The organism is Methylobacterium sp. Leaf85 (genome assembly GCF_001422125.1).
GTDB classification, from domain to species: domain Bacteria; phylum Pseudomonadota; class Alphaproteobacteria; order Rhizobiales; family Beijerinckiaceae; genus Methylobacterium; species Methylobacterium bullatum.
Genome location: NZ_LMME01000008.1, coordinates 55338 through 105952 on the forward strand (window position 1 = coordinate 55338; position 50615 = coordinate 105952).

Annotated in this window: 38 protein-coding genes and 7 pseudogenes (1 of these 45 only partly in view); 21 read left to right on the plus strand and 24 right to left on the minus strand. The window is 59.7% G+C overall.

The window, feature by feature from the left end; all coding sequences use genetic code 11:
- Both ASF08_RS07380 and ASF08_RS23880 read right to left on the minus strand, forming a co-directional pair.
- Positions 1-3709, minus strand: partial view of a baseplate multidomain protein megatron gene (locus tag ASF08_RS07380; RefSeq protein WP_056143242.1) — the 5' portion only. Its footprint begins 200 nt before the window's first position; 3709 of the gene's 3909 nt are visible here — the first part of the coding sequence; the start codon lies at positions 3707-3709; the stop codon falls past the left edge of the window.
- A gap of 267 nt (positions 3710-3976) precedes the next feature.
- Positions 3977-4105, minus strand: a pseudogene (locus ASF08_RS23880) (peptidase P60); the annotation flags it as partial.
- 44 nt (positions 4106-4149) lie between these two features.
- Here ASF08_RS23880 and ASF08_RS07385 point away from each other — a divergent pair.
- Positions 4150-4455 (plus strand): type II toxin-antitoxin system RelE/ParE family toxin, encoded by a 306-nt coding sequence (locus ASF08_RS07385; RefSeq protein WP_056143245.1) that lies wholly within the window; start codon positions 4150-4152, stop codon positions 4453-4455.
- Complete coding sequence (locus ASF08_RS07390) at positions 4452-4736, plus strand: addiction module antidote protein (RefSeq protein ID WP_018045765.1); 285 nt, start codon at positions 4452-4454, stop codon at positions 4734-4736. Before ASF08_RS07385 ends, ASF08_RS07390 begins: the two co-directional genes overlap by 4 nt.
- 329 nt (positions 4737-5065) lie before the next feature.
- Here ASF08_RS07390 and ASF08_RS07395 read toward each other — a convergent pair whose 3' ends face one another.
- Both ASF08_RS07395 and ASF08_RS23885 read right to left on the minus strand, forming a co-directional pair.
- The gene (locus ASF08_RS07395; RefSeq protein ID WP_056143248.1) at positions 5066-5512 is read right to left on the minus strand and encodes an NlpC/P60 family protein; all 447 of its coding nucleotides are present in this window, start codon (positions 5510-5512) and stop codon (positions 5066-5068) included.
- A 19-nt stretch (positions 5513-5531) separates the two neighbouring features.
- Positions 5532-5675: pseudogene (locus ASF08_RS23885) on the minus strand (phage BR0599 family protein); the annotation flags it as partial.
- A 277-nt stretch (positions 5676-5952) separates the two neighbouring features.
- Between ASF08_RS23885 and ASF08_RS07400 the strand changes: the two are divergent.
- Positions 5953-6456, plus strand: a complete 504-nt coding sequence (locus ASF08_RS07400) for a GIY-YIG nuclease family protein (protein ID WP_056143252.1) — start codon at positions 5953-5955, stop codon at positions 6454-6456.
- A 39-nt stretch (positions 6457-6495) separates the two neighbouring features.
- A pseudogene (locus ASF08_RS23890) lies at positions 6496-6903 on the plus strand (IS630 family transposase); the annotation flags it as partial.
- 63 nt (positions 6904-6966) lie between these two features.
- Here the strand turns inward: ASF08_RS23890 and ASF08_RS07405 are convergent.
- Positions 6967-7311, minus strand: a complete 345-nt coding sequence (locus ASF08_RS07405) for a helix-turn-helix domain-containing protein (RefSeq protein WP_156629494.1) — start codon at positions 7309-7311, stop codon at positions 6967-6969.
- A gap of 47 nt (positions 7312-7358) precedes the next feature.
- Here ASF08_RS07405 and ASF08_RS07410 point away from each other — a divergent pair, with 47 nt between their 5' ends.
- Positions 7359-7838, plus strand: a complete 480-nt coding sequence (locus ASF08_RS07410; RefSeq protein WP_056143256.1) for an NADAR family protein — start codon at positions 7359-7361, stop codon at positions 7836-7838.
- Here ASF08_RS07410 and ASF08_RS07415 read toward each other — a convergent pair.
- The 5 genes from ASF08_RS07415 to ASF08_RS07435 are packed head-to-tail and all read right to left on the minus strand — an operon-like array spanning position 7835 to position 14913.
- The gene (locus ASF08_RS07415) at positions 7835-8755 is read right to left on the minus strand and encodes a PfkB family carbohydrate kinase (protein WP_056143259.1); all 921 of its coding nucleotides are present in this window, start codon (positions 8753-8755) and stop codon (positions 7835-7837) included. The genes ASF08_RS07410 and ASF08_RS07415 overlap by 4 nt on opposite strands.
- Before the next feature lie 36 nt (positions 8756-8791).
- A complete protein-coding gene (locus ASF08_RS07420; RefSeq protein ID WP_056143261.1) occupies positions 8792-10735 on the minus strand; it encodes an HAD hydrolase family protein in 1944 nt (647 codons plus the stop codon).
- On the minus strand, positions 10732-11877 hold the full coding sequence (locus ASF08_RS07425; protein ID WP_056143264.1) for a hypothetical protein: 1146 nt from the start codon (positions 11875-11877) through the stop codon (positions 10732-10734). Before ASF08_RS07425 ends, ASF08_RS07420 begins: the two co-directional genes overlap by 4 nt.
- Positions 11867-13783: a hypothetical protein gene (locus ASF08_RS07430; protein ID WP_056143267.1), complete on the minus strand. Its 1917-nt coding sequence runs from the start codon at positions 13781-13783 to the stop codon at positions 11867-11869. Before ASF08_RS07430 ends, ASF08_RS07425 begins: the two co-directional genes overlap by 11 nt.
- A 2-nt stretch (positions 13784-13785) precedes the next feature.
- Positions 13786-14913 (minus strand): phosphoribosyltransferase-like protein, encoded by a 1128-nt coding sequence (locus ASF08_RS07435; protein ID WP_056143270.1) that lies wholly within the window; start codon positions 14911-14913, stop codon positions 13786-13788.
- Between the two features lie 1241 nt (positions 14914-16154).
- On the opposite strand from ASF08_RS07435, the gene ASF08_RS24625 reads away from it, so the two are divergent.
- Together ASF08_RS24625 and ASF08_RS07440 are read left to right on the plus strand one after the other, a co-directional pair.
- A complete protein-coding gene (locus tag ASF08_RS24625) occupies positions 16155-17567 on the plus strand; it encodes a transposase (RefSeq protein ID WP_156629495.1) in 1413 nt (470 codons plus the stop codon).
- A gap of 61 nt (positions 17568-17628) precedes the next feature.
- Positions 17629-19125, plus strand: a complete 1497-nt coding sequence (locus ASF08_RS07440; protein ID WP_244474476.1) for a DUF2235 domain-containing protein — start codon at positions 17629-17631, stop codon at positions 19123-19125.
- A gap of 338 nt (positions 19126-19463) precedes the next feature.
- Here ASF08_RS07440 and ASF08_RS07450 read toward each other — a convergent pair whose 3' ends face one another.
- From ASF08_RS07450 to ASF08_RS07470, 5 genes are all read right to left on the minus strand, one after another.
- The gene (locus ASF08_RS07450; protein ID WP_082473110.1) at positions 19464-19877 is read right to left on the minus strand and encodes a helix-turn-helix domain-containing protein; all 414 of its coding nucleotides are present in this window, start codon (positions 19875-19877) and stop codon (positions 19464-19466) included.
- 522 nt (positions 19878-20399) lie between these two features.
- Entirely contained in the window at positions 20400-20600 is a 201-nt protein-coding gene (locus tag ASF08_RS07455) for a hypothetical protein (protein ID WP_056143283.1), read from the minus strand.
- Positions 20601-20868: 268 nt separating this feature from the next.
- Positions 20869-21444, minus strand: coding sequence for a helix-turn-helix domain-containing protein (locus ASF08_RS07460; RefSeq protein ID WP_056143285.1), 576 nt, complete (start codon positions 21442-21444; stop codon positions 20869-20871).
- Positions 21445-21515: 71 nt separating this feature from the next.
- Entirely contained in the window at positions 21516-22124 is a 609-nt protein-coding gene (locus ASF08_RS07465; protein WP_056143287.1) for a 2-hydroxychromene-2-carboxylate isomerase, read from the minus strand.
- On the minus strand, positions 22121-23473 hold the full coding sequence (locus ASF08_RS07470; RefSeq protein ID WP_056143289.1) for an MFS transporter: 1353 nt from the start codon (positions 23471-23473) through the stop codon (positions 22121-22123). The genes ASF08_RS07465 and ASF08_RS07470 overlap by 4 nt, the downstream gene beginning before the upstream one ends.
- 245 nt (positions 23474-23718) lie before the next feature.
- Between ASF08_RS07470 and ASF08_RS07475 the strand changes: the two genes are divergently transcribed.
- The 3 genes from ASF08_RS07475 to ASF08_RS07485 all read left to right on the plus strand — a co-directional run bounded on the left by ASF08_RS07475 (position 23719) and on the right by ASF08_RS07485 (position 26093).
- A complete protein-coding gene (locus tag ASF08_RS07475) occupies positions 23719-24210 on the plus strand; it encodes an MOSC domain-containing protein (RefSeq protein ID WP_056143292.1) in 492 nt (163 codons plus the stop codon).
- A 10-nt stretch (positions 24211-24220) separates the two neighbouring features.
- Positions 24221-25171, plus strand: a complete 951-nt coding sequence (locus ASF08_RS07480) for a PDR/VanB family oxidoreductase (RefSeq protein WP_056143294.1) — start codon at positions 24221-24223, stop codon at positions 25169-25171.
- 439 nt (positions 25172-25610) lie between these two features.
- Positions 25611-26093, plus strand: a complete 483-nt coding sequence (locus ASF08_RS07485) for a hypothetical protein (RefSeq protein WP_056143297.1) — start codon at positions 25611-25613, stop codon at positions 26091-26093.
- Positions 26094-26433: 340 nt separating this feature from the next.
- Here the strand turns inward: ASF08_RS07485 and ASF08_RS07490 are convergent, their stop codons facing one another.
- The 4 genes from ASF08_RS07490 to ASF08_RS07505 are packed head-to-tail and all read right to left on the minus strand — an operon-like array spanning position 26434 to position 30149.
- Complete coding sequence (locus ASF08_RS07490) at positions 26434-27375, minus strand: efflux RND transporter periplasmic adaptor subunit (protein ID WP_056143300.1); 942 nt, start codon at positions 27373-27375, stop codon at positions 26434-26436.
- Positions 27376-27427: 52 nt separating this feature from the next.
- Positions 27428-27637, minus strand: coding sequence for a DUF1656 domain-containing protein (locus ASF08_RS07495; RefSeq protein ID WP_056143302.1), 210 nt, complete (start codon positions 27635-27637; stop codon positions 27428-27430).
- Positions 27634-29676 (minus strand): FUSC family protein, encoded by a 2043-nt coding sequence (locus ASF08_RS07500; RefSeq protein WP_056143305.1) that lies wholly within the window; start codon positions 29674-29676, stop codon positions 27634-27636. Before ASF08_RS07500 ends, ASF08_RS07495 begins: the two co-directional genes overlap by 4 nt.
- A complete protein-coding gene (locus ASF08_RS07505; protein WP_156629496.1) occupies positions 29673-30149 on the minus strand; it encodes a MarR family winged helix-turn-helix transcriptional regulator in 477 nt (158 codons plus the stop codon). The genes ASF08_RS07500 and ASF08_RS07505 overlap by 4 nt, the downstream gene beginning before the upstream one ends.
- Before the next feature lie 1029 nt (positions 30150-31178).
- On the opposite strand from ASF08_RS07505, the gene ASF08_RS23895 reads away from it, so the two are divergent.
- A complete protein-coding gene (locus ASF08_RS23895) occupies positions 31179-31685 on the plus strand; it encodes a sigma-70 family RNA polymerase sigma factor (protein ID WP_082473111.1) in 507 nt (168 codons plus the stop codon).
- 102 nt (positions 31686-31787) lie between these two features.
- A complete protein-coding gene (locus tag ASF08_RS07510) occupies positions 31788-32702 on the plus strand; it encodes a DUF4880 domain-containing protein (RefSeq protein WP_274534477.1) in 915 nt (304 codons plus the stop codon).
- Here ASF08_RS07510 and ASF08_RS23900 read toward each other — a convergent pair.
- From ASF08_RS23900 to ASF08_RS26175, 3 genes and pseudogenes are all read right to left on the minus strand, one after another.
- Positions 32700-33562 (minus strand): annotated as a pseudogene (locus ASF08_RS23900) (DDE-type integrase/transposase/recombinase); the annotation flags it as partial. The gene ASF08_RS07510 and the pseudogene ASF08_RS23900 sit on opposite strands and share 3 nt — an antisense overlap.
- A 285-nt stretch (positions 33563-33847) precedes the next feature.
- Positions 33848-34798, minus strand: a complete 951-nt coding sequence (locus ASF08_RS23905; protein ID WP_082473112.1) for a helix-turn-helix domain-containing protein — start codon at positions 34796-34798, stop codon at positions 33848-33850.
- Between the two features lie 61 nt (positions 34799-34859).
- On the minus strand, positions 34860-35711 hold the full coding sequence (locus tag ASF08_RS26175; RefSeq protein WP_082473113.1) for a TonB family protein: 852 nt from the start codon (positions 35709-35711) through the stop codon (positions 34860-34862).
- Between the two features lie 875 nt (positions 35712-36586).
- Between ASF08_RS26175 and exbB the strand changes: the two genes are divergently transcribed.
- From exbB to ASF08_RS07555, 8 genes and pseudogenes are all read left to right on the plus strand, one after another.
- Entirely contained in the window at positions 36587-37267 is a 681-nt protein-coding gene (exbB, locus tag ASF08_RS07520; RefSeq protein WP_244474477.1) for a tonB-system energizer ExbB, read from the plus strand.
- Between the two features lie 4 nt (positions 37268-37271).
- Positions 37272-37706: a TonB system transport protein ExbD gene (exbD, locus tag ASF08_RS07525; protein WP_056143318.1), complete on the plus strand. Its 435-nt coding sequence runs from the start codon at positions 37272-37274 to the stop codon at positions 37704-37706.
- 184 nt (positions 37707-37890) lie between these two features.
- Positions 37891-39228 (plus strand): M16 family metallopeptidase, encoded by a 1338-nt coding sequence (locus tag ASF08_RS07530; protein WP_244474478.1) that lies wholly within the window; start codon positions 37891-37893, stop codon positions 39226-39228.
- A gap of 45 nt (positions 39229-39273) precedes the next feature.
- Positions 39274-40551, plus strand: a complete 1278-nt coding sequence (locus ASF08_RS07535) for a M16 family metallopeptidase (protein ID WP_056143324.1) — start codon at positions 39274-39276, stop codon at positions 40549-40551.
- 309 nt (positions 40552-40860) lie between these two features.
- Positions 40861-43434 carry a TonB-dependent siderophore receptor gene (locus ASF08_RS07540; RefSeq protein ID WP_162238945.1) on the plus strand — a complete coding sequence of 858 codons (2574 nt, stop codon included), beginning with the start codon at positions 40861-40863 and terminating at the stop codon, positions 43432-43434.
- Between the two features lie 159 nt (positions 43435-43593).
- Complete coding sequence (locus ASF08_RS07545; RefSeq protein WP_082473114.1) at positions 43594-45366, plus strand: ABC transporter ATP-binding protein/permease; 1773 nt, start codon at positions 43594-43596, stop codon at positions 45364-45366.
- Between the two features lie 529 nt (positions 45367-45895).
- A complete protein-coding gene (locus ASF08_RS07550; protein ID WP_056143333.1) occupies positions 45896-46792 on the plus strand; it encodes a LysR family transcriptional regulator in 897 nt (298 codons plus the stop codon).
- A gap of 312 nt (positions 46793-47104) precedes the next feature.
- Positions 47105-47794 (plus strand): annotated as a pseudogene (locus ASF08_RS07555) (4-carboxy-4-hydroxy-2-oxoadipate aldolase/oxaloacetate decarboxylase).
- Between the two features lie 930 nt (positions 47795-48724).
- Here ASF08_RS07555 and ASF08_RS24630 read toward each other — a convergent pair.
- On the minus strand, positions 48725-49156 hold the full coding sequence (locus tag ASF08_RS24630) for a helix-turn-helix domain-containing protein (protein ID WP_156629498.1): 432 nt from the start codon (positions 49154-49156) through the stop codon (positions 48725-48727).
- A gap of 362 nt (positions 49157-49518) precedes the next feature.
- Between ASF08_RS24630 and ASF08_RS25700 the strand changes: the two are divergent.
- Positions 49519-49960 (plus strand): annotated as a pseudogene (locus ASF08_RS25700) (transposase); the annotation flags it as partial.
- Between the two features lie 17 nt (positions 49961-49977).
- On the opposite strand, the pseudogene ASF08_RS07560 reads toward ASF08_RS25700, so the two are convergent.
- A pseudogene (locus ASF08_RS07560) lies at positions 49978-50502 on the minus strand (IS630 family transposase); the annotation flags it as partial.
- Between the last annotated feature and the right edge of the window lie 113 nt (positions 50503-50615).

Consider the following 50615-nt stretch of genomic DNA (forward strand, 5'->3'; position numbering starts at 1 on the left):
GATAGGTCTCGCCCGGCTCGTCCTGCGGGATCTCCACCGGCTCCCAGCCATCCGCGTCCCGCCGCGCCCGACGGAGCCAGGACAGCCTGATCCCGCCGGCCTCGCGCCGCGCGGCCGGATGCACCGGCGCGAGTGGAAGGAGCGGCAGCAGGCCGGCGCTCGCCTGGAGCTCGACATAACTCGGATCGCCGGGGTCGCGGGTGGCCGGCCCGATCCGGTAGCGAAACGGGCGGCCGGCCTCGTCGAGCCGCTCCACCAGGGGCACCACCGCCCCGTCGTCGAGGCGCACCACGAGGCAGCCGGGCGGATTTGCGCGTCCGGCGAGCCCCTCGCTCCCCATCAGGCCGCGCAGCAGCCGGCTGAGGCGATAGGTGCCGGGGCCGATCAGTTCGGCGCCGGCCGCCGCGATGATCTCGACCCGGCCGTCGCTTCCCACGAGGGCGAACAGGTTGCCGCCGGAGAGCGCATCGTCCTCCGCGATGGAGGACAGGGCACCGGCATGGCGCAGGCGCACATCGAGCCGGGTTCCCCGGTCGAAGCGCCAGAGCGGTCCCGGCGGCAGCGGCGTCAGCGTCTCGCCGAGGCAGGCCGGATAATCCACGATCCGGTGGAGGCCGAGGGGGCCGCTCTCGCCGGCCGAGCGCCAGACGGCCATCTCGCCGGGCCAGGGATCGGCCGAGACCGCGAGGTATTGCAGGATCGTCTGGCTGCCCCTGTCCACCGGCAAGTCGAGCACGCGGGCGAAGGGCCGCCCGGCCATGGACGGGGGTGGCCGGTATCCCCTGTCGTCGGGGCTTCGGTTCGCGCCGAGGCGAGAGCTGTGGACCGGCACGGCGCGGGTCTCGATCCGCCGCGCGCCGGCGCTGTCGGCGATCCGCACGATCCGATGGGGCAGTGGCGCGCCGGGCAGGGACAGGAGATCGCCCGGCACCAGGTCGATCTGGCGCGGGCTCACCGCGAAACCCGCGCTGTCGCGCCCGGCGATGGCCATGTCGAGGAGCGCCTCGGCCAGCGCTTCGGCGCTCCCCCGGCGGGTGACGATGGGCGCGTCGGCGTTGCTCTCTCGCCGTCTCAGGCCGGTGGGGCGGATCGCCGAGGCGGTGGCGGTCCGGTAATCGGCGCTCTGCCCGTCGCAGAAGGCGAGGGTGAGCGCGCGGGGCAGTTCGGATTCCTCGGCGCGGACGAAGCTCAACGGCGCCCGGTCCCGCTCGGTGAGCGCGAGATCGGCGGCCGCCAGGACGATCGCGCTCTCGCGGCGCGGTCCGCGAATGTCGAGTCTGCCGCCCACCGCCGAGACGTCGAGCCCGTAGACCCGGGCCAGCGGCTCCAGGGCGCCGCGCGCCGACATCGGCCGGTCGATGACGTAACCGTCGAGCCAGGCATCGGCAGCGATCCGGGCCGGTGCCGTGATGCCGAGATCGGCGAGGATCGCGCCGATCAGGCGGTCGAGCTCCAGCCCCTCGATCCGTCCTGTGATCCAGTGACCCAGGGACCAGTTCTCCGCATCCGCCCAGACCGTGTCGAAATCCGGAAAGGCCGGGAAGGGCCGCGCGTCCCAGCACCAGACGAAGACGGAGCCGGGCGACACCATCGGGCCGCCATAGACGGGCGAGACCGGGTTGTGAGCCGGCTCGAAACCCGGCAGCGCCGCATCGAAGCGCGTCAGGATGGCGGTGAGGCCACGGGCCTGGATCAGGTCGTCGCGAACGTTGGCCGAGAAGGGTGGCGCGGCGTTCTCGGAGGATTTCGCGTCGGGGAAGACGTTCGGGCCATTGGTGCCCCTGTCCACGGCGGGCACGCCGATCTCGGTGAGCCAGATCGGCTTGGATCGGGGAATCCAGGCCGTGGTGCCGGTCTCGATCCCGCCGTCCCGCTCGCGATGCGGGTTCGACCACCAGGAGACGAGGTCCTTGGCCCGGTAGACCCAGGGCTTGCCCGCCGCGCCGTCGGTGATGGGGGTGCGCGCCTGCGCCCGCCGGTCGGCGTCATTGGCATAGTACCAGTCGAAGGCCTCTCCGGCCCCGAGGCGGCGCTTCAGATAGGCGGTGTCGTAGAGGCTGTCGGTCTCGGCGAGGTCGGCATGGTCCGCGCCGTCGCGCCAGTCGCTGATCGGCGGGTAATAGTCGATGCCCACCGCCGCGATGGCGGGATCGGAAAACAGTGCGTCGAGGGGGAATCGCACGGTGGCCCCGCCGTCGCGGACATGGGCGCCGTACTCGGTCCAGTCGGCGGCGTAGACCAGGGCCACGCCGGCCCCGAGGCGGGCGCGCACCTCCTGGGCCAGCGCCGTGAACGCCTCCACCGCCGGATAGCGCCCGGCCTCGCCCCGCACGCGGGTGAGGCTCGGAAACTCGCTGCCGATGATGAAGCCGGAGAGCGAAACGCCGTCGGCCGCCCAGCCGGCGGCGAGGTCGGCGTAATGCAGGAGGAAGCGGCGGTAGCCGTCGGGATTGTGGAAGAAGGCCGCCACTTGCGCGGACGCAGCGGCGGTCCCGTCCGGGCTTCCCGGCTGGCCGGGGGCCGGCGCGCAGGTGATGCGGCCCCGCCAGGGATAGGGCGGCTGATGGAGGGCGCTCGCGTCGCGCGGATCGGGCAGGCCGTTGCCGGCGGGCACGTCCATCATCACGAACGGGTAGAGCACGACCTCGAGACCACGGCGGCGCAGCTCGGCGACGAGGCGGCCGAGCCCGGCATCGGAGGGCGTGCCGCCATAGGCAGCACCTCCCATGGGCGCGGTCGAGACCGTCTTCACCTCATCGCGGGTCAGCCCGGCGACGCTCCATGTGTCGCCATGCGTCGCCTTGTCCGGCCGGTCGACCTTGGGCGTCACCGTGCATCGGCCCACGCGCAGGTCGCTTCCGAACCAGCTCGCCACCACCGAGACGCGGGCGAGGCGCGGGCACAGGGCCTGGAGCGCGTCGAGGGAGGCGGTGACGTCGCTCGCCTCTTGGAACTGGAAGCGGTTGGCCGCCCGCGTGGCGCCGAAACCCGCATCCTCGGTGACGAGGCGAGGGTCGAGGCCGAACTCCGTCGAGCCGGGAATGAGGCAGACCGCGCGGACCATCCCGGCGAGCCCCTCCACCGGGCGGATCACCTCGAAGGCCAGCTGCGGCACCCGGTTGCCGAACTCGGCGAGTGCCAGACGCTCGAACACCATATAGGCGAGGCCGCGATAGGCCGGTGCCCGGTCGGCGCCCTCCTTGGCGACGATCAACGGATCGGGCGCCTGGTCGGCCCCGCCCCGGTGCAGGCGGTAATTCAGGGTGGTGAGGTCGATCTCGCGGCCATCGGCCCAGACCCGGCGGACATGGGCGATCTCGCCCTCGCACAGCCCCACCGCGAGATCGGCGAAATAGGCATAGGTCGTGGTCACGGTCTTCTGGCCCGAACCCCCCTTGCCCCCGGACGAGGCGCGCTGGACGCTGGTATTGGCCACCTCGAGCGGGCGCGTCGCCCAGATCAGGGTGCCCCCTACCTTGGCGCGGCCGTAGACCCGCTTGATCGGCTCGCCCTCTGTGGAGGACAGCCCGGCCACATCGGTCAGGCGCGGCCCCTCCACGACGCGCGGCCCGGCCCGCGACCCGAACAGGGCGCTGTCGATCGCGCCGCCGGCCACGGCGCCGAGCGTGCTCAGCACGGCCCCGCCGATCGGGCCGCCGAGCGCGGTCCCGAGTGCCGCCCCGGCTGTCTGCAGGATGAGCGTGGCCATGCGGGAGGGCTCCGGGAGGGAGGGCTAAAGGATTAGGGACACTCGGTGCGCATCGCCTCTCCCCGCTCGCGGGGAGAGGGACGTGTCTCCCCCTCGCTGGGGAGCACGTCGAGGCGGCAGCCGACGGTGAGGGGGCTTCTTCGGACGAGCCTCACTCGGAACCGCCCCCTCACCCTGGCTCCGCTCGTCACAGGCACGACGAGGTGCCTGCGACCCTCTCCCCGCGTGCGGGGGGAGGGGAAGCGCGACCGTTGCGCCGCATCGATGTCAGGCGCCGGGAAACCGGAACACATGCGCCACGTGCCGGCGCCACCATCGTGTGACGGCGACCTCCGTCACCGCCGCGCCGTCATGGGCGTGGATCATCGTCCCGGCCCCGCTGGCGATGCGAGCGTGAAACAAGCGTTTGAGATTCGTATCCAGCCGGATACAAGAATCGCATGCCGACGATCCTGCTCTCGGACCGATTCAAGGTTTGGCTGAAGGGCCTGCGCGACGAACGCGCAAAGGCCCGAATTGCGGCCCGCCTACGATCGGCGAGCTATGACAATTTCGGAGATACCAAGCCTGTCGGGAGCGGTGTCTTCGAGATGCGCATCCATCACGGCCCCGGCTATCGCCTCTACTATGCGCGACGCGGCGAGACGATTTACCTGCTGCTCAAGGGTGGCGACAAAGCGAGCCAGTCTCGCGATATTCAAGACGCCATCGCCATGCTCGCCTCGCTCGATCGGAGCACGCCATGACAGAATTCACGCCCTTCGACGCGTCGGAGTATCTCGGCACTGACGAAGCCATCGCCGAGTATCTCGCGGCCGCCCTCGAAGATCCGGATCCCCAAGTGTTTCTCGCGGCTCTCGGCGATGTGGCCAAGGCGCGGGGCATGACGCAGATCGCCAAGGATTCCGGGCTTGGTCGTGAAAGCCTCTACAAGGCCCTCTCCCCGGGCTCGAAGCTGCGTTACGAGACCGTCCGCAAGGTCATGGATGGGCTTGGTGTGAGGCTCACCGTCCTTCCGCATTCCTGAACCGGGCCATCCTGAAACCGGAGCGCATGCACCAGGTGCGGGCGGCGGTTCAGGGCGGTGAGGTCGATCTCGCTGCCATTCATCGGCCCACACCCGCCGGTCGGTGCGCATTCCCTCTCCCCGCTCGCCGGGAGAGGGACGTGTCTCCCCCTCGTCGGGGAGCACGTCGAAGCCGCAGCCGAGGGTGAGGGGGCTTTTTCGGACGAGCCTCACTCGGAACCGCCCCCTCACCCTCGCTCCGCTCGTCACAGGCACGACAAGATGCCTGTGACCCTCTCCCCGCGCGCGGGGAGAGGGGGAAGCGCGCCTGTCGTCTCGGCTTCCCGATATCAGGCGCCGGGAAACCGGAACACATGCGCCAGGTGCCGGCGCCACCATCGCGTGAGGGTGACCTCCGTCACCGCCGCGCCATCATGGGCGTGGACCATCGTCCCGGCCCCGCTGGCGATGGCGCAGTGTTTTGCCGGCAAATGTGAGCGGAAGGCGAAGAGCAGGATGTCGCCGGCCTCGGGTTCGTATCCGGCCTCGGGGCGGGGCACGGCGACGAGGTGGCGCCGTGCGGCTTCCGCCATCGGGTCGGCGCCACCGGGGGCGGATTCCGCCCAGGAGGCCGAATAAGGCGGTGCGGTCTCTGGCTCGGGGCCGAGGAGCCCGCGCCAGACCCCCCGGACGAGGCCGAGGCAATCGCAGCCGACGCCCTTGAGCGAGGCCTGATGCCGATAGGGCGTGCCGATCCAGCCCCGTGCCTCGGCGACGATCCGGTCGGAGCATGGCATGACGGTCTCCTTTGCCGGCTCAGCGGAACAGGCTGCCGCCGTCGAGGGCGGTGCCGGAGCCGGCGGTGCCGCGGATGACGAAGTCGTTGCCCGGCATGTGCGGGAAGCCCTGGAAGTTCACCGCATTGGCGAAAGTGTCGACGCAGGTGGACAGGCGCTTGTTGTGCTTGCACGTAAAATAGCCCGCAAATACGGGATCTATGCCCGCAGTTTGACCAACAGTTGGCCCGTTGGTATTCTGATCGCTGTAGGCAGGCTGGGCTTCCCTACCGCTCGATCCGGCTCCTGATGACCCTGAATTCTAAATTCTGGCTCTGCACCGACTGCATGCTCTACGCGGCGCTGCGGCAGGTTCGGCGGCTTTTGGACGTATGCGGGAACTCCTACGACGCTATGGTCGAGACGCGTCTCGATCGGCTCCGCTGACGCGGGGCCAGGCAGTGGCGGTCTACTTCATCGGTGAAGAGGAAAGCGGCTGCTGCCGAATTAAGATCGGCGTAGCCAAGGATATCGAGAAGCGCCGTTCCAACCTACAGACCGGCAGTCCGTCCGAGCTTCGCCTGCTGGGGTGGATACACACCGAAGCGGCGTTCGAGCTCGAGCGGAGACTCCATCAGCAATTCAGCGCCGCGCACGTCCGTGGTGAGTGGTTCGCGATCGAACCAGCTGACATCCTGCCTATCTTGAGGCGCGCTACAAGTGAAGGCTTCGTCGCCAGGAACGCCAACGCCTTCCAAATCGTAGGTTACGACCGTGACGCGGTCCCGGAATATCTGGGCGTCTGGGAATGGGGCGACCTCGAGATCGACGAGTGTTGCCCCTTCTGCGGGTGCCTATGCGGCATGGCGTTCCAAGACGCCTCGCAGATGTATCACTGCATCAGATGCGATGCGCTGACCGACTTTTCGGAACTCAGCCACCGGCACAACGAATCGGAGGGTTGAGCGATGGGGGAGAAAGAGCGCAGTGCGAGCGAGAAATGGATCGAAGCCCGGGCACCAGGCTTCCATGAAGTCGCATCGCGATGTCAGGCTGCCCAACGCTTCGGGGTCGGGGCCGCCAGCGCGATCCGTTGGCACAAGCGTTCAGGCAGGACGGACAGATCGTGCCCAAGCCGATGAGCGGCGATCGCAACTCGCAGCGCCTAGAAGCGCAATCCGCCTTGATTCCTCGGACCTACGAAGCGCATCCGCAATCCATCCTACGTGAGCTCCGCGACGCTTTATGGGATCGCAGCGTCCGGGCAAGCACGAGTAGCCTGTCCCGCTTCTTCGCCCGGTATGGGGTCACCCGTAAAAAGGTGCCGTCCACGCGGCTGAGCAGGGAAGGCCGGACGTGAGTGCCAACTCGATCTCAATCCGGCTCGCTTGGTCTTCCTCGATAAGGCGGCATGGCTACGTCTCCCAACAGCCGCAGTTAGCTCGTGCCTCAATCGGTCGAGGGATTGAGCCAGTCTAGTGCTTGCGCAACGCTCCGATTGTGTCGAGCACGCGAACGATCTTGTCGGCACCTTCAGGGGTTTTGTCCCACAAGCTGCGCATGCTGGCCTGAAGCTTCGCCCAAGCTGCTGTTTCCGCGTTGAACTCGACCGGGGCAGCATTGATTTCCAGCCCAAGCACCTTGCAGATTTGCACGACGCTTTCGCTGATCCGGCGAAATTCACCGCGTGTGATCCGACCTACCTGGCTGGCATGAACCCCGATAACAGCGCCGATCTGTGTGTCTGTAAGCGCACATTCCGCGCGCGCAGCGACGATTCTTGCGCGAAGCACCGAAATCTCATTTGTGGTTGCCTTCATGCAGATTTGCATGTAGCGAAATGTGCAGATTTGCAAGAGGGTATGTGATGGCCGTTGAAATCCGATTCTATCGAGCCAGCGAGAAGCCCTACGGCGGGTTCAGCAATCTCTATCGGCGCGAAATCGAATTTGAGGGGGAGCGGTTTGCCACCAGCGAGCACGCCTATCAGGCAGGTAAGCCGCGAAAGAAGGCGGTTCGCGACTGGCTGCTGAGCGCGCCGTCCCCCGCTCTTCTTGCGATGGCCGCGCACGGACTTTATTATTGGGACATCGCACCAGGCTGGTCGACGGGCAAATTCGATAGAATGCGGGGGGTGCTCCGCGCCAAGTTCGAGCAGCATCCTGACCTGCGCAACCTGCTACTCTCGACCGGCGACGCTCGCTTGGTCGAAAGCGCTACCGTCGACAATGAGGTCAATCGCTTGTGGGGCGAAGTGAATGGTGTCGGTAAGAATATGCTCGGCGTGCTGCTGATGGAGTTGCGCGCGGAGATGCGCGGAGAAACGCCGGTAGCTGCTGCCGCCTAAGCTGGAAAATCATGGCGCGAATGCGCCAGGATCGAACGGACATAAGCAACGTCGCGCTGCTGAAACACGCCCCTTGCGCCGGCGAAAGCGCAATTTTCGGCAGCGAGCCGCTGTCCGGCTACGACTCCACCCATTAAATCGTGAATGCCGAGGCCAGGTAGCCGCGGTCCGGTGTGGGCAAGGAGCCAGTCGATCAACCCAACGCTGACCATATCACCCGACCCGCAAGTGTCGGTCACCTGCGTGGCGGGATAGGCCGCACTCCAGATTCGCTCATGACCATGGCGCAGCTCCAAACCATCGGCACCATAAGTAACGATCGCAATCGCCGCGCTCGCAGCAACCTTCTCATCGAGCTCAGGGCCAAGGCGATCCGAAGAATATTTGAGCACGCTGGTCAATGCGAGGGCTTCATCGAACAAGATATGATCGATGTCGGATGGCTCAAAATAGATGATCGCGCCGCCATGATAGGCATGGGTCATCGCGTCAAGGATCGCTGGCGACAAGCGGTCGGTGTAAAACAGTGCGCAATTCCTGAGCACCACCGTCGCTGATTCCAACTCCGCAAGCCCGATCGGCTCATAGCGAGGAAATTCCTCAAAAGTCTCGCGGCAGGTGAAGCTGAAGCTGTGCTGTCCCGAATGAGTGTCAAGCTCCTGACGCAGCACCGGCGACCGGCGCCCCGGATGACGATGAATATAGCGCGTATCGGCACCGGCGATCGTGAACTCGGCGAGCAGTTGCTCGCCGATATCGTCCAGCCCAAGTGCCAGCACCGGCGCGACCTGCCGATGCAGCATGGCGAGCGAAACGAGCACATTGCCGCACGAACCGCCGAGCGCCTCAGTGGCGAAGTCGCCATCGGCGTAGAGTCGATCGAGCACCGTGAAGCCGGTGCCGACGACATCGATCATGTTACACCGAGGAATCATTATGTTCTCAGTTTGTACTCATATCGCAAAGCTGTCGAGTCCCAGCGAAGCCATGTCCATACGAACGCATCCATTACCATCGCGTTTCACCGCCTGGAGAAGGCGGAGCAGCGCTTCGGGACCGATCAGCGATTTGCCGAACAGAGTCCAGCAACCGTCGTGGCGGTCACAGACCGTCCCGACGCTGATACCATGAACATGTGACAGCAGCTCGTTGTCGTTGCCGTCCCGCCCGCCACTGTCGCCCACGCACAGAATCGCAGCGTCGTCCGGGAGCGCCTGCCGCACGCGGTCGACAACGCTCAACTTGCTGGTGCCGGCCGCGAAGAAATCGAGGCTATGACCAGAGCGTTTGAACCGGACGGCACCAGAAGCGATGGGCGGGCAATCGGCCAAGGCAGCCGGAAAGGCCAAGCGATCAGTGAGATTGTCGAGCTTGATCGAAATCTGCACGTCGCTGAACCGCCCCCCGAACGCTCCTGAGAACAATTCGGGATGTGATTCGAGCCAAGCGAAGCTTTGCGCTAGGTCGGGATTTGTGACTGGTCGCTCCAGCTCGACATCGACGTAGAGCGGCTGAATATAAGCGCCGTTGTAGTAGCCGATCAGCACGCGATCGTGCATCGCCGCCGGAAGTACGTCGCGCAGCGCCTTGCCGCCCGAGCCCCCGCGTCCGGTAGCTATCGCGATGCGCACGCCAAGCGCGTCGAGTCGGATCAGCTCGTCAACGATTGCGGAGCGCGGACGACCGAAACGCTCGTCATCGGAAATGATCGTGCCGTCATAGTCGAATATGATCGCCCCTACCTTGGCCTGCCCCAATGCATCGCGTCTCCCCAGACAGGCCGTCCGTATACAGGCAGGAATATCGCCGATATCATCACGTTCAAGCACGGCGGCGCGCTTTTGCCGAACTGCCGGTCCAAGTTGGCGCGCGAGAGACAGCAGGCTATCGTCTACGTAGAGCCCACGTCCGAACTCGCCGATGCCCGGCTTGCCCGGATCAATGCCGGTCGCAGCGCCGATCGCCTCGACCATCACCAGCCCTTCGACGATCCCGATCGCGGTGGACAGACGGCCGGCACTGCCGAGATCGAAGACGTGACGCCGCAACGCCTCCGGCAACAAGGCGTTCGCGCGTTCCCAGATGTCGCGGCCATCGTCGCTGATCAGCCCGAGAATGACCGTTCGCTCGCCGCGATGATGCAGCCAAGTATGGCGGCCATGCGCGAAATTGCGCAAGTCGGTGCGCTGAACCGGGCAAAGTGCCGCCTCCCAGGCTGAGGTCTCGATCAACTCGGCGACTGCGCGCAACTGGGGATCGGCGATAAGCAACAGGACATCGTCACTCCGCACATTTGAGAGTTGCGCCTGCACGGCCTGTCTCGTCGATCGAGACAGCCGATTGCGGACTTTGTCGACCACCGCGGCACGAAGCGCCGCGCCGAGTGGATCGGCGGATGCCAGGTCGCTTGCCAGAAGCAGCGCGAGGACCGAGGCGACCAGAGAATGAGTGGCGAGAAATCCGTCCTTGGCTTCGGCAACGGGAACGATGGTTACCCGATTCCTAAGGTCGGCCGCCACGGCCCGCGCAGCCACGCCTTCGGCGTTTCGCGTCAACAGTTGAATGTTCGCGGCGCCGCGCGCGCGCGCGGCCACCACGCTGGCGATGCTGTCCGCATTATCCGCGCTGGCGCTAAACAGCCAGACATCGCTCTGACCGAGATCGTCATTACCAAGCACGAACTCGGCCGGGGTTACGACCAGGGTTGGGGCTTCGAACAACGTCTCGCGACAGCGCGCGAAATAGTGCGCGGTGATCGCCGAGCCGCCCGATCCGATCGCCACCGCCGGGCGGTAGCGACCCAGGCGTAGCGCCTCGGCGAGTGCGCCCATGTCCGCACTCGCGATCAGCTCGGCTGTAAGCGATAGTGTGTCGAGCTTTTCGGAGAACCGGCTCATGCTGCTACGTCGCCCAAGTGTCGCGGAGCATCCTCCACGTCAGACAAGGCAGACGCCGCGCCCAACTCGCTATACGCGGGACCAGATAGGAGCAGGTGGACGCGCATATCAGGAGCCGCTGCGGCAGCCGGCTTCGCTGGATCGAAATCGTAGCGCACCGTTTCGATGTACTGGACAGGCAAGTTATGCTCGATCGCCGCCATAAGTGCGCCTGCGGCCATCACGCGGCTGCCGACTGGCGACAGAATAATCGACGGCACGAAGATTTGATCGACTGCATCGGCATAACGTTTAGTAAGCGTGCTCAAGGTCCGGTAACAGTCCAGCGGGTTGGATTCGGAGACATAGACGAGATCGCGCGGATCGACCTGCCACTCGTCGATGAGCTGGGTCCCATATTCTGCGATCAACGCGTCTGCGCGTCGCGGATCGCGGGCCGGGAACGGCACCACCGGGCAGATTTTGTAGGTATCGCGGATCGAGCGGCCGATATCGGTGAGCGCGGCCGTGCGTCCCTTTGCGAGCTGAGGCACCCATATGCGCGAAATCTCGAGCGCGGCGTCGCTATGATCTGTGCCGGCAAAGCCGCGCACGGCCATCGGCCGATCAGCTGGCTCACTGGAAATAGCATCATCGAGTTCGGGGTTGGACGCGATCATGATGTGAAACGCGATGCCGCTGCTCTCGCAATGGTCGAGCAGCAGCCGGGCAGCGGGGAAAACTACGCCGATCGAGAGGGCCGTCATGTCGAGCACGATGTCGGTGGTTTCGGCGGCGATGTTATAGTCTCGTATGACAGAAGCAATGCGCGCGCCGGCAACCGGCGCATTGTCATTGCCAAAGATCTCGACTGTAGCAATCTCGCAGCCGGGTACCAGCGCTCGCAATTGCTCTGCGTTCTTGTCGGCTGCCGTGACGAGGCTGGCGTCCGGGGTTCCCCGCTCCTCGCGAACAAAGAGGCCCGAGAGGCGGTTGCCCAGATGTCCTGCAAGTAGCGTGGCGATGCCGATTGAGCGGGGATCGAAGCCTGCGGCGGCGACCAGCAGGCAGTGCACTTCCGCGCGGCCAAAATATTCATCGGCGAAAACATCAACCTGCGCATCAAAATGGGCGACGCAATTCTCCCAATGGTCATGTGCCATTTTTGGCCCCCTTTTCGCGTAGATAGTCGACGTCGCGTTCGAGAAAGCCTCCCCGGCGCAAGGTCAGCCCGTGCGAGAGGGCGACCACGCCGCTGACCTCGATGAGACACCAGTCCTTGCTGCCTTGGCCATAGTTGCGGGTGACATCAATCGCGCCATGAGCAACTGCATATTTGAGAATAAGAGCAAGCTCGTCGCCAGAAAGAAGGAGTTTGCCCATTTCCTCCTCCAGAACGCCAACCGCGTTTGCACCTGCGCCCAGCCGCGCGTGCGGCAGGAGCGATACTTCGCGACAGTCAGCGGCAATGCCATCAACCATCGCCCGGACATGGCGGGCGAAGGGAAAGGCCCAGCCATCCATGATCTCAGCCGCTTTTGCGCGTAGTACGTCCTGCTGCGCATTCGCCGGCAACGCCAGCGCTCGTCCACGGATCGCTTGGGTTTCCATGCGCGCGACCAAGGCGCCAGCAAGCTGAAGAAACAGCTCTGCATTCTCGTTGCTAGCGTCACATAATGTTTCGAACCCGTAGTGAAACGCTCGCCCGCTCAGCGTCTGGAGATGCAGCCTGGCGGCTTCCGCAATCGCCGCATTCGCCTTAAGAGGGGTGCGGGGTTCGGGATCAAACTCCTCGAACAGTGACACCTGCTGGTCAGACACGCGGTTGGCATAGCGCGCCATCAGCACCCGGACCATGGCAAGGTTGACTTCGCGCTCGCGATCGCCCGATTGCGTCCCAGCGAGATAGCTGGTGACAAGCCCCTCGATCGTCGTACGCCGTGCCGGCGCCACGTCGAAGCGCCGCTGATCGCGTTTGATCAGCGCCTCGAGTTCGCGCAGCTTTGCCTCGGACAGACGCGGCGGCTCGTCGGGAACTAGCCGACGAAACGGCGGAAGATTGCGGGTGCGGAAGGCGGTGACGCGCGGGAGATAGCGGTCCGCCATGTCCGCAGCCATGTCGCGGAAGCGACGCCGTTCCTTGTCGCGGCTCTCACCGCCTTGCATGAAGATATCGATATAGTCGCGGTCGGGCTTAAGATTGTGCGTCGCCACGCTGCGCGCCGAGCGGAACACAGCACCAGGGCTGAGCGCGTCGAGCCGCATCATCAGCCAGCGACCGAACTTGATCTCGCGACGGGCGAGCGCCGTGAAAATCTGTTCGAACTGGTCGGGATGGAGCGCGTGGACATCATCGAGAATGGCGAGAGGCTTGACCGTAAGCCGCTCCCCCGCCCAGGGGATGTCGATTTCTTGGATGCACTCGAAGGGCTGGTAGGGATCGGTCGCCGCCTTTGGCAATTTGTCTATGTCGGGGGGCAGCAGGCTCGCACCGATCGAGTAGATGGCGCGCTGGACCTCCAGCGCGCGATCTCGGATACCCGCCGCAGTCAGCCCGCCGATCTGCTCGAGCTGCGCTTCCGAGGCATCACGTGCGATGAAGCGGATCTCGTCAAGGCGGCGGTGATCGCCATTGGTGAGGCCGCGCAGCAATGCGAGCATAGTACGTGCCTGGACTAGCCACAGAGCAAGCTTCGTTTTGACGCTGTCTTCATAGGGCAGCTCCCAGAAGTCGCGATATTCCGATTCCATCGGGATGCGGACGGCCGCGACCGCTGGCTTGCCGTCTTCCAGAAAGCCAGCCCCAGCGAGCGCGACGCTGAGCTGTTTGTTTGTGTCGTTGGTGGGGTCTCTCAGGATCGTCTCGACGAGACGAAACTCGGCGAGCATCGCCAACATGGTCTTACCGCTGCCCGGCGCGCCAACAACGCGGATCGGAAGATCGAAGATATCAGCCTTGCGTGGATGCTCGGCGAGAAAGGTGGTGAGCGGTGCCGGACTCACGATCTCCAGAAAGGTGGTGTCGTCGCGGATATATTCGGTGGCGCGGCGGAGGAAGGGATTTGCCATGGTCAGCCGTGCCTATCACGCCGGCGGAACAAGGGCCGCATCGCATGACCGTTTTTACCCGTCGTTTCGGCCCAAAGCAGCGGAATGCTGTTGTTGGGCGTGTTGTGCTCTAGGATCAGCGGCAAGGCGCAGTCGGCATAGCCCATCTTGAGATCGGTCTGCTCAGCCTCGCCGGCATGTTCAATCAGCCGCAGATAGAGATCGTGGTTATAGTATTTTTCGCAAAGTGCGATAACAGCATCGTCACGGCCGGCGGTGAGCTTAAGCGAGGCTGGCAGCAGAGTCCCCTGAGTCACGTCGATCGACCCGAATGTGCGATCAGACCATTCGCGATTGGCCCGGTCGGTTCGCTCCAGCAGGGCATCATGTGCTTGGGTGGTCGAAATATAGTGATGGATGTGGAGGGCATATTTCTCGACAATTGGGAAGGTTTTGCCCTGCTCCTCCAAAGTCTTGCGCGCGCCAATGAGCATGTCATTGAATTTCTGTAACTTGCCCTTCCACTCACCGTCCTTAAAGCGGATGAAGGTGGTGCCCGAAGCGGTGAAATCATCGAGCAGATACACATGCTCGAACTGCGTATCGCCTGAGTCGGCTTCCTTAATTTTCTTGGCGAGATCGAGCCATTTCTCGATGCCGATGTTCATCATCGGCAAGACCTGCTCCTGGGTGATACGGCCGCTATTCGCCCGCCGCATGATGTCGATGCGGCTGCCGTCGCTCAGACCGACGAAGAGCGAGCGTCGCTTGATCCGCTTGAACGCCGCGACACCCTCGCTGCTGCCCCACACCTCATGGGGCTGAATGCCGGCTTGCTGGGCAGCAAGCCGCCGCAAATGCGGAGTTACTGTTTCTGGATAGAAGGCCTCGATTGCACGGTGTAACTCCGCATTGGAGATATAGACAAGACGGTGCCTGATGAAATCATAGGCCGCCTGGCGATCCTCGGCATCAAACTGCTTGAGCCAGATTGCGAGGCTTTCGGTGAAGCGGTAACCTGCTCGAAAGTCGCTATACCCATCATATTTGGTCGCGGCCATCAGGCGCAGCCACGTATATTCGGCTGTCGCCACGCCATCGTCGGCCCAGTTCATGATTTGCGCGATCAATCGCAGGCCGAACAGGTTCATCGGCCCCACATCACGCTATGTTCAAAGGTCGGTGCGTGCATAGCCTTCTCCCCGAACGAATTTCTAGCAAAATATAATACAATAGCATAGCGATTGAGGACGTTTCTTGAAAAATGTTTCGTTGTGAAGATGGGAGCCTGCTCCCCGCATGAAGCTTGCCGGGTTCGACGCGGCGCGGCCCGTCGGTGGTGTGAGCGACCGTCGAGCCAATGACACTGATTAGAGGCGTCAAGATTCGAGGGGGACGCGTCAGCGAACCCGTCGCGGGTCGCCCGTGTACCGTCGCTCGCTTTTCCCCGCGACCAGGCTCGCGGTCCACACGCATTGCCCGTCTGAAACGACTTTCAACCGGACCCGGTTGGCAAAAATTGCAAATCGCTCGCCCACGCTTCGTTGCGCCTACGCCTTGATCGCTAGCGCTTCCGCGACCGGGACCCGCCTTATCGCCGGGGTCGGTGTTCCGCGCGCCTCCACTTAGGCGGCAAGCCTCAGTGAAGCTAGATAGCAAGGCGGCATCAAGACGAATGTCCAGTGCTTCGATACAGTGATTCGCGCCGACCTGTACGCGATCGATGCGGAGCGTCTGAGGACGCATAGCTGGCGGACGGATCTCGATATTAACAACGATCTCTCGAAGGTCTTCGTCAGAGGCGTTCTGAACAGCGATCTCCCAGATCGCCGGGATCGTATTCTCATGAAAGGCAGGGCTAGCGTATTCCGTCACCTCACAAGCGTCCTGAATGATACCGTCTGGCACGTCCGCTCCCATTTCGGGAAGACTTTAAGGTCTCACGCTGGGGTTGTGCAAGGGGGCATTGCTTCTCATCGGCACCCAAGATGTATCGATCAGACAGAAAGGCGCTGGAATGTCATAGGTTGCCAGGCTGGCGTATTGCGGCGCGATGAGAGTCCCCTTGGCTGTCGGTCAATGCGGCATCCCCAGCCTGCGGATAGCGAGGATAATGGAGAGGCACAATTGCCTCTGCCTAGCTCGGGCTATGAGTTCGTCGCCTGGAACGGGTCCTAGCGTCTTCAAGCTGATGTTTCAGTGTCCAGCGATCCGAATGCCCAGATTGCGGATCCGGTTGCGGAGGTGCCGGGCGGGTTGCCGCGAAAGGCGGGGATGATGCTGGCGGTCAAGCTTCATTAAAGCACTACCATGACGTTGCGTGGTCCCAGCGCCGCCCCAGAGGAAACTGGTCGACACTACCGAGAAAACATGCTCTCATTCAGAAGTTGAAATGGCGGTGTTTTTGATGCTGAGCAAGCAGGTATTTGTCGACGCCTATCCTGATAAACCTATCGAGTTTCCGGAGGCACTTTTCACGCCGCCCTCAAACCGGGAAGATGCATGGCCGGATTTCCCGGATCTGCGAACTACCGTTGACTGGCTGAAGACATTTATGACCGCTGAAGAGTGGCGGTCGCGTCGAAACGCCGCCTGTCGACGACTTCTGGAGCCAGCATTCGGGCTACCCCCGAGGGAGGGTAAAGGGCGTTTCTACGATGTAACCGACACTTTCGGCTGGTACTTGTTCCTGGCCGACGCATTCCTCGATCATCAATGGAATTATGAGCCTATGTTCGGCTCGCGGGTGGTTCCCGTTTTGGCTGCAATTGGCCGCAACCTTCCTATTTTGAGAACCGTGGACGGTCTTGACGACAGAGTGCGGCGTTTTGTCGGACCCGACCGTCGACAACCGAACGGTGGCTTCTTTGAACTGCTCGTCGCGGCCGCATATCAGCGAGAAGGGGCAGCTGTTTCGTTTAGGGCGGAGCGACCTGGCCTTGCTAAAACGCACGACATGGATGTCGTCATTGGTGGCCGGACGCTCGCGGTCGAGTGCAAAAGGCTCGAAACGGGAGAGTACGGCGAGCGCGAGAGAGCACGTATGCGCGAACTCTGGGGACCTGCAAGCGATGGGCTCGGAAAGCTTGGGCGCAGTGTTTTCGGTGACGTGAATTTCAAGACTCCGATCGTCGATGTGCCGGCGACTTATCTCACCGAAAAAGTACGCGAGTGGCTAGCGAGTGGCGCCCCTCATATTGGATGGGAAGATGTTGTCTCAAATGGTCTTCTACGTAAGCTCGACCTTCGACCTTTGCAGGAGGCATTACGAACGGATGATATCCTCACTGCTGGGACACGGATGCAGCAGCTTTTGTCGGGGCAGTACGTACGACATGCAAACTACCTTCAAGCGGTTAAAGTTAAGCAGGGAGCGTCGCCGCGGCATATGAGCGAGTGTGATCTCGCCATAATGCTGAAATGGAATTCGTCATCCATCGCTGCTATTGATGGAAAGGCACGGGACGTCCTGAAGCGGCTTGCAGATGCTAATGATCAGCTTCCGTCAGATGTACCAGGCATCGTCCACATCGGTTTTGAGGCCGTCGATGGAGATGATGTCGAGCGGGTCCGTTATGAGAAAATTCTCGCAAGCACGAGAAAATTCGATCCGAAGGGTAAGCCTTTAGAATACGTGTATTGTCACTATTTAGTGCCTGAGAGTCCCCCAGATGAGGCGTGGGCCTTCGATGAAACCGTGCAGTGGGAACGTATCAGCGGGGCAGAGCTAAGGCCTTTGGAAGCTGGCTTCTTAGTGATTCCTGATGAGGAGGGCAGTCGTAGAGGGACTCACTGGCAGATTTAAATCGTTAGGATTTGAATTTTGATTAAAGTATTTTAATATAATTCAATTAATGGAGTATGCCGTGGGCAAGAACATCGTGATCTTCTCAGATGGGACCGGTCAGAGTGGCGGCCTACTTCCCGATGAGAACCGCAGCAACGTGTACAAGTTGTTCCGCGCCGTACGAGTTTGCCCAGACACCTCGATCAATCCGGCGGAGCAGGTGGCATTCTACGATGTCGGCTTGGGCTCCAAGGCAGCCGGCAGCAACATCAAAATCGGCTGGTGGCGGCGAATTTACAACATCCTTAGCTCGGCGACTGGCCTCGGGATCACCCAGAACATCATCGACTGTTATGCGGCGATCCTGCGCGTGTGGGAGCCGGGCGATCGCATTTATCTCATCGGCTTCAGCCGCGGGGCTTACACTGTGCGGTGTGTCGGAGCTGCCCTTGCCCTGTGTGGCGTACCAACCCAGGCTGGACCGGGAAGGCCGCTTCGCCGGGATCCATCCTCCGCAAACGCGATTGCGACCCAGGCCATCAAACACGTCTACCAGTTCGGCGCCTCGAAGAAGGGCGATCCGCTCAAAGACGTACGCATGCAGTTGGCAGCCCGATTCCGGGAGGACCACGCCTCGGGCGCGCCGACCGACCCTGATCTGTCGAACGCCTATCCATATTTCATTGGGGTGTGGGACACCGTAGCGGCGCTCGGATTAACGACTCTGCGCGCACTTGGCTTGATCACAGGCATCATCGTGCTGCTCGGCGTGCTCGCACTCAGCACTGATCTGGTACTGAGCTGGTTTGGCGCCTCCTTCGAAGCGACCTTCTTTTGGCATACCTTCGGATGGATTTTTGCCGCGGCGTTGGTGGTTGGGCTGATCTCGTACCTTGTGACCTATGTAAAGTTCACGACGAAAAGCAAAGTTTCCTGGTACAAGACCCTGCACGTCACCGGCTGGCGGATGGAGTTCTACGACACCTCCCTCAACCCGAACGTCCAGCATGCCCGACATGCGCTCGCTATCGACGAAAACCGGGAAGATTTCGACAAGGTTGCATGGACCACGGGGTCAAAGGCCGCACCGGAGATCGTCACCACCACCGAGAAGGACGGCTACACCCAGCTCAAGCAGGTGTGGTTCGCTGGGGTGCATTCCGACGTTGGCGGCAGTTACCCAGAGAACGAAGCAAGGTTGTCCGACATCGCCCTCCAATGGATGATCGAGGAGGCGCAGAGGCTGCCGGAGCCGCTGATTGTGGACACCTCAGTGTTGCACTTGTGGCCGGCAGCGGATGGCCCTCAGCACGACGAGCGCAAGAACACTGTTGCAGGCTGGCCAAGCTGGTTCGTTCGCCTACTGACCGCGTCGCGGATATGGGAACGCAAGGAACTGGGCTGGAAGCCGCTGATGCGGACGATTCCTCGGAACGCACCGCTGCATCCGACAGTGCTCGAGCGTCTACAACTTGGGGCGGTGCTGCGCTACGACGTAACTGAACCCTACCGGCCCAAAGCTCTGCAGACACACATCCAGGCGCATCACCTCTACCCTCCAGCCAATGATATTTGATGTGAACAGCGTCTGCCTGCCGTTGTCCAGTTTAATCGGCCGAGCTTTGGCTTCACGCCCCTAGATTGCCCTAGTTTTTGGAGGGCTGATTGGAAGCGTTATTTTACTATTGACCGCGCTATCCCTTCGCAGTCTACGACCTCTCGTCGGACCGTCTCAGACTGAGACCATCCTTCGGCATCTCGTGCCGAAGCTTGAGACCCTTCGCCGCCCGATGCTCCAGCGTGGTGACGAATACATCGTACCGCTTGCCGGTGTCGGCGCGCGCGGCTCTTACGGTAGGCTCCGGTTCAATATGGATCACGCCTCCGCTCTTGCGGTGATTGCCGTTCACCTCTCTAAGCCCCGCTTCCCGAAGCGGCATTGGCGCGTGCCGTTTCGGCGATTTTGGCGACTGACGCGATCGCGCGGAGAGCCGACAACATGCCCTTACGAATCTCAGGGCTCACCGAGCCATAAATCTGGACGACTTCCGCCGCCCCGGAGACCTTCAAGAAGCCCAGCATCTCGCTCCCCCCTTCGGATGTATGCTCCCCGTATAATTCCGAGACACTGACCTCCAGCAGTTCAGCCATGGCCTGCATACGAGAGGGCGGGATCCGGTTAGCCCCCTTCTCGTACTTTTGTTGCTGCTGAAACGTCACGCCGATCGCATTGCCAACTGCCGTCTGCGATAGCCCCTTAACCCTCCGAAGCAGGGCGATCCGCGCGCCGATTGTACGGTCCAAATCCGTCGTTCTCTTCGTGTTCATGCTGACCTCCAGACGCGACTATGGCGCTTCATCTTCTCGATGGCATAGGTCATACTCTTACTCCCTCTTCGGTATAACATTGCACACAACAATCCCCCTAACGGTCATGAGGAGACGAAGGAAATCACGCTGCATCAAGGCGTGCGGATTCCGGCTGATCTTTTGGAAGCGATTCGTGCACTGAGGGGCTCCAGTTCAGACCATTGCGCGTCGCTCTACGTTGTCCCTCCTTTAACTTGTGAGACGAAGACCAAGCGTAACCAATCGGTTCAGGCGACAACAGGCCCTATTAGAAAGGAGGCGACAGTGTATTCTTCGAAGGAGAACGAGTTTTAATTGAACTCATCAGTCTTCTCGACCCGTAAACGTGGGTAATTCGGGGGGCGGGTGATATAAAAAAGTACCGTTCCGCTGCCAATTCGACGGCGACACCTGGGGTTATCGCTTGAAAATGGCTAGGCTTGTCCACAAGATAACAGGCATCAATGCCTTTTATTGTGGTCCCCCGCGCCGCCCCTCTGACTACACGCCGATCTGTTTGATGAGGCGGCTTAGTTCGTCCAAAGCCAAACCGATCAGATCTGCTTGAGCTTTGATCTTATCGGCATTGAGATCGGCTGCTGCGTTGGATGACCACCAGATCCCACCGTCCAAATCCCGGAGCATTGTAGTCAGCCGTTGATGTTGGAGAGCCAAAGAGTCTATCGCATCCTGATTTTTCATTAACTGCTTCCTTACGTGGCGCCAAAAGTCTCCCACTGGGAGAGATCGCGCGAGAGATTTAAAGCGAGAGTGCCGTGCTCAATCGCTCGGGATCAAACTTCAAACTGAGACGCTACCCCCAAACGTGATGTTTGGCTGCGGTGCTGAAACGGCAGTATAAAGGCCACACATGCTTAAGATCGAGGGCGTTTCAGGGGACGAGGTCAATTGGCTTCGCAGCTTCAGCCTCTCTCCGTACTTGGGCGAACACCATTTATAATTACCACACCTAGCTACGGCTCACAGCAATAAGGACCGAGGCGCTTTGGCTCGTGCGCCTTACCTGATGCTGGAGGCGTCCTGGAAAGCGGATCGCATCTGCTTGGTTTAAGGTCACAATCCGGTCGACGAAACGAACCTCAACGGTTCCATTCAGAACGTAGAGGATCTCCTCTCCATCGTGCTCCGTGCGGAAGTCCGACGTGAAATCAAGTCGAGGAATCATGATGAAGCCTTCTATCCCGCCGCCACCGGCTGTCAGGGCCTCAAGACGGTAGCCGCCATCGGGATCAGCATCGCGGATCTGCCTACGGTCTGCCCGGGAGACTTGGATCGCGGTGTCGTCCACAGCCTCGCCGAACAGTCTCCCGACTGGAACCTTGAGCACCCGGGCTAGGTTCAGAACGGTGCCCAGCGAAGGTGCCTTAAGACCGCGCTCGACCTTGGACAGATAACCTTTGTTGAGGCCAGCTGCGACCGAAAGCTCGTCCAGCGTCCAGCCTAATTGCAGGCGCGCAGCCCGGATCTCTCGAGCCAGAAGCTGCAGGCCTGCGGGTTCGAATTTTTCTGGAAGGTGATCAAGCATCTCGGTTCTCAGCTCGGATCCTTCATCTGCCACCACCCGGTGCACAGATCCAGCGCCGAAACCCTTGAGCCTCAACGTCTGGCCGCAACGGCTTCCTCCAGGAAGTCCAATCGGTCCTGTCCCCAAAATGGCTCAGCGTTGAAAACATAGGATGGGGATCCGAAGACTCCGTCGTCAGGAGCCTCTCTGGTGTATCGAGCGTACTCCGCTACCACCTCGGGACTGCCTGCCGCAGCGAAGAGGGCATCAACATCGGAAACATGCCGCGCCGCGATGTCCCTCAGGGTCGCAGCGTCCCCAATATCACGTTCCTCGACCCAGATCGCACGCAGGATATCGAAGCTGAACTCCGCCAAGGGTAACCCGGAGAGCTTTGCCGCGATGAGTATCTGGGACGACAGGTCGTAACTTGTCGGGAAGTGCCGCGGCTCGATCGTAATTGGGTCGTCAAGGCGCGCCTTCCATCGGCGCAACTCCGCCATTCGATAATTCTGGCGCTGGCGGGATCGCTGATTGAGCAGCATGCCGCCTGTCTGGGCATAAACCGCAGGAAGGTCGATAGGCCGATAGTCAATGGTCACTCCGTGACGCTCGGCCATTTCAACAAGCCGGCGGTGGCCGAGATAAGCCCAATCTGACATCGTCCAGAAGTAGTAACGGATCGTATTGTCTTCGTTCATAAGGAGATCCTCTCGCTTTTACTGATAGATTGCCGTGACGATATCTCATCAGTCGCGGGAGAGCGGAGCAGCCCGCAGCATGTAGCTGCGAGCAGGCCAAGCGCGCCCAGGTACAGCCCCACAGCGGTTGTCCCTTCGGTGGCGGATAGCAGAGAGGTCGCGATGATCGGCGCCAAGCCGCCTCCAATGGCTGCCGCGCCCTGGACGCAAAGGGAGATGCCACTGTAGCGGATGCTGGCGGGGAACTGGGACGAGTAGAGCGCTGGCTGCGGGCCGTACATCATCGGGTAGATCCCGCCGAGACATACGATGATTCCAAAACGGATCATGGATGTGTCGCCGGTATCCAAAATCCAGAACAATGGGACCGCGGCGAGCGCCAGAAGGATCGCGCCGATCCCATAAACGAGACGCAGCCCGAACCGGTCTCCCAGGTATCCGAACAGCGGAATCGTGAAGAGCCCGAGCCCAGCGGCCATGAGGATGCTATTGAGCACCTCGCTTCGGGGTATGCCGAGCTTGGTCGTCGCGTACTGAAGTATGAAGACCGTAACGAGATAAAACAGCGTGACTTCGGCCAGCTTCGCCCCAACGGCGAGGAAGAGGGAGCGCTTGTGCTTCGCGAAGATCTCCACGCCTGGCATTTCGACGGTGTGCCCCTCGGCCTTCGCTTCCAGGAAGGCAGGGCTTTCGGAAACCTTAGCGCGTACGAAGACCCCCAGGGCGATAAGCACGATGCTGATCAAGAATGGGACGCGCCATCCCCAGGTAAGAAAATCGTCCTCCGAGAGGCTGCTGGCATAGGAAAACGCGAGGGTGGCGCAGATCAGTCCGGCCGGTGTGCCGATCTGCGGCAGGCTACCGAACAGCGACCGCTCCCTGTCTCCGGCATGCTCGACGGCCATGAGGACCGCACCACCCCACTCCCCGCCGACGGCGACGCCCTGCAGGATGCGCAGCAGGATCAGAAGGATGGCCGCCCAGATCCCGAGGGTGTCGTAGGTGGGCAGTAGCCCGATCAAGACCGTTGGCACGCCCATCAGGAAGAGGCTGAGGAGAAGCATACTCTTGCGGCCGATACGGTCACCGAAATGCCCGAAGATCAGTCCGCCGAAGGGCCGGGCGAAGAGGCCGACAGCGAATGTCCCGAATGAGGCAAGCGTCCCGGTGAAGGGGTCGAAGCTCGGGAAGAAGAGCTTGTTGAACACCAGCGCTGAGGCGGTTCCGAAGATGAAGAAATCGTACCATTCGATGGTGGTGCCGATCACCGTTGCGGCAGCGACCCATTTCTTTGATGTCGAACCCCCGCCATCCGGGATGGCTGGTAAGGTGGTTGTGGATGCTGACATGCCTGCCCCTCCTCTTATGCAGAGTCGAGCATGATCGCGACTCTAGGAAACATGTTGCCCAAAGTGCTATGTGGTGTCTACTGGGTCTCAAGCTGATTAATGAGCCGCTGTGCCCTATTTTATCCCGCAATGCAAAAATTTTGTCCTTAAACGAGCTTGATGTTTGACGAATGAAATGATGTGAGTAAAGTGGGCAACATGTTTCCCATTGTGCACTGGTGATACGTGCGATACGAGGCGCTGGTATGGCTTGGTCAGGCGAACTGCTTCACATCCACATCGCTCCATCGGCCTCCTACGAGATGGAGGAGATGAACGAGGCAAGGCTGGTGCCCGGCAAGGGGATTGTCGGTGACCGCTACTATCTCGGGACCGGAACCTACTCCGCGAAACCGGACGTCCGTGAGGTCACGCTCATTGAGGTCGAAGTTTTGGAGGCGCTTGCGATTGGCGAGCCGAAGCTCCCAGGCGTCAAACTTCAGCTCGCCCCCATGGATCATCGCCGCAACCTGACCACGCGCGGCGTTCCTCTGGGCCACCTCGTCGGCCGACGCTTCCGCGTCGGAGAGGTTGTGCTGCATGCCGGGCGGATGAACTTTCCCTGCAAGTACATCGAAGAGCTGCTCGATATGCCGGACCTATTCCAGGGTCTCTTAAACCGCTCCGGGCTAAATTGTTCGATTGAAGTCGGCGGCACCATCCGGCCGGGCGACAAAATTGTCCCGCTTGACGATTGAGGGATAGGACATGCAGCCGCGGCTCATCATGAAACTTGAAGTCGCTTCGGTCCGGGAGGACCGTGGCAACGTCCGGGTGATCACGTTCCGGCACCCACTTCGGCCGAGCCTTCCGCCGTTCACGGCCGGTGCGCATGTCGATGTTCATCTGCCTGACGGGCGTAGGCGTCAGTACTCGCTTTGCGGCGATCCTGCCGACGCCTCAGCCTACCGTATCGCAGTCAAGCTTGAGCGCGGAGGCCGGGGTGGTTCGGCCTGGATTCACGACGGTCTCGTCGTCGGCGCGAAGATACCCGTGTCGGCGCCCCGCAACCACTTCGTCATGGATGAGGCGACACCACGCGGACTCCTCATCGCTGCGGGGATCGGCATCACTCCCATTTTGTCGATGGCCCATCATCTAAATGGTACCAAGCGGCCGTATGTACTTCATTACTTCGCCCGCAGCCGTTCGGTCGCACCACTCCTTGAGGAGATTGCGGCAACGATCGGCCCGAGGCAGGTGCAATATCACTTCAGCGACGAAGCGGACACACAAATTGATCTTCGATCATTGCTGGACGAGCGCGAGGGGGATACCCAGCTGTACTGCTGCGGACCCCGTCGCTTCATGGAAGGTGTGCGAGAAGCGACGCAAGCTTGGCCAGAGAACGCACTTCACTTCGAGGCTTTCCAGCCCCTCGTGGATGAAGGCTTCACTCCGCAGCCCTTCGAGATCGAGATTCCCTCGAAAGGGTTGACGTTGCGGGTCCCGGCGGACAAGTCAGCCTTGGACGTACTGCGGGACAACGGCATCCTCATGGCCTCGTCATGCGAGATCGGAACCTGCGGCAGCTGTCAGTGCGGCTACTCAAAGGGCGAACCCATCCATCGCGACGTCGTTTTGTCCCCACAGGCACGCAAGACACGCTTTATTCCGTGTGTTTCTCGAGCAACGGGCACCTTGTTGCTCGACCTTTGAAGTCCCGCAGGGGATCGAGCTTCCTAGGGACGCAGTCCTTCTTGCTGCCAAGGTACGCTCGACCCGCGTCATGAGACCGCGTATCCATTATAGATGCTATCTATCGATTGGGTTGCAAACTTCTCAGCAGTCGCGCCATGCGTTTGGAACATGTAATTTGACCGGGTGCGCTCCAAAAGCGGCGGAGATGATCGCCGCCCATCTCACTAGGGAAGAGCCGAAACTTGTCGCCGCTGTGAGGCTGTCCACTCGGACCAATGTGCTACCGTGATGCGGTCGTATGGTAACACATCGATGCTTGAGCCATCGCTTTACCTAGGCATCCTGACGGCGCGTAGCTGCGCTGATACTTACTCCCTCGGTCCCGTACTGCAGGCCCTCCATTGCGCCCACTTTGCACATATCAACTCAGTGGCGTCCGAGCACGCGAGAGGCCCTAATGCCCGTCCTCACCGACCGCCAAAGGATCGAACTCGCGATCCCTGCCTACCTCCTTTACACACTTACATTGGCACCGGGTGTGTTCATTCCGGCCGCCCCGGAATTGGCCGAGAAAGCCGAGGGCGATGTCAGCGAACTCCGTAGAAACCTGCAGGTGGCCTATCTTGAACCTTTCGCAGACCTGACACCGAGCAAGGGACAGGCACTTATCCGTCGCTTGGATCGGCTCAGGCGGCAGACGATTACCGATTTCTATGATCGCCCGGCGCTCAGCCTCGTGCTGATACACTGGTGCTTCCTCGCGGACCTTACCGACCGCGAAGTGCTGATCCTATGGGAGGGATCGGCGATGGATAAGGCCACGCGGAAGCTGCGGCCGATGTGTAACCATGGCTTCGAGGACAAAGCGGAGGTCGTTGAGGCTCAGGAGCAAGCCCGCGTGCTGCTCAACCGCCTCCAGGCCGAGGGCCTGTACCGCTGATTGAAACCAAAGCCCATAACGCTACGGAATGACCTTTTTCCGTGTCTGCCCCCTTAATAGTGAATGGAAATCTGACATTTTGCACCCACTGCCGGGGCTGTTTCTGAACCTTCTTCGGACTTTCGGAACGTCTGCTCGTTGGCGGTTCAACCGACCTGTTGCCCGGCTGGCGCGGCATCGAAGAGGTGCTGACGGTTGATCTCATGGCGTTGGCTAGGAAGTATGGTCGCGACGGCTACCGAAAGAGCCGGATGCTCGTCCTGACGACGGGTTCATGCACGCCTGGCGGTCCGGGTTGGCCGCAAGCTCAAGGCGTTCGACGTGAACTGACTTGGGACACTCATTCGACTAAGCGTGGCGTGAAGAAGGTAGCCTTGCGTAGGGCTCCTATCAGATCGAAGCGCGGAGCCTTTCCATCCGCATCGATGGCTACCGTGGCGGTCCGGCCGGAGACCAGCCTGGTTTGATCGGGAACCTCCTCCAGATTAATCCGCACTGGGATACGCTGCGCAAGCCGCACCCAGGCGAAGGTTGGGTTCACGTTCGCGAGCAGGTTAGCCCCGGCGGTACGCTCCCGGTCCTCGATGCCGCCAGCGAAGCTCTCGACATGTCCGGTGATCACGCCCCCGTCGCCCATCAGGTGGATGCGTGCCTTGTCGCCCACGTGGATGCGCGGAAGCTTCGTCTCCTCGAAGTAGCCCTCGACCCGAAGGGTATCGTTGTCGACCAGCGCCATCACGCCCTTGCCGGTGGTCACGTAAGCGCCCGGACGGAGCTCCATATTGGTAATGCGACCGTTAACCGATGCCCTAACCTCGGACCTGCTCAAGTTGAGTTTGGCCAGGTCTCGGTCGGCTGTGGCCTGATCGTAGGAGGCCTTGGCGGATAAGTCGGTTGCCCGTGCTAACTCGACCCTCTGCTGAGAGGCGGCAGCATCGCTGAGTTTAGAATACCGGACATAGTCGGTCGCCGCCTGCTCGGCGCTAGCCTTCTTTCCTTCAACCATCGCCTCGGCCTGGCGGAGGGCGAGCGTGAACCGCTCGGGGTCGATCCGGAACAGCACGTCGCCACGCTTGACCATCTGGTTGTCCTTGACGAGGACCTCCGTCACAAGGCCCGACACGTCAGGGGTCACGTCGACGACGTCGGCGCGCACGCGCCCATCCCGAGTCCAGGGTGCCTCCATGTAGTAATCCCACAAAGCGAGGCTAACGACGACGGCGATTGCCACTGTCACTAGGGTGATGGCGAAGCGCGCGGATGAGACGAGAAATCGTTTCATGGGATGGGCCAGTTGATTAGGAGCGGAAGTGGCGCAGATGGACGTCGTGCGCTCAAGAGATGATTGGCAGCATCGCAGAGACGACGCAGCCAAGGAGTACAACGTAGAGTGCGAGGTCGAAGAGGGGGCGGTGCCAGACCAGCCGGTAAAAGCCGATCCGGCCCAGCACGCGCCGCAAGGCGAGACTGAGGAGGAAGGCCAGCAGCATCCAAGCCGCAAGGCTTGGTAAAAAGACGCCATAAACGTCGAGTTCGCCCTTCATGCCGCGGCCCCTGTTTGCATTGTCGCGGTGGATCTGGGCCGATAGGGCCGTGCATCCGGAAAGAGACCGCGCCGTATTCCGACGAGACCCATGAGCGCCGCGGGATGGGACGGGTGATGCAGATCCTCCCCTACGGCGTCCAAGGCAGCGTCGACCGTCCCCAGAAGGCCGAGCGGCGGCCGCAACGCCCGGCAGCGGAAGTACGCCGAAAGGCCAGCGAGGAGGCGCTCAACAGCCTTCCGTGCTTCTGGCGCTAGCTGGCGTCGGTCGCGTCGCAACTCGACAACGTTGATCCCGACCCGGACCTCCGCGACGAGGTCGACGGTCCATTCCGCGTCACCAGTTGGCAGCGCGGCGAGCCGGGGTGCGATAAGGCCCACCCGATCAAGCATGAGTGCCGCGAGCTCGAGGCCGTTCTCAGCACCGCGACGCTCGGCGGCGTCGGCTAGGCTGCGACGATTCACGACGCGTAGCCGCCGTGCGGTCCAATCCGCGCCGACCGAACGTACAAGGCGGGTCACGACAGCTGCGATCCACATCCCGGCGACAACCGCCACTGAGGAGTTGGCGAAGGCGGCGAAGTCGCCGGTGTAGCTGCCCTGAAGCGCGATCATGGCCGAGCCGTTGACCGCCGTGCCCATCGCGACTGGAGCAGTCCGCGGCTGGGTCATGAGGACCCCGCATAGGGTCAGTCCCGGCGCCAACGCCAGCGAGAGCATCTCAAAGTTCGTCGCGAGCGGGAGGACGGCGAAAAGGTAGATGCCGGCCCCAATGCCGCCGAGGATGGCCGAGTTGGCAAAGCTGACGATGAAGGGTGCCGGGTCGTCCTGGGCAGCGAAGAAGCAACATGCGACGGCGGCCATCATCGGGGCACCTGACCCGTCAGGCCAACCCGTCGCGATCCATATCGCGCAACTGAGCACGACTGAGAGGAAGGCCCCGCCGGCGGACAGCACGGCCATGCCGTGGTCGCGGTGCCTGATCGCGCGGGCCTTGGCCGTGTAGCGGAAGGCGAAATTCTCGGTGACGGGCGTGCCGTCGGCGATGTGCCGCTGCAATAGCCGCGTGTCCTGGCGCAGGTCGATGAAGTCGCGAAGCCGTGCGGCGAGGCTCGCCAGCACCAGGTCTGGCCAGGACGGGCGATCGGACAGGGCCGGGTCGATGGCGTCGATGGCAGCGCGCAGGTGATCCGCAGGCACTACCTCGGTGGTGCCGGAGACGAGCGACGCCGCCATGGCGTCGAGAAGCGTACGCACGCGTGGGGTAAGCGCCCCTAGGCGTTCGAGGGTCTCGATCCGGTCGGAAATGGCTGAGACGATGGGCAAGAACATCAGCATGTGCTGCCGCAAGGTCGCCATTGAGCCGACAGAGCGCTCGGCACCGGTCATGTCGTAGCGCAGGGGCGTCGCAAGGGCGTCAAAGGCCAAGGCGTCAGACGCTAGCCTGAGGCGCCTCGCCTGCGTGTCCTTCGAAGTGCCGGTCCGATTAAGCACTTCCGCGACCCAGCCGCGGGCGTCGCAAAGCCAGAGGTCCAGACGCACCATGACCATAGGAGCGACTGACTGAGGCAGCACAATGGTGGACACCAGTCCGGCGCAGAGGATACCGAGCATGATCTCTTCGGCGCGCGCTACCGCGGTGTCGAACATCGCTCCCGGGTCGGCTACGGCCGGGAATCCGATCAGCGCCGCAGTGTAGCCGCCAAGCATCATCAGGTAGCTTCTGGGCGTCCGGTCAAGCAAAGAAAAATAAAGGCAGATGCTGACCCAGAGCGCGATGGCGATGGTAAGGAGTTCTGGTGCGTTCGCGAGATTGGGAACTAGGATCACGCTCACCACGGCACCCAACAGCGTGCCCAGCACCCGGTAGAGGGCCTTGGAGCGCGTCGCCCCTGCCAGAACCTGACTGGTAATGTAGACCGTCCCCAGCGCCCAGTAGGGACGAGGCAGGTCGATCCACATCGCAAGATACAGGGCGAGCATCGCCGCCATGAAGGTCTTGATCGCGAAGACCCAGTCACGCCAGTCGGGAGCGGTCACTCGGTGGCCTCCCTAGAAGCCGCGCCGTCTGACACGCCTCTAAAATGCAGCTGAAGTGCCTGAAATACCCGTAGGGCGGCTTCAAGGTCGGTGGTGTCGATATCAGCGAGCACTTCTGCACGCAGCTTTGTGAACGCGGCCTCCATCAGCACCACGATCCGCTTCCCCTCGGGGGTTAAGCTGAGTACCTTGGCACGGCGGTCCGTCGGGTCTTCCATACGGAGGATCAAGCCTCCTGCTTCGAGTTGGTCCAGTAACCGCACCAGCGACGGACCCTCGATGCCCAACGCCTCGGCCAGCACATGCTGCCGTGGGTGAGCGTCTTGGCGATGGATCAAAATCAAGGGAAGTGCAGTCGCCTCCGAGAGGCCGTGGGCTTCGGCGACCGGGTTGGCAATGCGTCGCCATTGGCGACCGGCTAGCAGCAGGGTGTGGGTGTAGGCCTGCCGCAAGTGATCCAGCTTCTTGGGCATACAGTTCGTCTCGCTGCCTAGGTACGCTCGGCCCGCGTCAGGAGAGCTCGCGTCCATATAGTTGCTCTCCTATCGATTAGGTTGCAATCCTTATCGCAGTCGTGCCATGCGTCTGGGGCATGTCACTTAACGGGGGGGCGCCAAGATGGAGCCGGAGATGACCACCGCTAAGATCGCTAGGAGGCAGCTGGAACTGGTCACCGATGCGAGACCGAAACGCTCCACTCGGTGGGGCCCGACTCGACGTTCGTTATCCTCTCTCACACCATAATAATGGAGCAGGTGAACGGCGCAAAGGCTCTCTACTCGGTCGGAAAAATTATGACCTGCAGCACTGCCGGGCCGATAGTATTATGCAAGCGTCGCAGCTGCTCAGTATTGACGTTGTCGTACTTGATTTTTCTATAAATAACTGTTATGAAACTCGGAGTGCGGACGTTGATTTTACTTGCATACGTAGAGATCTTTACCACAAAAGGCCAAGACCTAGTGGATTATCTTTGATCAATCTACTGTAAGCCAACGGAACGAATATTTAATAAGCGAGCGTTATCTGTAGGATGCTTGGCTGCGCCGTCAAAGTCGCCCCACGTTTATGGTATGTCCGCACATCCCCAGAAGTATTGATGCTTCTAAGAAATGAAGGAATCGCCCGCGGCCGACCCTCTGGATATTCCATAAGCTCGAAAAATTATATTCACGATTGGATGAGCGGTATTGTGCATATATGTGAGTGCAACTTGTACCGCCGACAGTGTAGAAAAATAAGCTTCTCATTGGCTGCGCTCATTCATCTTATCTAGGTGCGTTTGAAAGTTTGTTGCCCGAATAGTCGGCGGGATCGCATATTTTTTCCACATTCAGCGTGATATTTAAGATTTTATTTTTCACCCGGTCTGTTAGGTATTTAACCTTGGAAACGAAGTAGCGCATCATTGTGGGGGCTTTCGCAGCGTAATCATGTCCAATCGAAAAATGTCAAATTCGATGCTGATATATGCGCGATGATGCAAGAATGAGTCGCTCGTGATGTCCCATGTTTCTCAGGTAAATATAGAGCGAATATACCGCGACCACAACTCGTGGCTTGTCGGCTGGATTCGGTCTTACACAAAATCAATCAGTAGTGCGGATGATATCGCTGCGGAGGTTTTCCTGCGCCTGCTTTCGATGGAAAATTTAGCTTCCATCCGAGAGCCACGGGCAATGATGGTCACAATAGCGAGGCGGTTATCGATCGAAATTTTTCGTCGCAATCAGCTTCAGAAAGCCTATGAGGCGGAACTGGCGGCATTGCCGCCATGTGTTGCTGCATCGCCAGAACACCAATTGCTTGTTGAAGAAGCTTTGAGGGAAATTAGTCGAATTCTCGCAACCATGTCTCCTAAGGCGCGAACTGCCTTTATGCTAAGCCAAATTGATGGAATGACCTATACGGATATAGCGAAAGAGATCGGCGTTTCTATCACAATGGTCCGGAAATACATTGCGCAATGCTTGCTTCGGTTCTATCAGTACCACCCTGATAGAACATGAGTTCCGATGCCAACCGCGATCAAGCCCCCGGCCGCAGAAAGTGCCTACTCCTTGCTGGCTTTGCCGGAGGATTCGGTCGACCCAGTGGTCGCCGAAGCGATTATGTGGATGGTCAATCTAAAGTCGGGTGAGGCTACCGACCGCGAGCGGACTGAGTTCGCAGCTTGGTATGAAGCTGATCTAGCGCATCAACGCGCGTGGAAGCATCTAACAGATTCGCTGGGACCCATGAGCGTCGCCAGCACATCGCCGCTCACAAAGGGATCGCTTGCCCGTCGGGTCAACAAGAAGAGCACCAGTCGACGCCAAATGCTGAAGGGTGCGACCCTCGGGGTCGTCGTCGTGGCGGGCGCCGCAATTTCGGATCGGCTGCTGCCTCTGCGTAGTATGCTAGCCGATTACCGTACATGGACCGGCGAGGAGCAAGAGGTTGGTCTGCCCGATGGTGGTAGTATGATCCTGGGGCCGCGAGCAGCTGTCAACTTCCGCTCAGATGGCCACAAAGATCAGATTGAGCTTCTGGCCGGTGATCTGTTCATCAGATCAGGTAACGCGAGCCAGCGGCGCATCGACATCTCTATGAGCGACTGGTTCCTTACGTTGCCGTCCGGCCGGGTATCTCTGCATTACAACGACAGTCAAGTCGCAGCCGTCGCACTTGATACGAATATGATGGCCACGATCGCCGGTGGTGCGCCCTTCGAGGTCGGTGCTCGGCAAAAACTAACTCTAGAGGGGGGATTTGCGGTTCGCCGGACTGCGAACATCGCTCGTGAAGAATCCTGGTCCCGGGGTCTTCTTGTCCTCGAAGATGATTCTCTGGACAGCCTGATCGAGCATCTCCGCCCGTACTTCGTCGGATTAATCCGGGTGACGCCGGCCGCAAACAGGTTGCGGATCGCCGGGGTGTTCAAACTGCGCGAACCACGGAACACCCTTGTGGCACTTTCTGAGGCGTTCCCGATCCGGGTCCGAGAGGTGACGCCTTTTTGGATCAATGTCGATGTGGTCTCCTAGGGTCTTGAGGCGGCGGCCAAAGTTGTAGGTGCTGACGAAGTCGGCCAAGTGAGCGCGCAGCCGCTCATGGCTGTCGTAGTGGTAGCGCTTGACCGTCGCGCGTCCTTGATCGTGCGATTTGCTGCCTCGCCCTGCCCTTCGGGTCATTCGCTCGACCTGCCCATTCGTCCAAGGGTGCCGTGGCTTGGTCAGGCGATGATCGATATCGTTGCGGGCAGAAGCAAGCTCGAAGCTGTGAGCTCGGAAGGTCTCGCCGGCCGCAATCGCCTCCTGGATGATGGAGGCGGCCGAGGCGACATTGCCGGGCGTGGTGAAGTGGGTGCCGTTGTCGGTGAGCACCGTGTGCGCCCGGTAGGGCACGGCCTCAATGAGATGCCGGAGGAAGTCGCCTGCGACCCGCCGCGTGGCTCGTTCATGGAGCTCAAAGAAGGCAAACTTAGTCGTGCGGTCGATGACGACGAGCAGTTAGAGCCGTCCTTCCGCCGTGTGGACTCAGCCAGATCGAAGTGGAAGCAGCCGGGCGGGTAGGCCTGGAAGCGCGAGCGCTTGGGCTTGTCGCCATCGACCTCCGGCATTTGGCCGATGCCGTGGCGTTGCAGGCAGCGGTGCAGCGACGAGCGGGTCAGGTGCGGAATGGTGGCCTGCAGCGCGTAGAGGCAGTCGTCGAGCGGCAGGAGCGTGTGACGCCGAAAGGCTACCACGACCGCTTCGTGCTCCGGCGACCGCACCGTCGAACGCGGATCCTTCGGACCCGTACGCTGATCGGCAACCGAGGTCCGCTGCCTCCACTTCGCGACCGCCTTCTGGTTGATCCCGTAGCGCTTCGAGAGCGCCCTCAGGCTCGCTTGACTATGCTGGATCGCTCAACGGATCGCTTCAGTCGTTGTGGCGCTGCCGTGAAGAACCTGGCCCGATGCGCGTTCCTCCACTCCAGCGTGAAGGGTGCACCATCTTGCCCCAGGATCAAACATCTAGCACAATCGAGATCCAGAATAACCTTATCCGAAAACCTTCCGCGTGTTTCGCCGCGCTGTAGGAGTATTGATCGGAAGACCGAAATAACGGCGATTATAAATCGTGACTGAATCGCAGCCACAGAGGTGCACTTCGTTAGGTAAAATAAGCTCTTATACTCCGTGTGAAATTTAGCGTGGGCGATACTTATAATCACGTGGCGACATTTTATAGTGTTCTTTAAATCGTCTTGAAAAATGGGCCTGACTTGCAAAGCCGCAGCTATTGGCGAGTGCGCCAATTGCAACGTGAGCTGTCCTGGAGTCATTGAGCAGTTTTGCAACTGCATCGACTCGACGCCCCCAAATCCATTCCGAAATCGACTGATTACGCTCTTGAAAAACGACCTGCAATTGGCGCAACGAAAGACCGAGGGCGGTGGCGAGATGAGTGGGATCAAGGGAATGGTTCCCCAGATTCTCCTCAATGTAAGCCTTAGCCCTTAAGAATATCATTTCGCCGCTTTGAAACGCTGATTTATCTTCAGACAGGCGAGATGATATACAGTCAACAATCAGGCTTGCCCCAATACGGGACAAGAATTGCGCTGACTGCTGATCTAGATCTTTGCCGAAACGTTCAAGATTCTGAAGAAAGCTAGAAACAATAGTTGTTTTTGGATCGTTGTTGTCGATCTTTATAAATTCGTTATTGTAAGCTTTTCCTAGCATGAGTTTAAGCTGCTCTGTCGGTAGCTCAACCAGCAGAACTTCGCTTTTTAAACTTGAGACATGGACATTTGGCTTAAATCCAAGCACTAAGATATCGCCCGGATTTTGAATGATTTCTTCATTTCCAATAATGTTTTTTGACATGCCTTGTATTTGCAGTCGAATATAAAAGGTATCTTTTGGGGGCCTGCATTCCAAGGTTCTTTTTGTAACTTCGGTGATGAGCCCGCTTTCGTTAATGCGTGCAAAGCGTAAATCGCCGGTTTGATTAAATGCGATTGCCGCGTCGAAAGGGCGGTCGTCAATTTGGCGCTGTTCGACCTCAAGTCCCATCCGGTCGCGAACGAATTCCTGCCAAATTTTGAAATCGGCATCCGGCGGACTAAACTTGAATGGCGATTCCTTCGACACTGCAATTTCTCTTTCGGTTACTGTCGGTGGGGCTCTTGTAAATTTCCTAAGCGTCCTGTGTTCATCGAGAACGGAAGTTCATTCGAAAAGTTAGCGACGTCGGACCGGAAGGAGGAGGCGGCAGGGGAGATGAACGATAGACGGTATCCATTGCGGCACGATCAAGCTCGGCTGAGCCTGAAGAAATAACGATGGAAGCTGCCGAAACTTGCCCTGAGGCTGAGATCAACATCCGTAAAGCTGGGCTCCCGGTTGCTTGAACACCTATAGGAAAACGCTTGTTGCGGTTCAGAGCGGCTGCCACCTGACTCTTCCAGTCGGCATTTGAGGACGCGCTCGACGCGCCGGACGACATCGCAGTCGTGGATGCTGCGCGTTGATCCGAGCGCGGAGCACTGGCTGTGCGGACCGCTGCCGCATGCGATGGTTTCGGGGATGCCTTAGGCTTCGCTGGGGGCTTCTTTATTGCCTTCTCAGACGCCTTGTGAGGCTTATCCTTTCCCTGCCTCGGCTTTTCTCTCGAGGTTGGAGCCAAAGGCACGATTGCCGGTACAGGCGCTTCCTCCACCCCGGCCGCTGGCTTGGGCTCCTCCTCTTCCTCAGGAGGTGGGGCTTCCACGGCGGGTGCTGCGGCCTCCTCTTCCGGCTTGGCAACGGCAGCATCCGTCTGAGAAGTAGCCTGCTGGACCTCGGGCGCTAGGTCGATCATCACTGCGCCTGCCTCAGCCGGAAGGGGTATCGCAAGTTGCTTTTCACGGATAAGGTAGCAAACGATCCCCGCATGGACTCCACCCACCAACAACGCAGCGAGGATCCAAACCATCCCCCGAAAGCGACGGTCGCGCCGCTCTTGGACAAGGAGCGCCTGCTCCCGGCCGCAATGGGCATGCAGCGGGATTGCAATGTTCATCATGTTCACGGCCCACCTCCCATTCGCGGAAGCGCTGCGCCCGGATCTTTCAAAGTGAATTTCTAGTCCCAGTCCGTTGAAGTTGGCGACTGCGAGCGATCCGGAGGCCTTTATATAAGCGTTCCGAGGCGGGCATTCTCATTACGGCAGAAGTCACTGGCGGGCAGCGACGCCCGCCAGTGACTTCTCTAAAAAAGTGACGGATCCGCTGGTCCGATTGACACCTGCATGCCGAAATTTTTTTCAGAAACTGGACAAGCATGCGCTGGCTTGATTGCGCACGGGTCGGGCTTCGTATGCCAGTGATCGCGGGCAGCCCAAAGCGAAGCGGATTTGCCCGCCACCATCGTGTTTACTCGGAATTGTTTCGTCGCGTGACGACCCGCCCTGACCCCGCGCGGGCAACGTTCCCTTCCCTCATCCCGGGAAGAGCTGTCTGGGCACATGAAAATTTCGACGTTCGAGTTTCTTTTTCCCAGGCTCGTCGCTCAACCCTTTGAGCCCATCCGATCATTCCCCACGGAGATTGTACGGCGATGTCGGAACAGATGCCTGCAGCCAGGACGTTCACTCTTTTGCTTTCCGTCCGTTGCCTGACCCAGATCCTAATGGTTGCAGCCATGCTAGGTAGTCTTGGTGTAAGGCCCGGCGCAGCCCAAGATTTGTCTCATTCCAGCCCTGTCGGCGAGAGTGTTCCTGCCCCAGTAGAAGCGGTTGGATCGGCGGAGACTCGGCAGCAAGCTGCCCCCTTCGCGGCTCCAGCCGCCGCGGAACCCCTTGGCAAGCCAATCTCCGCCTCTCAGGGGCCTGCCGGGACAGAAGGCCAGATTCCACCGTCGCCAGAAGCAACCGTAAAAAAGCTGCACGACCTTACTCCTATGGGCATGTTCCTATCTGCCGGGCCGGTCGTTCAGGCCGTGATGATTGTACTTGCCGCTGCCTCGGTGGTGACCTGGATCATCCTATTTGCAAGGGGGGCCATCTTCCTGCTCGCCAAGCGGCGCATCTCGCTGGCTATCGGAACGCTTCGTGCAGCCCGCGGCCTCGATGACGCGTCGATGCTAGTTAAAAACGGCGTTGCTGCCCGCCTCCTGCTCGAGACCAACGAAGAGGTCTCGAAATCGCAAGGCTTGCCAAGCGATGGCATTAAAGAGAGAGCACTTATGGCGCTCCAGCGTGTCGAGGCCCGCGCAGCCCGGCGCATGGCTTCCGGGACCGGCGTCCTTGCAACGATCGGATCTATTGGCCCCTTCGTAGGCCTGTTGGGGACAGTTTGGGGCATCATGAGCAGCTTTATCGGCATAGCTGACTCGAACACCACCTCACTGGCGGTTGTCGCTCCAGGCATTGCCGAGGCGCTGCTCGCCACAGGTGTCGGCTTGGCAGCGGCCATTCCTGCCGTTGTTATTTACAATGCGCTCGCTCGGTCGATCACCGGGTACCGCGCCATGCTCGCCGATGCCGTAGCCCTCATTATGATACATCTCTCGCGTGATCTCGACCGGCGCGCGACCATCGGGGGCGGCGCAAATCCTACCCTAAACTTGGCGGCGGAGTAGGCCCATGGCGGTCAAACTCGGACATGAGGATTCCGGCGACCTCACGGAGACCGCTGATATCAACATCACGCCGTTCATCGACGTAATCTTGGTGCTCATGATCGTCTTCATGGTGGCGGCACCACTGTCGACGGTAAGCGTCCCAGTCGAACTGCCAACTTCTGCGGCGCCACCGCAGCCACGACCTGACAAGCCAATCTTCCTCAGCGTGACGTCGGACCTCACGATCCGGCTCGGAGAAGACTTGGTGGCCAGGCCAGGCCTCGGACCTGCGCTTGACGCGGTGACAAAAGGCAACAAGGACGAGCGCGTCTTTCTGCGGGCGGATAAGGGCGTAGCCTACGGAGAAGTAATGCGGGTGATGAACCTGCTTCGCGCCTCGGGCTACCTCAAGGTTGGCCTCGTCGGCCTCGAGGACACAACCAGCGCGCAACCATAATCAGGACTGTTTGAGGGGCTCCATTCCGTTTGCCGCGGCAAAGTCCCTTGCTGCATCCGGTGCATGTCTTCGCATCCCGACACAGATTGGGCTCGAGCGACGGACGAACATTACGGCTTCCATTCTCTATTCGCATTCCCGATCGATCCTCTGCCGATCGGTGTCAGCTGCCAGGCATTCTGTCATGATGAACCCGAGCGACACGCAGCCCTCTGACGTGGCGGCAAGAAATGTTGAGCACGGGCTGCTTCCGCCTCCTTTGATGGTTCAATCTGGTCGGCTGTCGAACGGTATGCAGGTCGTCGTCATTCCGGATCGGCGGGCCCCAGTCGTCACCCACATGGTTTGGTACCGCAATGGCTCGTCCGATGATCCAGCTGGCAAGTCCGGCATTGCTCACTTTCTCGAACACCTGATGTTCAAGGGAACCGACCGCTATCCCGCGGGGCATTTTACCAAGCTCATCGCCGCAGAAGGTGGGCAGGAGAACGCGTTCACCGCCTATGATTACACCTGTTACTACCAACAGGTACTCCGGCATCACCTTCCAACCTGCATGGCCTACGAGGCCGACCGGATGTGCAATCTCGCCTTCGATGAGACCGTCGTCGCCCCGGAACGGAACGTCGTCCTCGAGGAGCGAGCCATGCGCTATGAAACGCGGCCGGAGGCGCTCTTGAAGGAAGAGGTGACGGCAGCGGCGATCCCTGCCCACCCCTCCGGTCGGCCGATCATTGGCTGGCGTCACGAGATCGAGGGTCTGACCCGCGCGGATGCCCTAGCGTATTACCGGCGCTTCTACCGACCGGGAAATGCGATCTTGGTCGTGGCTGGCGATGCGAAGCCCGCCGTAGTCCTGGCGCTCGCCGAGGAGGCCTACGGGCGGATACCGAGTGGTGAAGGCGTTCGGGAGCGCCACCGCGTGCAGGATCCACCGACACGTACCCATCGGCAGGTTACGCTGCGCGATGGGCGTGTGCGGCAGCCTCAACTCCAGCGCCTTCATATCGTACCCGCCCCGGGCATCGCACTGTCAGGGGAGTCTGAGGCCTTGTCGGTGCTCGCCCTCTTGCTCGGGGGCAACCGAACTGCCGTCTTGCACCAGCGCCTTGTGGTTACGGAGAAACTGGCAACCTCGATCGGCGTCGAATATGAGGACTACTTCACCGAGCAGGCGCGCTTCTCGATCAATGCCGTTCCCGCGGAGGGCGTCTCGCCTCAGGTCCTTGACGCAGCTGTCGAGGATGAGTTGCGAACCGTCCTGGCGGTGGGGTTTCCCGCTGGGGCGATCGAAAGAGCAAAAACACGTCTTGTGGCCGATGCACTCTACACTCAGGACAACCAATTCGCCCTGGCGAACTGGTACGGCCAATCACTGACGCTCGGCCTCAGTCTGGATGATCTCGCGACCTGGCAGGCCCGCATCGAAGCCGTCACGCCCGGGGCAATCCGCGATGCACTCGCCCTCCTCGTTCGTGGTGACGGTGTCTCCGGATACCTCCTCGGCCTCAAGGTAGCCTGAACCGCGCGCAGACAGCGCGCCTTACGATCTGATCGAGACCCGCCCATGTCGATTCATATTCCTCCCCCGGGGGAGACCAACTACGCCGAGCGGATCAGGACCGTTCGTAGCCCCAAAGGGGTCGAAGCGTGGCTGATCGAGGATCATACTCTACCGATCCTATCGGTTAATTTTGGCTTCAAGGGAGGTACGAGTCTTGATCCTGAAGACCGCTGCGGAGCAGCGTCCCTGTTGAGTGCGCTCTTGACCGAGGGAGCCGGAGCCCTGGGCGGGGCAGAGTTTCAGGAGGCCCTGGCCGACAAGGCGATCCACCTGTCGTTCCATACGACACCCGACCTCCTCGCGGGTCAGATCAAATGCCTCGTCCGCCACGCCGAGCGGACCTTTGATCTTCTTGGCTCGGCATTATCGCAGCCCGCTTTCGCTTCCGAAGCCATCGAGCAGGTTCGTGCACGTACCGTCGCGCACCTGCGTTCGGTCAGCGAGACACCGGACTTCACGGCCGCCCGCACCTTTGCCAAGCTTGGCTTCGCTGGGCATGTTTATGCTCGGCCGACCCTGGGGACCACCGAGTCCGTGACCGCGATCTCGCGTGAGGATTTGCTGGCCCTACACCCGCGCCTCATCAACCGGACAACGCTGCGAATCGCCGTTGTCGGGGCGACCACTCCCGAACATCTTGGCGCGCTCCTCGACCGTGCCTTCGCGAAGCTACCAGCCGGGCTCAATATACCGCTTTCGCCGACCGCCATCGGCTGTCTCGGTCAGCGCCACGTGGTCCAATCGCCTGCTCCGCAATCCACCCTCGTGTTCGGCCGTCCGGGCATATTGCTCAAAGACCCCGACTTTCTCGCAGCCTTCGTGGTCAATCACTGCCTGGGCGGGGGATCCACGTCGCGCTTGTTCCGCGAAGTGCGCGAGAAGCGCGGTCTTTGCTACTCGATCGGATCCGTTATCCAGACCCAGGAAGGCTGCAGCACCTGGAGAGGCTCGACGTCAGTTCGCAACGACCGGGTCAAGGAAGCTCTGGCGGTGATCGAGGCTGAGATCCGACACCTCACCCAATGCGGGATCGGCGAGGACGAACTTTCTGCAGCCAAAGGTTATTTGATTGGATCCTACAGTATGGCGCTCGCTAGTTCGGCTGCCCTCGCAGGTCGTTTGCTCGCGATCCAGGTCTCGGATCGAGGCAGAGACTGGCTTGACCGGCGCAACCGTGGGGTTGCTTCCGTGGACGTCGCGGATGTCGCGCGCGCCATAGACCGCCTCTTTGGAGATGGGGCGCTATTTGTGGTGGCAGCCGGTGACCCGAAAGACCTTTGACGCGAAAGATTCGGCCAAAGCCATTCTCAAACGGCTGGTGCCGTCATCTCTCGCAGCAATAGCCCGGGGGCTACCGGAGGGAGACGTGGGGCGCACAAAACATCGACTGGGTTCCGCCGATAAGTTCCATTCGTTATTGAGGAATGTTAAAAGATTTTCGTGATTATGGTTCAGCTTCGGCCACCCAGACCGTCATCTCAGTAACGAAACAAGAGCCGAACGGCTTAGCTGGGGTTTGATATGATCTTGGGTCGCTTGAGGGCATCGGGTTTCGCTGTCACACTCTTGTGCGGAGTTTCATCACTTTCCTTGTTGGCCGCGGCTTACCCCGCGACGGCCCAGGAGCGCACCGTCGAGTTCAGTATCGAGGGTGGCGCCCTCGGCACAGTTCTGACTGCCATCGGCAGTGCGGCTGCTGCACCGATTTCGTTCTCGCCCGATGCCGTGCGCGACCTCCGCTCCGGCCCGATATTTGGGCGTATGACCGTAAATGAGGCTGTCAGCCGCGCTATCTCGGGAACCCGGCTGCGTGCCGTAGTCGGCGCAAGTGAGACGCTATCGGTCGTTGCCCTCAACGGCTCACAACAGACGTCGGCGACCGCCCCGGGCGCAGCGGCTGGCGGCGTAGCGACGGATATCGCCGATATCGACGTTTCCGGCAATGGATCGCGCACCAGCGACGCGATCGCAACCGAGGGCTCAGGCAGCTATTCAGCACCGGGCGCTAACGTGGCGACCAAATCCAACTTGGCTATCAAGGATACGGCCAAGAGCGTGTCCGTACTCTCAGATCAGCAACTCAAGGATCGGCACCTCACAAGCCTTAACGATGCCGTGGCAGCTCTGCCTGGCCTCACCGTCACGCCACCCGGGGGCGCGGCCGTGCAAAGCGGGAGCACGTCCGTCGTCGCTGGCAGCAATCTCTCAACCAGTTTCCAGTCCCGTGGTTATACTATCAGCAGTATCTCTATCGATGGTGGCTCGCCAATTAACGTTGGTGCTGCGGGCAATTTTCAGTCGAATTTCCTCCCCGTCTTCGATCTCTCCGCCTATGACAGCGTCTCCGTTGTCCGAGGCTCCGCCGGTCAGTATTCGGGCATTGGCGATCCGGCCGGCGTCTTATCGCTGCAGAGAAAGCGGCCGCTTAATGAGGCCGGGGCTTCGTTAGATCAGAGCTTCGGTTCGTTCAACGCTCATCGTACCCAGCTCGACTTCAATACCGGACCGCTCCTCGATGGTCTTCTGAAGATTCGGTCCTCTCTCGTCTATGATGACAGCGATTTCTTTTACAGATATGCCAGCAAATCGGTGAAGCAGGGGTACATCAATGCCGAGCTAACCCCTGCCGAGGGCACCGTGATCAATATCGGGGCGACAATCAACGAGACGACTGGCACCCCTTGGTTTGGCGGCTTGCCGACCTACCGAAGCGGTCAGAAGGCCCCTTTCTCACGCGATACCTGCCTGTGCGCACCTTGGAGTTTGTCGAGGGTCGACGGGCAAGAGTATTTTGTACGTGCGACCCAGCAAATCGTCGACGATTGGACGCTAAACGTCAACATGTCGGCAAATTTACAGAAAATAAAAAGCGATTTCCTGCTGGTCAATAGTTTTCCGTTTGGGGGGATTAACAGCGATGGTACAGGGGCAGCCTTTAGTAATTTGAGAAACAGCATAAATTCCAATCAATACAAAGCCGACGCATTCATCAGCGGCAAGGATGAACTGTTTGGAATGAAGATAGAGCCAACATTTGGATTTGCATATTCTTATGTTGACCAATCTTATAACGGGAAATCATTGGCTTATGGTTATAAAAATACGACTAATATAAGCCTGTTCAACTTCAATCCGGGTGTCTTTCAGCCTGTTCCGTCATCGATCATGTCGGTCGCGAACTTTTATCAACCCGATTTCTCACAGCAGCAGATTGCTGGCTACGCCAACATTCGCCTATCGCCGACGCCATGGCTGCATATCAATGTCGGCGAGCGGTTCAGCGCCTACCAGACAAATACTACGACGGTCTTAAACGGAACAACCACCCAGTCCGGTATCAATACCATGAATGTTCCGATCCCAGATGTTAGTGCGACAGTGGATCTGGATCCTTCCATGTCGATCTATGGGAGTTACGCCACGATCTTCAACCCGTCACTTCTCTTTAGTGAACCGGGAGTCCTTACCCAACCGATCACCGGCCGGACCTGGGAGGCCGGCATAAAGCGAAGCGATTTCGACGGATTGCTCACCTCGTCGTTGGCATTTTACAACTCTGAACTCAACAACGTCCCGGTCCTGGATCAGAGCAACCCTAACTCTCCCGGCAACGGCAATAACAATAATTCGAATTGCTGCTACATTGCCGATGGTACGACGACGATAACCAATGGCATTGACTTGGAGATGACGGGCCAAATCGCCCCCGATTGGAACGTAACATTCAGTTATAATTACAACGACTCTAAGAGAATTTATGGTCCTGAATCGCTTGCAAACAGGGTTTTTCTGTCGCAGCGCACCTTTCCTAAGCACATAGGTAAGGCATTTACGGTTTTGCGTCCTCAAACCGGCATTTCACAAATCGATCAGGCTCTCGCTCCTGTCCGAATTGGGGTGGGTGCCGAATACGGAGGAGCGCGCTTCTACACGGCCGAGAATTTCGTGGTTGGCCAAGGTTTGGTTAATTCAACTGTCAAGGCCAGTGAATACATCACTTTCAGCGCGATGGTAAAATATATCATCAATGATAAAGCATACGCACAGCTCAATCTTTATAACTTGACCGACCGTAAATACTACTCGCAGGTCGGCTCGATTTATGGCGGAAACTGGTACGGGCAGCCTTTCACGGCAGTAGGCTCGGTCCATCTCCAGTTCTGATGGGTGCTACTAGCTGAGCTTTCTATCGGAAGGCGTTGGTCAGCAGAATCACCCTGTACAAGCCCCGCGTCGACGCATCTCAAAGCTCACCTCCGGCGAACCCTGGCAACGCCCGGGGTTCGCTGCCGACGGTTGGCGAATCCCCCATGGGAACTTCGTATGCCAGCGACATCAGCATCCAACGATGGTCAAGCAAGCGCGGAGATCGATCCGCGCAATTTCAGGCTCAACGCGCTCTTTTTTCAGCGGCTATGGGGTCTTGTGCATCCGTACTGGCTCACTCGCGCCTCGCTATTGTCTTGGCTCTTTGTCAGCATTTCGATTGCGGGTAGTTTGGGATATAGCGTGTTTGGCGGATACATCACAGTATATACCGCAGAGAAAACAAATCTTCTTCTCAATAAGAGCGTTGATTCCTTTTGGTGGATCGTCTCGCTGCTGACGATGCTGGGACTGGCGCGCTCGTACTCTACAGTAATGAGCTCTTTTATGAGCAATTTGGTCCAGATCCGTTGGCGCCAGTGGCTGACCGCCAACCTTATTGAGAAATATCTGTCGCGTCGCACCTACTACGAAATTGCTTCGACCTACAGTATCGACAATCCTGACCAAAGGATTCAAGCAGAGGTCACCCCATTCTGCCAAAGTGTTCTAGAATTCCCCCGGCAATTGCTTAGTGCAAGCTTCGATGTGACGGTACAAGTCGTCATCCTAGCCAGCATCTCGAAAGGGCTTTTGGCGGCAGCTTTGTGCTATGTCGTTTGTAATTTTGTGCTGAATTACGTTATCTATCGGCCAACGATCAAGCAGCACTGGGACTCCACTGTAGCGGAAGCCGATTTGCGCTACGGTCTTCTCCATGTGCGCGATAACGCGGAGACCGTAGCATTCTTTCGGGGAGAAGCCGCGGAGAGCAAGCATCTCAACGGTCGACTAGGCACCGCGATCGCGAAGCAACTCCGGATCGTCTATTATGGTGCCTTTCTCGGCGGGGTGAGCCACACGGTTGGCGCTGTGTGGCAGTTAATGCCGATCGTGTTCCTAGCGCCACTCTACCTCAACGGAACGATCGATTTTGGATCCATCGCAGCGGGTACCGTTTCGGCGCAGATGATCGTCGGCAGCCTTGGAGTCGTCACGCAGTTCATCCCCACGCTGGTACGAGCCGCACCCGAGATCGTCCGTCTCGCCGAGATCCAGGAAAAGTTCGATGCAATGGCCGTTGAATCCGAAGCCTTCTCGCTGACTCAGATCACGGTCCGACACCGTGCTGGCAGCGGAATCTGCTTACATGACGTCACACTCAAAACCCCCGGCGGGGAGCGCGACCTCATCGAGGCACTTACCCTCACTATTGGTGAGGGAGAGCACCTTCTGATCGTCGGTCAGACGGGTGTTGGCAAAAGCTCGCTCCTGCGAGGCATGGCGGGACTCTGGACGCGAGGGGCGGGCATGATCGATATGCCAACTCCCTCAGAAATGATGTTTCTGCCGCAGCGGCCCTACATGGTTCTCGCCGATCTCCGTACGCAGATTGTGTACCCAAACCAGGATAAAATCGACTTCAGTGATGCCGACCTTCAATCACTCCTCGAGCAGGTTTGCCTGCCCAATCTCATCTCGCAGGTCGGCGGCCTCGACGCGCGCCGCGATTGGGCCCGGTTCCTCTCTCTGGGAGAGCAGCAGCGTATCGGCTTCGCGCGTGTTTTGGCCGCAAAGCCGCGCTTTGCCTTCCTCGACGAAGCAACAAGCGCGCTGGACCAGGAGACGGAGAAGTCTCTCTATGAGGTTCTCCAGCGGTCAGGCACCACGTTCATTAGTGTGGCTCATCGCCCTAGCGTCTTTGCTTTTCACAAGCGCGTCCTTCGCTTAGCGGCTGATGCCTGGAGCATCGAAGACATCGATGGTTCTATTTCCGGTAAGGCCGCCTAAATAATTATAATCGTTCTGCCGTGCCGCTTAGACCAGAGTGCTCAAAATCTGGGACCGAAGTGATTAGTCGTATTCTCCGGTCGATATCAAATGAGTTATCTCGATGGTGATAATTTGGTTTTCGCAGTACAATCGATTCTGAAAGATGTCCTGTTGTGTTCTCGCGCTATCGTATGACTTATGACGTTGGAGCCATCGTCTGGAGCTGGAGTTCGCTCTATGCCGGCGTGCGCGACGGTCGACTGAGCTCAACTCTGCATCGCCATCGCACGCGATGGGGCTCGTTCATTGATCAGGCGACCGCTGTCCTTCCATCGTGGCGTAGACGTGGGCGTTGCGAAACCCCATCGTTCGAGACAAGGGCCGCAACCGGGGATCATGGCATCCTAAAGCCGGATAGGCCCGAAAGCCGTCCATCGCCACGTCAAAACACGATGGTGTTTATCGTTCGGTGACTACCGCATGGAGGCCGCCCGATCGCTCCAATTTGGGGGCTCGTCTGAAACTTCAACAAAGGCCAGGGGCGACTTTGGAGCGGATCGACTTCCTCGGGATCCAAGCGTTCCTCAGCATTGCCAATTGGGGTGGGTTCAACCGCGCCGCGGCGAGCCTCAACCTGTCGCAGGCGGCGTTGAGTCATCGGCTGAAGAAGCTGGAGGACGAGCTCGGTGTCAAATTGATCGCCAGAACGACGCGGCAAGTGTCTCTGACGCCTGCTGGTGTCGAGCTTCTGCCAAAAGCACAACGCATCGTGGATGAGCTGTCTCAGCTGTTCGATACGCTTCGCCAAGAGGGACGTGAGAAGCAAGATGTCGTCCGGTTTGGTTGCGTGCCGACAATTGCTGCTTGCCACCTGCCGGCCATCCTGCGCGCCTTCGGCAAGACCCATCCGAACGTGTTGGTCCGCATCATCGATGACTCGGCTACCGCCATCATCGACCACGTTAGGGCTGGCGATGCGGAATTCGGTATCACAATCATGTCCGCGCAGCACTACGACCTCGACATCGCCCCGATCCACCAAGAAGCCTTTGTATTGGTATGCCCGGCCAACCACCGGTTGGCCGGGGCAAAGGCGGTGACGTGGTCTGAATTGCAGAGCGAAGCAATGATCAAAATCGGAGGACAGACCGGCAATCACCTTATCATCACCACCGGTTTGGGCAGGCGGTACACCGACATGAACTGGGTCTATGAGGCGCATCGCGGGACCACGGCTATCGGTATGGTATTAGGTGGTCTCGGCGTCACCGTCATTCCGCGCCTCGCCTTTCAATCAGCGCATCAAAGCGGGCTTGTCGCGGTGCCGGTCCGGGCGCCCAGCCTCTCGCGAACGATTGGAGTTGTCACACGGTGCGGAGTTACGCTTTCGCCGGTAGCCGACAGCCTTTCTCGGGCAATCCGGGACTATTTTGCTGCAATTTGAGCTTCCTTCAACAGCGAATGCCTCATCGACCTAAACCGTTTGGTGCAACAGAAAATTATAATGCCGACCAAACCTATTATTTCATAAATTTCATGAAAGTAGTAAATCTATTCATTTGTTTCGTACTCAGGATAGCGTTATCAGTGACTAAGCATCACTCCAGCAATCCGGTGACTCATCGGAAAGTGGATGGGTGCGACCTGCAGGGATAGCAAATATTTCATCGATATGCTCGTGATAGTCTTGCGCATCCGTTGATAAGGATGATCAGTGCTATGAGCTGTTATTCGAGATGGATTTGGTAGATCCGAAATGAAAACCATCGTCGTTCGCAACATCCCCCGTGTAACACCTGAAGTGGCTTCGACCTTGGCCAAGCATGGTGTTGCCACTGTTCATAAGGCCCAAGGACGGGTCGGTCTTCTCAAACCCTACCTGCGTCCAATCTGGCCTGGCGCAAGTGTGGCGGGGAGCGCCGTAACCGTCTTGACCCAACCCGGCGACAATTGGATGCTCCATGTTGCCATTGAGTAGTGCAATCCAGGCGACGTGCTCGTCGTCGCCTGCGTTACCGATAACACCGATGGGATGTTTGGCGAACTGCTCGCCACTTCGTTGAAGGCCCGTGGTGGTATAGGGCTGGTTATCGACTCGGGCTGCCGTGACGTACGTAGGCTTAAGGAGATGGGCTTCCCAGTCTGGTCGCGTGCGATCTCGGCGAAGGGCACGACGAAGGCGTCTCTCGGCAGCGTGAATCTCCCGGTCGTCTGTGCTGGAACTCCTATCCAGCCCGGTGATGCGGTCGTGGCGGACGACGATGGTATCGTGATCGTGCCATACCGGCTTGCTGCGGACGTAGCTGCAAAAGCGGATGCCCGTGCCGAAAGCGAGAGCGTCAAGCGAAGCCGCTTGGCATCAGGTGAGCTCAGCCTCGACCTGGGCCGAATGCGCGAGGGCCTTGCTGCGGCCGGGCTCGAATATCTCGACGAACTCCCTGCCTAAGCCCCTAAACCACCGGCCGGCGGGGCGTTCAGAGAGCTTCAGGGCTAACTGTAATCAGACTTCAACACGAAAGCGGAATAATCTCATGAAATACGTTCTTCTCGTTGGCGCATCTCTGTCCGTGACTGTCCCAGCCGTTGCACAGGGCACTCATCAGCGGCAGCCGGGTGCCGTTGCTCCACTCATTGTGCAAGAGCCGAACAGCACCGGAAACGACCGCGATGTTGTCACCTCGCGCGGTGCCAATGGCGCAGATACGGTGACAACAGACTCTGCTGCTGGTGGAAACGCTGCAAGGCCTGAACAGCGCATCCCCAATAGCAGCGCACGCTGAAACCGGTTGCCAGGATCGAACCGCGTTGTCGACGAAATCGACCACGCGGTTCCTAACTTGGCAAATTTTCATTCATTCAACCGAGACTGACCTGATTGGAATCTGTCCTGGTTGGTGGTGTCGCTGAAGAGCTGTCAGCGGAAGTCGCCGGGTCGGAGCAGGGTGCGAAAAGCCAGCTCGAACTCAAGAGATTCCCGATTTCCCACCATACGATCGTCCAATTGGGTCGGGTGAAATGAAGGGCCTCAATGTCAGTTTGCTGGCCGAGATGACCGGATTGGCGTCATCAGGGCCATTTCCTGTACGATCGAGACTTCGGGACCCTTTATAAACCAGGCACCAAATGCATGATCAATCTTCGACGAGATGGCCTGGAAACATTTTCGGTACCTGTTTGGAAATGCTCGCTCCTAATTGGTAGCGCCAGAGTTTCCAGATGCTGTTGATACCTAGCGGAGCGATGGGCGCAACGATTTCACAATCACGTCGGTTTTTGGCGAAGGATGTAGGCAAAGGCTGCGCTATAAAATCTTATTAAGATATGCCAAAAATGGCGATTAACGCTGTACCGATTATTATAATGCCTTCCTTAATCACTAAGATTGCTCGATTGGAATGTCTCGCTTAGCAACTGCAAGCGTGCCATCGTTCATCATGACGAAATAAATGCCAGCCTGACAAAGTGTTGTTAGAATTTTTGTAAGTGATCTGGGCGCGTGCGGCGCGATCCTTTCTTCCAGTCGCTTGACCGTGGAGAGCGAAACACCACTGGATTCCGCCAGAACCAACATAGACCAGTCTAAAAGGGCACGAGCGGCGCGTACGTGGCAACTCCGTATCGCTTCCACCCCAACGTCATAGCGAATGATGCTGTTACCCACTGTCGTGGTCCTTTGTGACTGCGCTTCCTGAGTGGTTTGCCCTGCGGCCCCGCTGGATAGGCTTTGATCGGCCAAAAAATTATCCGGGTATTCGAGTCCCCTCAGCTCAATCATGAGCAGATAACGATGTGCTTCACCTCTCGGCATACGCTACAATCTGCGTTATTTCGCGAAATTCGCAACAGATCTGTTAGCCGGAGACCAAACTTTGAGACCTGCGGCGTTATCGTTAAGTTCGGAGACGGTATACAGGACGCAAAATGCTTGAAAACTATTATTTTTAGTCCTAGCGCGCAAATGAATTGCTCGTTTGCGATTGCTAGACGCGCTCTTGGAAGAGCTTCTCGTAATCGCTCACTGCTTGTAATCATGCAAGCCGATGCATCCAAAGCGCGAGTGTCTTTCGTATTATGAACTCTGGTGGAAAGTTGAGGCGGCTCCTTGGGCCTGTCATCGCCTGAACGGATGACAGGGGCTCGCGTTTTCCTCTCTCTGAGGAAGGAAGGAGAATCCTGAGTGACGCACGATGGTTTGAGCTGGGCCCGCTGATGAAGGCCTGCCGGTCTAAAACCAAGACGCCTCCGCAGGATGTGCAACGCACTCTCTTAACCATTCTCTGCCGGCAACAGAGCCGGGCCAAATGGTGCGCCATTCTGGTGCATCTGGGTCCCTGGTGGCGGGACACGCCCGGATCTTTATCCGCTTGTCCCGTGCCGGCGTCTGGGAGCGGCTCCACAGGTTCGTGCAGCAGCGAGGCGTCCAACTCGGCATGGTGTTCCTCGACGGTACGAACATACATGCACACCAGAAGGCGGCCGGTGCCGCTAAAAGAAGGGATCTGGGGCCGACCGAAACGCTCGTGAGGCTCTTAGCCTCTCGCGTGGCTGCTATAGCACCATGGCATGCGTGATCGCCGACGGGCGGCGCCCCGCCATCGCGTTGCGGCTGGCGCTTAGAGCTGCATCCGATCAGGCCGGGTCAAAAGCATCGTACCCGGCGGCCAGGAGGTAGGCCCGGCATTCGTCCAGGGTGAAGCGCGTGAAGGCTTGTTTGATGGTGTCGCAAAGGTCCGCGACCGTGCGAGCGGCCTGGTCCCGCAAGCGAGCCCTTAGCTTGGCAAAGGCCAGTTCGATCGGGTTCAAGTCTGGCGAGTACGCCGGCAGATATAGCAGCCGGGCGCCCGCCGCCTCGATGTGCTCGCGGATGTCGCTGTCCTTGTGAGGCGGCAGGTTGTCGAGCAGAGCCGTGTCACCGTACGTCAAGGTCGGCACCAGGGGCTCCTCGACATAGCGGCGGAAGCGCGCCCCGGTCATGGGGCCATCGAAGAGTGCGGTCGCCGTCAGGCCGCTCGCCCGCAGCCCTGCCGTGACCGTGATGGTCTTCCAGTGCACGAACGGCACGGCCACCCGGCAGCGTTTGCCGCGCGGAGTCCATCCTTAGCGACGCGCCACCCTCGTCTTAGTTGCGGTCTCCTCCAGGAACACGAGCCTGTCTGTGTAGGGCGGTGACAAAACCATCCACTGGAGCGTCGGCGGGGTGCTGATGCGGGCGGAGTAAAATCCGGCCAGTGGAGAAGCTTCTCTTTCGAGAGGAGCTGAGGATGTTT

What these genes read in the sequence shown, in the direction of transcription:
- ASF08_RS07385 (WP_056143245.1), top strand. Translation starts at nt 4,150, where the DNA reads ATGCCGACGATCCTGCTCTCGGACCGATTCAAGGTTTGGCTGAAGGGC.
- ASF08_RS07390 (WP_018045765.1), top strand. Translation starts at nt 4,452, where the DNA reads ATGACAGAATTCACGCCCTTCGACGCGTCGGAGTATCTCGGCACTGAC.
- ASF08_RS07395 (WP_056143248.1), bottom strand. Translation starts at nt 5,512, where the DNA reads ATGCCATGCTCCGACCGGATCGTCGCCGAGGCACGGGGCTGGATCGGC.
- ASF08_RS07405 (WP_156629494.1), bottom strand. Translation starts at nt 7,311, where the DNA reads ATGAAGGCAACCACAAATGAGATTTCGGTGCTTCGCGCAAGAATCGTC.
- ASF08_RS07410 (WP_056143256.1), top strand. Translation starts at nt 7,359, where the DNA reads ATGGCCGTTGAAATCCGATTCTATCGAGCCAGCGAGAAGCCCTACGGC.
- ASF08_RS07415 (WP_056143259.1), bottom strand. Translation starts at nt 8,755, where the DNA reads ATGATCGATGTCGTCGGCACCGGCTTCACGGTGCTCGATCGACTCTAC.
- ASF08_RS07420 (WP_056143261.1), bottom strand. Translation starts at nt 10,735, where the DNA reads ATGAGCCGGTTCTCCGAAAAGCTCGACACACTATCGCTTACAGCCGAG.
- ASF08_RS07425 (WP_056143264.1), bottom strand. Translation starts at nt 11,877, where the DNA reads ATGGCACATGACCATTGGGAGAATTGCGTCGCCCATTTTGATGCGCAG.
- ASF08_RS07430 (WP_056143267.1), bottom strand. Translation starts at nt 13,783, where the DNA reads ATGGCAAATCCCTTCCTCCGCCGCGCCACCGAATATATCCGCGACGAC.
- ASF08_RS07435 (WP_056143270.1), bottom strand. Translation starts at nt 14,913, where the DNA reads ATGAACCTGTTCGGCCTGCGATTGATCGCGCAAATCATGAACTGGGCC.
- ASF08_RS24625 (WP_156629495.1), top strand. Translation starts at nt 16,155, where the DNA reads ATGGCGGTGTTTTTGATGCTGAGCAAGCAGGTATTTGTCGACGCCTAT.
- ASF08_RS07450 (WP_082473110.1), bottom strand. Translation starts at nt 19,877, where the DNA reads ATGAACACGAAGAGAACGACGGATTTGGACCGTACAATCGGCGCGCGG.
- ASF08_RS07455 (WP_056143283.1), bottom strand. Translation starts at nt 20,600, where the DNA reads ATGAAAAATCAGGATGCGATAGACTCTTTGGCTCTCCAACATCAACGG.
- ASF08_RS07460 (WP_056143285.1), bottom strand. Translation starts at nt 21,444, where the DNA reads ATGCTTGATCACCTTCCAGAAAAATTCGAACCCGCAGGCCTGCAGCTT.
- ASF08_RS07465 (WP_056143287.1), bottom strand. Translation starts at nt 22,124, where the DNA reads ATGAACGAAGACAATACGATCCGTTACTACTTCTGGACGATGTCAGAT.
- ASF08_RS07470 (WP_056143289.1), bottom strand. Translation starts at nt 23,473, where the DNA reads ATGTCAGCATCCACAACCACCTTACCAGCCATCCCGGATGGCGGGGGT.
- ASF08_RS07475 (WP_056143292.1), top strand. Translation starts at nt 23,719, where the DNA reads ATGGCTTGGTCAGGCGAACTGCTTCACATCCACATCGCTCCATCGGCC.
- ASF08_RS07480 (WP_056143294.1), top strand. Translation starts at nt 24,221, where the DNA reads ATGCAGCCGCGGCTCATCATGAAACTTGAAGTCGCTTCGGTCCGGGAG.
- ASF08_RS07485 (WP_056143297.1), top strand. Translation starts at nt 25,611, where the DNA reads ATGCCCGTCCTCACCGACCGCCAAAGGATCGAACTCGCGATCCCTGCC.
- ASF08_RS07490 (WP_056143300.1), bottom strand. Translation starts at nt 27,375, where the DNA reads ATGAAACGATTTCTCGTCTCATCCGCGCGCTTCGCCATCACCCTAGTG.
- ASF08_RS07495 (WP_056143302.1), bottom strand. Translation starts at nt 27,637, where the DNA reads ATGAAGGGCGAACTCGACGTTTATGGCGTCTTTTTACCAAGCCTTGCG.
- ASF08_RS07505 (WP_156629496.1), bottom strand. Translation starts at nt 30,149, where the DNA reads ATGCCCAAGAAGCTGGATCACTTGCGGCAGGCCTACACCCACACCCTG.
- ASF08_RS23895 (WP_082473111.1), top strand. Translation starts at nt 31,179, where the DNA reads ATGTCCCATGTTTCTCAGGTAAATATAGAGCGAATATACCGCGACCAC.
- ASF08_RS07510 (WP_274534477.1), top strand. Translation starts at nt 31,788, where the DNA reads ATGTGGATGGTCAATCTAAAGTCGGGTGAGGCTACCGACCGCGAGCGG.
- ASF08_RS26175 (WP_082473113.1), bottom strand. Translation starts at nt 35,711, where the DNA reads ATGATGAACATTGCAATCCCGCTGCATGCCCATTGCGGCCGGGAGCAG.
- exbB (WP_244474477.1), top strand. Translation starts at nt 36,587, where the DNA reads ATGGGCATGTTCCTATCTGCCGGGCCGGTCGTTCAGGCCGTGATGATT.
- exbD (WP_056143318.1), top strand. Translation starts at nt 37,272, where the DNA reads ATGGCGGTCAAACTCGGACATGAGGATTCCGGCGACCTCACGGAGACC.
- ASF08_RS07530 (WP_244474478.1), top strand. Translation starts at nt 37,891, where the DNA reads ATGATGAACCCGAGCGACACGCAGCCCTCTGACGTGGCGGCAAGAAAT.
- ASF08_RS07535 (WP_056143324.1), top strand. Translation starts at nt 39,274, where the DNA reads ATGTCGATTCATATTCCTCCCCCGGGGGAGACCAACTACGCCGAGCGG.
- ASF08_RS07545 (WP_082473114.1), top strand. Translation starts at nt 43,594, where the DNA reads ATGCCAGCGACATCAGCATCCAACGATGGTCAAGCAAGCGCGGAGATC.
- ASF08_RS24630 (WP_156629498.1), bottom strand. Translation starts at nt 49,156, where the DNA reads ATGCCGAGAGGTGAAGCACATCGTTATCTGCTCATGATTGAGCTGAGG.